The 56,019-nt window shown below is 73.1% G+C and carries 56 protein-coding genes and 1 riboswitch (2 of these 57 running past the window's edge); of the genes, 30 read left to right on the plus strand and 26 right to left on the minus strand.

Translation table 11 applies throughout. The features are described from left to right. Window positions 1-46 carry the start of a MerR family transcriptional regulator gene (locus O7619_RS06825; protein ID WP_282286409.1) on the minus strand. 347 nt of this gene lie to the left of the window's left edge, so 46 of the gene's 393 nt are visible here — the first part of the coding sequence; the start codon lies at window positions 44-46; its stop codon lies off the left edge, out of view. 139 nt (window positions 47-185) lie between these two features. Here O7619_RS06825 and O7619_RS06830 point away from each other — a divergent pair, with 139 nt between their 5' ends. Next, entirely contained in the window at window positions 186-890 is a 705-nt protein-coding gene (locus tag O7619_RS06830; protein ID WP_282286410.1) for a dienelactone hydrolase family protein, read from the plus strand. Window positions 891-940: 50 nt separating this feature from the next. On the opposite strand, the gene O7619_RS06835 is transcribed toward O7619_RS06830, so the two are convergent. Further along, on the minus strand, window positions 941-2,098 hold the full coding sequence (locus O7619_RS06835) for an AI-2E family transporter (RefSeq protein ID WP_282286412.1): 1,158 nt from the start codon (window positions 2,096-2,098) through the stop codon (window positions 941-943). Between the two features lie 130 nt (window positions 2,099-2,228). On the opposite strand from O7619_RS06835, the gene O7619_RS06840 reads away from it, so the two are divergent. After that, window positions 2,229-2,411 carry an antitoxin gene (locus tag O7619_RS06840; protein ID WP_282286413.1) on the plus strand — a complete coding sequence of 61 codons (183 nt, stop codon included), beginning with the start codon at window positions 2,229-2,231 and terminating at the stop codon, window positions 2,409-2,411. Window positions 2,412-2,481: 70 nt separating this feature from the next. On the opposite strand, the gene O7619_RS06845 is transcribed toward O7619_RS06840, so the two are convergent. The 7 genes from O7619_RS06845 to eccB all read right to left on the minus strand — a co-directional run bounded on the left by O7619_RS06845 (window position 2,482) and on the right by eccB (window position 8,050). Beyond that, on the minus strand, window positions 2,482-2,895 hold the full coding sequence (locus tag O7619_RS06845) for a TIGR03618 family F420-dependent PPOX class oxidoreductase (protein WP_282286414.1): 414 nt from the start codon (window positions 2,893-2,895) through the stop codon (window positions 2,482-2,484). Between the two features lie 43 nt (window positions 2,896-2,938). Beyond that, the gene (locus O7619_RS06850) at window positions 2,939-3,283 is read right to left on the minus strand and encodes a YkvA family protein (protein WP_282286415.1); all 345 of its coding nucleotides are present in this window, start codon (window positions 3,281-3,283) and stop codon (window positions 2,939-2,941) included. 40 nt (window positions 3,284-3,323) lie between these two features. Then, entirely contained in the window at window positions 3,324-4,148 is an 825-nt protein-coding gene (locus O7619_RS06855) for a hypothetical protein (RefSeq protein ID WP_282286417.1), read from the minus strand. A gap of 140 nt (window positions 4,149-4,288) precedes the next feature. Continuing rightward, the gene (locus O7619_RS06860; protein WP_282286418.1) at window positions 4,289-4,666 is read right to left on the minus strand and encodes a hypothetical protein; all 378 of its coding nucleotides are present in this window, start codon (window positions 4,664-4,666) and stop codon (window positions 4,289-4,291) included. Window positions 4,667-4,833: 167 nt separating this feature from the next. Next, the gene (locus O7619_RS06865) at window positions 4,834-6,105 is read right to left on the minus strand and encodes a WXG100 family type VII secretion target (RefSeq protein ID WP_282286420.1); all 1,272 of its coding nucleotides are present in this window, start codon (window positions 6,103-6,105) and stop codon (window positions 4,834-4,836) included. After that, the gene (locus O7619_RS06870) at window positions 6,098-6,469 is read right to left on the minus strand and encodes a hypothetical protein (protein ID WP_282286421.1); all 372 of its coding nucleotides are present in this window, start codon (window positions 6,467-6,469) and stop codon (window positions 6,098-6,100) included. Before O7619_RS06870 ends, O7619_RS06865 begins: the two co-directional genes overlap by 8 nt. Window positions 6,470-6,580: 111 nt before the next feature. After that, the gene (eccB, locus tag O7619_RS06875) at window positions 6,581-8,050 is read right to left on the minus strand and encodes a type VII secretion protein EccB (RefSeq protein WP_282286422.1); all 1,470 of its coding nucleotides are present in this window, start codon (window positions 8,048-8,050) and stop codon (window positions 6,581-6,583) included. Between the two features lie 160 nt (window positions 8,051-8,210). On the opposite strand from eccB, the gene O7619_RS06880 reads away from it, so the two are divergent. Beyond that, window positions 8,211-9,377, plus strand: coding sequence for a type VII secretion protein EccE (locus tag O7619_RS06880; RefSeq protein WP_282286423.1), 1,167 nt, complete (start codon window positions 8,211-8,213; stop codon window positions 9,375-9,377). On the opposite strand, the gene eccD is transcribed toward O7619_RS06880, so the two are convergent. Further along, on the minus strand, window positions 9,361-10,758 hold the full coding sequence (gene eccD, locus O7619_RS06885; RefSeq protein ID WP_282286425.1) for a type VII secretion integral membrane protein EccD: 1,398 nt from the start codon (window positions 10,756-10,758) through the stop codon (window positions 9,361-9,363). The two genes, O7619_RS06880 and eccD, sit on opposite strands and share 17 nt — an antisense overlap. Before the next feature lie 156 nt (window positions 10,759-10,914). Between eccD and eccCa the strand changes: the two genes are divergently transcribed. The 3 genes from eccCa to O7619_RS06900 all read left to right on the plus strand — a co-directional run bounded on the left by eccCa (window position 10,915) and on the right by O7619_RS06900 (window position 15,704). Then, window positions 10,915-14,880, plus strand: a complete 3,966-nt coding sequence (gene eccCa, locus O7619_RS06890; RefSeq protein ID WP_282286426.1) for a type VII secretion protein EccCa — start codon at window positions 10,915-10,917, stop codon at window positions 14,878-14,880. A gap of 205 nt (window positions 14,881-15,085) precedes the next feature. Beyond that, window positions 15,086-15,394: a WXG100 family type VII secretion target gene (locus O7619_RS06895; RefSeq protein WP_282286428.1), complete on the plus strand. Its 309-nt coding sequence runs from the start codon at window positions 15,086-15,088 to the stop codon at window positions 15,392-15,394. Window positions 15,395-15,422: 28 nt separating this feature from the next. Then, window positions 15,423-15,704: a WXG100 family type VII secretion target gene (locus O7619_RS06900; RefSeq protein ID WP_091062555.1), complete on the plus strand. Its 282-nt coding sequence runs from the start codon at window positions 15,423-15,425 to the stop codon at window positions 15,702-15,704. A 92-nt stretch (window positions 15,705-15,796) separates the two neighbouring features. Here O7619_RS06900 and mycP read toward each other — a convergent pair whose 3' ends face one another. Then, window positions 15,797-17,023, minus strand: a complete 1,227-nt coding sequence (gene mycP / locus O7619_RS06905; RefSeq protein WP_282286430.1) for a type VII secretion-associated serine protease mycosin — start codon at window positions 17,021-17,023, stop codon at window positions 15,797-15,799. Window positions 17,024-17,082: 59 nt separating this feature from the next. Then, entirely contained in the window at window positions 17,083-17,424 is a 342-nt protein-coding gene (locus O7619_RS06910) for a helix-turn-helix domain-containing protein (RefSeq protein ID WP_282286432.1), read from the minus strand. Window positions 17,425-17,596: 172 nt separating this feature from the next. On the opposite strand from O7619_RS06910, the gene O7619_RS06915 reads away from it, so the two are divergent. Next, window positions 17,597-18,250, plus strand: coding sequence for a carbonic anhydrase (locus tag O7619_RS06915; protein ID WP_282286434.1), 654 nt, complete (start codon window positions 17,597-17,599; stop codon window positions 18,248-18,250). Window positions 18,251-18,312: 62 nt separating this feature from the next. Here the strand turns inward: O7619_RS06915 and O7619_RS06920 are convergent, their stop codons facing one another. The 3 genes from O7619_RS06920 to O7619_RS06930 form a co-directional block, all read right to left on the minus strand. Next, window positions 18,313-19,338 carry a hypothetical protein gene (locus O7619_RS06920; RefSeq protein WP_282286435.1) on the minus strand — a complete coding sequence of 342 codons (1,026 nt, stop codon included), beginning with the start codon at window positions 19,336-19,338 and terminating at the stop codon, window positions 18,313-18,315. A 3-nt stretch (window positions 19,339-19,341) separates the two neighbouring features. Further along, window positions 19,342-19,473, minus strand: a riboswitch (cyclic di-AMP (ydaO/yuaA leader). A 154-nt stretch (window positions 19,474-19,627) separates the two neighbouring features. Then, complete coding sequence (locus tag O7619_RS06925; RefSeq protein WP_282286436.1) at window positions 19,628-20,926, minus strand: YibE/F family protein; 1,299 nt, start codon at window positions 20,924-20,926, stop codon at window positions 19,628-19,630. Window positions 20,927-20,933: 7 nt separating this feature from the next. Further along, on the minus strand, window positions 20,934-21,233 hold the full coding sequence (locus O7619_RS06930; RefSeq protein ID WP_282286437.1) for a metal-sensitive transcriptional regulator: 300 nt from the start codon (window positions 21,231-21,233) through the stop codon (window positions 20,934-20,936). Between the two features lie 79 nt (window positions 21,234-21,312). Between O7619_RS06930 and O7619_RS06935 the strand changes: the two genes are divergently transcribed. The 8 genes from O7619_RS06935 (at window position 21,313) to O7619_RS06970 (ending at window position 26,424) form a co-directional block, all read left to right on the plus strand. Beyond that, entirely contained in the window at window positions 21,313-21,519 is a 207-nt protein-coding gene (locus O7619_RS06935; RefSeq protein ID WP_281585238.1) for a heavy-metal-associated domain-containing protein, read from the plus strand. 35 nt (window positions 21,520-21,554) lie between these two features. Then, window positions 21,555-23,807, plus strand: a complete 2,253-nt coding sequence (locus O7619_RS06940; protein WP_282286439.1) for a heavy metal translocating P-type ATPase — start codon at window positions 21,555-21,557, stop codon at window positions 23,805-23,807. Window positions 23,808-23,887: 80 nt separating this feature from the next. Then, on the plus strand, window positions 23,888-24,061 hold the full coding sequence (locus tag O7619_RS06945) for a CsbD family protein (protein ID WP_282286441.1): 174 nt from the start codon (window positions 23,888-23,890) through the stop codon (window positions 24,059-24,061). A gap of 146 nt (window positions 24,062-24,207) precedes the next feature. Further along, entirely contained in the window at window positions 24,208-24,633 is a 426-nt protein-coding gene (locus O7619_RS06950; RefSeq protein ID WP_282286442.1) for a YbaB/EbfC family nucleoid-associated protein, read from the plus strand. Beyond that, the gene (locus O7619_RS06955) at window positions 24,633-24,956 is read left to right on the plus strand and encodes a hypothetical protein (protein WP_282286444.1); all 324 of its coding nucleotides are present in this window, start codon (window positions 24,633-24,635) and stop codon (window positions 24,954-24,956) included. The genes O7619_RS06950 and O7619_RS06955 overlap by 1 nt, the downstream gene beginning before the upstream one ends. Before the next feature lie 2 nt (window positions 24,957-24,958). After that, entirely contained in the window at window positions 24,959-25,453 is a 495-nt protein-coding gene (locus O7619_RS06960) for a hypothetical protein (protein ID WP_282286446.1), read from the plus strand. 6 nt (window positions 25,454-25,459) lie between these two features. After that, window positions 25,460-25,984: an EndoU domain-containing protein gene (locus O7619_RS06965; RefSeq protein WP_282286448.1), complete on the plus strand. Its 525-nt coding sequence runs from the start codon at window positions 25,460-25,462 to the stop codon at window positions 25,982-25,984. Between the two features lie 5 nt (window positions 25,985-25,989). Next, complete coding sequence (locus O7619_RS06970; RefSeq protein ID WP_282288708.1) at window positions 25,990-26,424, plus strand: hypothetical protein; 435 nt, start codon at window positions 25,990-25,992, stop codon at window positions 26,422-26,424. Between the two features lie 279 nt (window positions 26,425-26,703). Here the strand turns inward: O7619_RS06970 and O7619_RS06975 are convergent, their stop codons facing one another. The 3 genes from O7619_RS06975 to O7619_RS06985 form a co-directional block, all read right to left on the minus strand. Beyond that, entirely contained in the window at window positions 26,704-27,945 is a 1,242-nt protein-coding gene (locus O7619_RS06975) for a sigma-70 family RNA polymerase sigma factor (RefSeq protein WP_282286450.1), read from the minus strand. After that, window positions 27,942-28,310, minus strand: a complete 369-nt coding sequence (locus tag O7619_RS06980) for a YciI family protein (protein WP_282286452.1) — start codon at window positions 28,308-28,310, stop codon at window positions 27,942-27,944. Before O7619_RS06980 ends, O7619_RS06975 begins: the two co-directional genes overlap by 4 nt. Before the next feature lie 224 nt (window positions 28,311-28,534). Further along, window positions 28,535-29,752, minus strand: a complete 1,218-nt coding sequence (locus O7619_RS06985; protein WP_282286454.1) for a DUF2786 domain-containing protein — start codon at window positions 29,750-29,752, stop codon at window positions 28,535-28,537. Between the two features lie 139 nt (window positions 29,753-29,891). Here O7619_RS06985 and O7619_RS06990 point away from each other — a divergent pair, with 139 nt between their 5' ends. Together O7619_RS06990 and O7619_RS06995 are read left to right on the plus strand one after the other, a co-directional pair. Beyond that, window positions 29,892-30,743, plus strand: coding sequence for a DUF3152 domain-containing protein (locus O7619_RS06990; RefSeq protein ID WP_282286456.1), 852 nt, complete (start codon window positions 29,892-29,894; stop codon window positions 30,741-30,743). A 45-nt stretch (window positions 30,744-30,788) separates the two neighbouring features. Then, window positions 30,789-31,766 carry an aldo/keto reductase gene (locus O7619_RS06995; RefSeq protein ID WP_282288709.1) on the plus strand — a complete coding sequence of 326 codons (978 nt, stop codon included), beginning with the start codon at window positions 30,789-30,791 and terminating at the stop codon, window positions 31,764-31,766. A 3-nt stretch (window positions 31,767-31,769) separates the two neighbouring features. On the opposite strand, the gene O7619_RS07000 is transcribed toward O7619_RS06995, so the two are convergent. Together O7619_RS07000 and O7619_RS07005 are read right to left on the minus strand one after the other, a co-directional pair. After that, window positions 31,770-32,195 carry an ATP-binding protein gene (locus O7619_RS07000; RefSeq protein WP_282286458.1) on the minus strand — a complete coding sequence of 142 codons (426 nt, stop codon included), beginning with the start codon at window positions 32,193-32,195 and terminating at the stop codon, window positions 31,770-31,772. A gap of 79 nt (window positions 32,196-32,274) precedes the next feature. Beyond that, window positions 32,275-33,030, minus strand: coding sequence for a methyltransferase domain-containing protein (locus O7619_RS07005; RefSeq protein WP_282286460.1), 756 nt, complete (start codon window positions 33,028-33,030; stop codon window positions 32,275-32,277). 179 nt (window positions 33,031-33,209) lie between these two features. On the opposite strand from O7619_RS07005, the gene O7619_RS07010 reads away from it, so the two are divergent. The 10 genes from O7619_RS07010 to O7619_RS07055 all read left to right on the plus strand — a co-directional run bounded on the left by O7619_RS07010 (window position 33,210) and on the right by O7619_RS07055 (window position 44,464). After that, complete coding sequence (locus tag O7619_RS07010; RefSeq protein WP_281585223.1) at window positions 33,210-33,428, plus strand: hypothetical protein; 219 nt, start codon at window positions 33,210-33,212, stop codon at window positions 33,426-33,428. 374 nt (window positions 33,429-33,802) lie between these two features. Continuing rightward, on the plus strand, window positions 33,803-33,892 hold the full coding sequence (gene kdpF / locus O7619_RS07015; protein ID WP_282286462.1) for a K(+)-transporting ATPase subunit F: 90 nt from the start codon (window positions 33,803-33,805) through the stop codon (window positions 33,890-33,892). Then, window positions 33,892-35,547: a potassium-transporting ATPase subunit KdpA gene (kdpA, locus tag O7619_RS07020; protein ID WP_282286465.1), complete on the plus strand. Its 1,656-nt coding sequence runs from the start codon at window positions 33,892-33,894 to the stop codon at window positions 35,545-35,547. Before kdpF ends, kdpA begins: the two co-directional genes overlap by 1 nt. A gap of 20 nt (window positions 35,548-35,567) precedes the next feature. Beyond that, on the plus strand, window positions 35,568-37,706 hold the full coding sequence (gene kdpB / locus O7619_RS07025; protein WP_282286466.1) for a potassium-transporting ATPase subunit KdpB: 2,139 nt from the start codon (window positions 35,568-35,570) through the stop codon (window positions 37,704-37,706). Further along, window positions 37,706-38,587 (plus strand): potassium-transporting ATPase subunit C, encoded by an 882-nt coding sequence (locus O7619_RS07030; RefSeq protein WP_282286467.1) that lies wholly within the window; start codon window positions 37,706-37,708, stop codon window positions 38,585-38,587. Before kdpB ends, O7619_RS07030 begins: the two co-directional genes overlap by 1 nt. 83 nt (window positions 38,588-38,670) lie before the next feature. Beyond that, window positions 38,671-41,214, plus strand: a complete 2,544-nt coding sequence (locus tag O7619_RS07035; protein WP_282286468.1) for a DUF4118 domain-containing protein — start codon at window positions 38,671-38,673, stop codon at window positions 41,212-41,214. Continuing rightward, window positions 41,211-41,891: a response regulator gene (locus O7619_RS07040; RefSeq protein WP_282286469.1), complete on the plus strand. Its 681-nt coding sequence runs from the start codon at window positions 41,211-41,213 to the stop codon at window positions 41,889-41,891. Before O7619_RS07035 ends, O7619_RS07040 begins: the two co-directional genes overlap by 4 nt. A 57-nt stretch (window positions 41,892-41,948) precedes the next feature. Continuing rightward, the gene (locus O7619_RS07045) at window positions 41,949-43,061 is read left to right on the plus strand and encodes a magnesium and cobalt transport protein CorA (RefSeq protein ID WP_282286470.1); all 1,113 of its coding nucleotides are present in this window, start codon (window positions 41,949-41,951) and stop codon (window positions 43,059-43,061) included. A 37-nt stretch (window positions 43,062-43,098) separates the two neighbouring features. Next, window positions 43,099-44,049 carry an ion transporter gene (locus O7619_RS07050; RefSeq protein WP_282286472.1) on the plus strand — a complete coding sequence of 317 codons (951 nt, stop codon included), beginning with the start codon at window positions 43,099-43,101 and terminating at the stop codon, window positions 44,047-44,049. 145 nt (window positions 44,050-44,194) lie between these two features. Beyond that, a complete protein-coding gene (locus O7619_RS07055) occupies window positions 44,195-44,464 on the plus strand; it encodes a GlsB/YeaQ/YmgE family stress response membrane protein (RefSeq protein WP_282286474.1) in 270 nt (89 codons plus the stop codon). A 59-nt stretch (window positions 44,465-44,523) separates the two neighbouring features. On the opposite strand, the gene O7619_RS07060 is transcribed toward O7619_RS07055, so the two are convergent. Further along, a complete protein-coding gene (locus O7619_RS07060; protein WP_282286476.1) occupies window positions 44,524-46,110 on the minus strand; it encodes a DUF4139 domain-containing protein in 1,587 nt (528 codons plus the stop codon). A gap of 142 nt (window positions 46,111-46,252) precedes the next feature. On the opposite strand from O7619_RS07060, the gene O7619_RS07065 reads away from it, so the two are divergent. Continuing rightward, on the plus strand, window positions 46,253-47,650 hold the full coding sequence (locus O7619_RS07065; RefSeq protein WP_282286477.1) for a glycoside hydrolase family 6 protein: 1,398 nt from the start codon (window positions 46,253-46,255) through the stop codon (window positions 47,648-47,650). A 77-nt stretch (window positions 47,651-47,727) separates the two neighbouring features. Here O7619_RS07065 and O7619_RS07070 read toward each other — a convergent pair whose 3' ends face one another. Continuing rightward, the gene (locus tag O7619_RS07070; protein ID WP_282286479.1) at window positions 47,728-48,501 is read right to left on the minus strand and encodes a L,D-transpeptidase family protein; all 774 of its coding nucleotides are present in this window, start codon (window positions 48,499-48,501) and stop codon (window positions 47,728-47,730) included. 123 nt (window positions 48,502-48,624) lie between these two features. On the opposite strand from O7619_RS07070, the gene O7619_RS07075 reads away from it, so the two are divergent. Beyond that, window positions 48,625-48,771 (plus strand): hypothetical protein, encoded by a 147-nt coding sequence (locus O7619_RS07075; protein ID WP_281585211.1) that lies wholly within the window; start codon window positions 48,625-48,627, stop codon window positions 48,769-48,771. A 250-nt stretch (window positions 48,772-49,021) separates the two neighbouring features. Then, window positions 49,022-50,620, plus strand: a complete 1,599-nt coding sequence (locus tag O7619_RS07080; RefSeq protein WP_282286480.1) for an alpha/beta hydrolase-fold protein — start codon at window positions 49,022-49,024, stop codon at window positions 50,618-50,620. 51 nt (window positions 50,621-50,671) lie between these two features. On the opposite strand, the gene O7619_RS07085 is transcribed toward O7619_RS07080, so the two are convergent. The 4 genes from O7619_RS07085 to O7619_RS07100 all read right to left on the minus strand — a co-directional run. Continuing rightward, window positions 50,672-52,726 (minus strand): family 43 glycosylhydrolase, encoded by a 2,055-nt coding sequence (locus tag O7619_RS07085; protein WP_282286481.1) that lies wholly within the window; start codon window positions 52,724-52,726, stop codon window positions 50,672-50,674. A gap of 20 nt (window positions 52,727-52,746) precedes the next feature. Next, window positions 52,747-53,865 carry a cellulose binding domain-containing protein gene (locus O7619_RS07090; protein ID WP_282286483.1) on the minus strand — a complete coding sequence of 373 codons (1,119 nt, stop codon included), beginning with the start codon at window positions 53,863-53,865 and terminating at the stop codon, window positions 52,747-52,749. A gap of 396 nt (window positions 53,866-54,261) precedes the next feature. Beyond that, complete coding sequence (locus O7619_RS07095; protein WP_282286485.1) at window positions 54,262-55,044, minus strand: hypothetical protein; 783 nt, start codon at window positions 55,042-55,044, stop codon at window positions 54,262-54,264. A 34-nt stretch (window positions 55,045-55,078) separates the two neighbouring features. After that, a protein-coding gene (locus tag O7619_RS07100) for an HEXXH motif domain-containing protein (protein WP_282286487.1) crosses the window boundary here: on the minus strand, window positions 55,079-56,019 show its 3' portion. Its footprint extends 367 nt past the window's final position; 941 of the gene's 1,308 nt are visible here — the last part of the coding sequence; its start codon lies off the right edge, out of view; the stop codon is at window positions 55,079-55,081.

The raw sequence follows: 56,019 nt of genomic DNA on the forward strand, positions 1-56,019 counted from the left end.
TCCGGGTGCTCGTACCGGCCCGCTCCGCCAGCTCCCCGATCCGCATCAGCGCCTCCCGCCCGTCCGTCCCACGGCAGACGCTAAACCTTGCCGCCGACGTCAACGCAACCCGGCGCGGGCCCGTCCCCCGGTGATCATGATCATGATCAGCGGCGTGGGGGAGCGCTCTCCGGCCCGCCAACTTCATGATCGGCGGGGAGGGGGGTAAGGGGGAGGGGAGACGTGGGGGTGAGGGTGTGCGGGAGATCGCGGTGCCGGTGGTGGAGGGCGGGCTCGTCGGGGACGTGTCCGTGCCCTCGGGAGCCGGCGGGGTCGTGTTGTTCGCCCACGGGAGCGGCAGTTCGCGGCACAGCCCGCGCAACGTGGCCGTGGGACAGGCACTCAACGCGCGCGGGCTGGGCACCGTGCTCGTCGACCTGCTGACGATCGACGAGGAGGCGCGGGACGAGGTGACCGCCGACCTGCGCTTCGACATCGGGATGCTCGCCGAGCGGCTGGCCGGCATCGTCGACTGGATGGACGCCGACCCGGAGCTGGGCCGCCTGCCGATCGGGCTCTTCGGCGCGAGCACCGGCGCGGCTGCCGCCCTGGTCGCCGCCGCGACCCGGCCGGACCGGGTGGGCGCGGTGGTCTCCCGGGGCGGACGGCCCGACCTGGCCGGCAGCTCACTGACCGCGGTACGGGCACCGACGCTGCTGCTCGTCGGCGGGCTGGACGAGGAGGTGATCGTGCTCAACGAGCAGGCGCGGGACGAGTTGGGCCAGGTGGCGGAGCTGCGCGTCGTGCCCGGCGCGACGCACCTGTTCGAGGAGCCCGGCACGTTGGAGCAGGTGGCCGACCAGGCCGGCACCTGGTTCGTCACCCACCTGCGCCAACCCCATCCGGCCTGAGCGCCGGTCGCCCGGCGGAGGCGGAGTCGGCGGGCGGAGTCAGGGCGGAGTCAGCGGGCGTTCTCGGCGGTGCGGGCGGCCTCGCCGGACCGGCAGCGCTGCACCGTGTCCAGCACCCGCCAGAGCACCGCGGCGATCGGCACCGAGACGAACGCGCCGGCGACCCCGGCGACGAGCGTGCCGGCGGTGACCACCACCAGGATGACCGCCGGGTGTAGCTGGACCTGCCGGCGCATCACGAGCGGTTCCAGCAGATTGCCCTCGATCTGCTGTACGGCGATCACCGCGGCCAGCGTGAGCAGGGCCGTGGTGGGGCCGTTGGCGGCGAGCGCGACGAGCACCGCGACCGCGCCGGCGACGGTGGCGCCGATGATCGGCACGAACCCGCCGAGGAACGTGATCAGGGCCAGCGGCAGGGCCAGCGGGACGCGCAACACGACCAGCGCAAGGCCGATGCCGGTGGCGTCGATCGCCGCGATGATCATCGTGCCCCGGCTGTAAGCGCCGAGCGTCTGCCAGCCGGCCCGGCCCGCCGCCGCGGTCACTTCGCGCCGGGGCCCGGTCAGCCGCCGCAGCACCCAGTGCCACATCGACCGACCGTCCTTGAGCAGGAAGAAGAGCAGCACCAGACCGAGCAGGATCGCGCCGGCCACCTCGGCGGCCTTACGCGCACCGGCCACCGGGTCGGGGGCGCTGCCGCTCAGGCCCTGACGGATCTGCTCGATGAGCCGGTCGAGCTGCTGGTCGCTGACCGGCAGGGTGGAGGTGACGAACTCGCGGCTCCGTTGCAGGCCCTCGTCGAGCTGCTGGCTCAACTCACCGAACTGGCTCGCGGTGAGGTCCCAGACCAGGACGCCGGCGCCGACCAGGACGCCGAGCAGCAACAGGACGGTGAGCAGCGCGGCGAGCGCGGCCGGCACCCGGAGCCGGCGCAGCCGCACCAGCACCGGGTCGAGCAGAGCGGTGAGGAAGAGCGTGCCGGCCAGCGCCACGGCCAGCGGCGCCAGCAGCACCGCGACCTTGCCGAGCAGCCACAGCCCGGCCGCCACCACCAGCAGGCACGTGCTCCACGTGACCGCCGTCCGGACCGGCCACGGCAGCCCCGCCCAGGCCTGCCGGGGCTCGGCCGGCGCGGGTGCGGGCCGTGCCGGCTCCGAACGCTCCGGTCCGGGGCGTGCCGGTCCGGGCGTGCCAGCGTCGTCGTCCACGTCGCCTCCTCGATCGTGGCCGTTGATACCCGACGCGGGTGAATCCGACACCCGGGGCGTCACCGCCCGTCCGGTGTTTGCGCCCCCGGCCTCAGGGAAGGCCTTCAACCTACCGAAGGGAGAATCTGAGATGAGCAACTTCATGGACAAGGCGAAGGACTTCGTCGACAAGCATGACGAGCAGATCGACAAGGGCCTCGACAAGGCCGGCGACGCGGTGGACCAGCGCACCGGCGGCAAGTACGACAAGCAGGTCGACAAGGGCGTCGACATGGCGCAGCAGCACACCGGCCGGGGCGACACCGCGCGCTGACCACCCGACGGGTCCCGGGCCGCCCCGAAACGGGGTGCCCGGGATCCGTGGTGTCCGGCGCGGAACCCCCTCAGTCGGGCAGGCTGCCGAGCAGACGGCTCACGGTGATCTCCAGGACCACCCGCTCGGGATTCGGACGCGGGATGCGGTAACGCTCGGCGTACCGCCGCTCGGCCTCGGCCACCGACTCCGGGTCGCGGCGTACCACCGCCCGGCCCTCCACGGTCAGCCACCAGCGGCCGTCGACCTGGCAGACGGCGACCGGCGTGCCCGCCGGCCCGGCGGCGGCCACGTGCCGGGCCTTCGCCGAACCGCCCGACGTGATCACCCGCGCCAGCCGGGCGTCCGGGTCGAAGGTCACCCCCACCGGTACGACGTGCGGAGTGCCGTCCGCGCGCAACGTGGTGAGCGTGGCCAGGTGCCGGTCGGCGAAGAAGCGGGCGACCCGCCCGTCGTGCGGGTCCAGCCGGTGATCGCCGGGCATGCCGTCTCCTCGCTCGTCGCGTGGTTGTCGAGCTGATGACCGGTCATCGACGCGGCACGCCACCCGGCGGGGCGGCGGGCAGGGTCGGTGCCGGGGCGTCCCGGGTGACGCGCTGCGCCGCCCGGTGCTTGGCGGCCAGCCGGCCCAGATAGAACAACGCGCCGGCAAGCACACCCATGTCGTCCAGATAGATCGGGTCGGGCAGCAGGTCCACCGGCAGGATCGTGTAGATCAGCGCGCCGTAGAACGCGACCTTGCCGCCGGCGCCGAGCGCACCCAACATGCGGCGGGTGCGGACCACTCGGATCGCGAGCAGCACCGCCCCGACAAGCGTGGCCGCCGCGACGACGGCACCGAGCGCGACGAGAAACCAGGCTTCACGGGACACGGCACCACGCTAACCGAGCCGGGCCAGCACCGCCCGACGATCAGTACGCCGCCACGGCGGCCCGGCCCCGGGCCACCGGAGCCAACTCGCGGGTGATCTCCCCGACGGGCAGCTCCCGGGTGCTCTCCGGGCCGGTGAAGCCCACGATGGAGAGCGCCGCCTGCGGCTCGACGGCCGGGTGCAGCGCCGCGAACGCCTCCTCGCGCAGGCTCCGAGCCGCCGCCGCAGCCGTCTCGGCGGCCCGCCACGCGGCCTGCTCCCGCTCCGCGGCGGCGTGCTGCCGGGCCTGGAGGTTGTCCCGCACCAGCCGGCGCAGCAGCAGTTCCTGCTCCACCGGGTGCCGGCTCGGGTCCCAGCCGCGCCCGCCGAGGATGTCGCTGAGCTGCCGCACGCTGATCTCCTTGCGCCACTGGGCGTCGAGCGCCGCCCGGTGCAGCCAGCGCTCCCGGTCCGCGTACTCGGCCGGGGTCCGGGCGGTCCGGGGCAGCGGCAGCGCCGCGGCGGCGGCCAGCCGGCGGACGTCCTCCTCGGCCGCTTCGCACGCCAGCCAGGCCGCTTCGGCCTCGTCCTGCGCGGCCAGCCACTCGGCGCGGCTGCGCTCGGCGGTCACCGCCGCGCGGGACGCGGCCACGGCGACCTCGTCCGCGTACCGGCTGCGTTCCCGGTCCTGCTCGCGGGTCCGCTCGGCCAGGTCGATGCTGCTCGGCCGGGCGGCCTCGCTGATCCGTTCGCCGAACACCGAGCGGAACCGGGTCGGGCGGACGACGAGCGCGGCGACCACGACCGCCGCCAGGGCGAGCAGGGCCAGCCAGATCACGGCGGCGGCGGGAACGTCCGGCAGGACGGTGGAGAGAACGGTCTGCATCTACGGCACCTCATGGTGGAACGAGTGTCGAACAACGACTGGGCCCGGACGACGGGCGGTGTGCGCGGCAGGGCGCGGCGGGATGCGCGGGGCGGGCGGCCGGGTGGGGCCGCGCCGGGGCGTACCGGAAAGGTGGCCCGTCAGGCGCGCGGAGGCCCGCGGCGGGCGATGGCCGCCCGGCCCGGGTCGGCGGCGGCCGGAACGTCGGCGGCGGTGACCGGCGCGGCGACCGCGACATCGGTCGGGCCGGCGACGGACGGGCCGGTGGCCGGGTGGGTGACGGCCCACGGCGCGGCTTCGGCAACCACCGTGGCCCCGTGGGCGGCGTCGACGGTCGACGCCGCACGGGCGTCGGTCACCGTGACGGCGGCGGGACGTGCCGTCGGGGCACCGGCGTCGGCCGGTGTGGCGGCGACGCCCTGGAGGCCGGCGATCAACGCCAGGGTGGTCGCGGCCGTGCGGGCGATCCGACGCAGCATCGCCGTCCAGGTGGACGAGGCGAACGCTACGGGCAGCACCACATCAACCTATCGGTCAGCGGCCGATCGCGCAGCTCGACGATCTTGCCGGTTGCGTGAGCCACCCCACGGCTCGCTGTGGACGGTCGCCTCTCCGCGCGACGAACGGCGCGACGCCTGGTCCGGGTCGCCGCGCCGTGGTGTCGTGTCGTGGTGTCGTGCCGGGGTCAGTTGCCGTCGAGCACCGGCGGCGGGGCGGCGTTGCCGTCGCCCCAGACCATGTCGTCCTCGGTGAGCCAGGTCAGCCGGCCGTCGGTCTCGTCGTCGTCGTGACCGCCCCGCGCGCCCAGCACCCCGTTGCGCCCGGCCATCGCGGGCCGCCCGGTGGCGTTGGTGCGGCCGGTCGACCTGCTCTCCGACTCGACCGTCAGGCCGCGGCCGGAGGTGAGCCGCCCGGTCCCGGTGGCCGACCGGCTGTCCACGCCGGGCGTGCCGGCGAGCCGGCCGGCGGACGCCGCGGTGGGGCCGGTGCCGGCGAGCGAGCCGGTGCTGAGCACGCCGGGGCCGCCGAAGAGCCCGCCGCCGGTCGTCACGGTCGGGTTGCCGGCGCCGGGCCCGAAGCCCGGGGTGCCGCCGACCGTCGGGCCACCGGTGACGCCGGCCAGCGGGCCGGCACCGGCGAGGGAGGTGCCGGTCGGGTCGACCGTGCCGCCGGTCGTGACCGAACCCGGCGCGCCCGCGCCGGTGTGGCTGCCCGGGGTGCCGCCGCCCGGAGCGCCGTCGCCCGGCATGCCGCTGGTCGGAGCCGTGTGGTGCACGCCCGACGTGGTCGCGCTGCCGTTCGCCCCCGGACCGAAGCTGCCCAGACTCGGACCGGACGCCGGCGTCTTCACCGACGGGCCGTCGCGCAGCGTCGGATCGTCGCGGTCGTGGTGGCCGGGCAACTCGGTGGGCGGCGGCTCCGGCACGACGATCCGGCCGTACGCGGAGAAGTCGTAGCCCTCGGCCAGCTTCGCCACGACCTGCACCATCCGCTGGTGCGCCTTCTCCTGCTCGGCCTCGTCCTGCTGGTGACCGATGATGCCGCCGATCAGCGCGCCCGGGGCACCGCCGAGCAGGAAACCCTTGCCGGCGCCGGAGAGCAGCTTGTCGTTGTCGTCGGTCTTCTCCGGGCTCTCCGCCGTGGTCTGGGCCGTGCGCAGGTCGCCGGCCATCATGTCCAGTGCCTGCCGGATGCCCGTCATGCCCTCGGCCAGGTTGCCCGAGTAGCCGCTGACCATGGTCAGCCGGCGCTGGAACTCGCGGGCGGCGTCACCGGTCCAGGTCTTCGCCAGCGCGTCCAGGTCGGCGCCCAGGTCACGGCTGAGGTCGTCGAGCGTGCCCTTGAGGGCGGTCCACTGGGCGCTCAGCCCTTCGATCTGCTTCGGGTCACCGGCGTTGACGCCCTGGTAGAGCTCCTCGTGACTGACGTGCTCGTAGCGCCTGGTGTATTCAGACACCCCGATCCTCCTTCGGCTGCTTCATCGCCTCGTCCAGCCCGGAGAGGGCGGCGGCGATGTCGGCCGCGGCGGCGGCGTTACGGGCCTCGGCGGTCTTGTAGTTCGTCATGATCGAGTGCGTCGCCTCGCGGGCGGCCAGGATCGCCCGGCGCAGGCGGTCCACGTGGTCGACGTAGCTCTGGTGGGTCTCCGCGTAGCGCCGGGAGTTGTCCGTCGCGTCGGTGAACGTGCCGAGGGCCGGCGGGCGGCACTGCATCTCGGTGTTGAGCTTGCGCAACACCGACTCCGCCTGGTGCAGACGCCGCTCAAGCCGCCTGTGGAAGTCCTCCAAGGACAGTACGTCCACTGTCGTGCGCCCGGTCATGGCTCAATCCCCGTTGTCGTCGATGGCCCGTCGGCCATGCTCAGGCTAGTCGAAGCGCGCCATCGCGGGCGACCCGTGACCGGCCGCCTCCACACCGGACGTACCGGTCGGTCAACCACCCTCGACCTGGGCGGCCCCGCCCCCGGGCGAGGGGGCCGCGGTGCTCTGCGGCGCCGCCGCCGCGTCGAAGTAGGCCAGGGCGTCCGCGCGGGCGAGGGTCGGCCCGGTCGGCACCAGCGCCAGCAACGAGGCGGGCACCGCCACCGGGGTCACGTCGCCGTAGCCGAGCGCGCTCTTCGCGTCGCCGCTGTCGGTGCCGAGCGGGTAGCGGACCCCCTGCGCGGTGATCAGATAGACCGTCGCGCCGGCCGCCGGCCTGCCGCTCTCCCCGGCCGTGGCCTGCACCAGCACGCCCTTGCCGCCGGGTAGCAGCACGCTCTCGGCGGTGCGCACCGCGTCCCGGTCGCCCTGTCGCGCCGGCACCGCGGTCGAGGCGGTCAGCTCGGCCGGCGGGGCGTCGAACACCTCGAGCGTGGTGGCCGGCGGTCGACCGGCCGCGCCGGACCGGTAGGTGGCGCAGAGCACGGCGCGCCCGGCCCGGACGTCGTGCAGCGTGGGCATCCGGGCCGGCAACCCCTCGGGCTCCAGCCGCTGGTCGGTGAGGAGCCGGCCCGCCTCGTCCGGCGTGATGTCGGTGATCGTCCCGCCGCCGCCGAGCAGCAGCCGCGCGGTGATCTCGCCGACCGCCGCCAGGCCCTGCCGGGTGAGCACGTAGAACTGGCCGGCGGCCTGGTAGACCTGGCCGATCCGGGCCGGCCGGTCGGCCACGGTCAGCCCGCTCGGCTCGCCGTCGGAGTCGATCGTGGGCTTGCGCAGCACCGGGCCCACCGGCACCGCGTTGAGCAACTGCTGGCCGACGGTGAGGTTCGTCGCGCCGGCCATCCGCAACGCGACGAGCGCCTGCTCGTCACCGGCCACGCGCAGCCGGGAACCGCCGGTCAGCAGGTAACGGGCCTCGCTCGTGCGGACCAGCACCGCCCGGTCGGTGAGCGGCGTGCCGCCGGGCAGCGGCCGGTCGACCAGCAGCCGGGTGGTCGAGCGCCGCGGGTCGTTCGGGTCCGGCACGTCGCAGACCGACCAGGGCAGGCCGACGAGCGATCCGCGGTCCGGCAGGTCGTCCGGCGCGCCCACGATGCCGACCATCCGGCCACGCGGCCGGTCCCTGATGGACGCCTGCGACACGGTGCGCACCTCGGCCGAGGCGTCGTCGACCACCAGCCGGGCCGAGGCGTAGTTGAGCGTCGGGTGCAGCACCTGGTCGTCGCCGAACCAGTAGGTGGCCCCGGTCTCCCGCTCGATCACCACCGTGTTCGCCTCGAGCGGCGCGGAGTTGCTCGTGAGCTGCCCGTACGCGCCCACGCCACCGAGCACCACGGCCGCGGCGATCACGCTGCCGAACACCGCCATGCCGAGCCGGCGCATCGGCAGGTCGTTGGTCTCCGGGTCACCGGCGAGCAACGCGGAGACGATGCGGCGGGTGACGAAGCGGTACGCCTGCACCTGATCGCGGCGGGTCCGCATGACTAACCTCCGGCCGGGGTGGGTCCGCGACGATCAGGTCCGAACAGCGCCGCGGGCTTCCCTACGATAAGGGGCCGTCGGGGGTGCGCCGGACCCCGTCCGCCACCGACGACACACCCCACCGGGGGATGCCCGGCAGGTCCAGAAGGGACGCTCACCGATGACGCAGCTCCAGGCGCCACCCGGTCGTACGGCCACCGCCCCGGCGGCGGACCAGCCGGTCACGCCGGTGGACAAGCGCCGGCGGGGGCGGCTCGGCCCGGTCGTCGTGGGTCAGCTCGTGGTGGCGGAGTGCGCCGCGCTCGCCGTCTGGTTCGCCACCGCCGGCCCGGCCTGGTTGCTCGCCGCCGTCGTGGTGCTGGCGCTGCTGGCCGTGGTGGCGGCGTTCGCCAGGCGCGGCGGGCGCTGGTGGTACGAGGACCTGATGCTCCGCCGCCGGCTGCGTCGCCGCCGGGGCCGGGCCCGGGGTGCGCTGCCCGGCGGTGACCCGAGGCTGGCCGCGCTCGCGCCGGAGCTGACCGTGGTGGAGCTGACCGAGCGTGGCACCCGGCTCGGCATCGGCCAGGACGACCGTGGCTGGTTCGCCGCGGTGGTGCTGACCGGCCGGCCCGGCGCGCCCGCCGGGTCGATCGAGGCGACCGTCGTGGACCGGGCGCTCGCGGTGCTCGCCGACTTCGCCGGGCCGGTCACCCAGACGCAGGTGGTCTCGCACACGCTCGTCTGGTATCCGGCGCCCGGCGCGCCGCCCGCGGCGCACCGCACCGTGTGGGTGGCGCTGCGCCTGTCCGTGGGCGACGCCCGCACCGAGACGGTGACCCGCGGCGGTGGCCTGCGCGGCGTGCACCGGACGGTGGCCGCCGGGGTCGGCCGGCTGGGCAAGGCGCTCAATGCCGCCGGCCTCGGCCACCGGGTGCTCGGCCGGGACGAGCTGCACGCCGCGGTGGTCTCCGGGGCCGGGCTGGACCTGGCGCCGGAGGCACCGGTCGAGACCTGGACCAGCGTGCGCGGCGGCGGCTGGACCCAGCGGTGCCTGGCGCTGCGGGTGCGTCCCCACGGCTCGCTCGGCGCGCTCGTCGACGCGGTCACCTCCACCTCCGCCCCCTCGCACACGGTCGCGGCGGTGGTGCTCCCCGGCGGCCGGCGGGTGCCTCCGCTGCTGCGGGTCGCGGCGATGGACGGGCACGCCGACGCCCTGGTGAAGGTCGTCCGGGAGATGGCGCGGCGGGCCGGCGTGCCGGCCCGCCCGCTGGACGGCCAGCACGGTCCGGGCGTCTACGCCACCGCGCCGGTCGGCACCGCGATGGGCACCGTCACGGTCGAAGGTTGACGATCCAGCCGTACATGCCGCAGACCCAGACGGCCAGCGGCACCAGGGCGATGATCAGCAGGATCTCGACGATGTCCAGGGTGCGACCCCAGACCGGGGAGATCCGCTTGCCGGCCACGGTGAGCCCGTAGACCAGGCTGATCACCGCCACCACGGCCAGCCCGCCCAGGATCAGCCCGAGCCGGACCGGCAGCGAACCGGCGCCGAAGACCGCCGCGGCGACCAGCCCGAGGCCGAGGGTGCCGGCGAGCAGCACCGGGGCGCGCTGGCCCCGGCCGAGGAACGGGCGGGCCCGCAGCAGCGACAGCAGGGCCAGCACCAGGCAGAGCAGGACCGCCGGGAGCCGGCCGTCGGCGGCGAGCACCACCTCGCCGCCGAGCACCAGCAGCGAGACGGTCCACAGCAGACCGGTCAGGTAGGCGTCGGCGCGTTCGCTGTTGCGCAGCACCGCCGGCCCGTCCACCGACTCGGTGTCGGTCTTCAGGTCCTCCGGGCCGGTCGGGATGGACGGCACCGGCAGCCGGGCCAGCCGGTAGGCGAGCATCGGCAGCGCCGGCAACGCGCCGAACGCCACGGTCGCCACCACCGCCGCCGCAGCCGCCGCGTCGATGCCGAAGGCCAGGCTGAGCACCGCGCCGAAGCCGACCGCCGCGCCCACGCCGACGGCGCCGAGAAAGAGCGGCAACCGGTCCCCGACCGCGAGCGCGGCGATCGCGCCGAAGAGCACCACGGCGGTGCCGGCGAGCAGCACGTGCGGGCTGGCCAGGTCGCCGAGCGGGCGGTCGCCGGCGAGCACCAGCAGACCGCCGACCCCCGCGTAGCCGACCCCGACCAGGGCCAGCACCGCCCCGGTGCGGCTGTCGCCGGCCGCGCGGGACAGCACCGCGGCACCGGCCAGCAGCGCGACCGCGACCACCAGGGCGGCCACCGCCCCGGGCAACTGCGGCGGACCGGTGAACAGCGCCGCGACCGCGCCGCCGGCCAGCGCCGAGGAGGCGAGGAGCACCGCGTACGCCCGGGTGGTGCCGACCTGCCAGGCGCCGGCCCGTTGGGTGGTGGACGTCGCGACCGCGTCCACCACGTCGTCGAAGACGATCTCGGGGGCGGTGGCGGCGCGGGGGTTGAAGTAGAGCACCTCGCCGTCGCGGACGCCGAGCTGCGCGGCCGTGCGCCCGCCGTCGAGCGGCTGCCCGCCGAGCCGGGACAGGCTCCAGCCGCCGTGCCGCACGCCCTCGTCGGCGAGATCCTCGCCGGCATAGCGCAGCAGCGTGGGCAGCAGGTCGGCAAGCGGCACGTCGGACGGCATCGCCAGGTCCATCCGGGTACGCGGCGCCACGATGGTGATCCGGCTCAGCCCACCGGTCGCCGTCTTCGTCGCCACAGTGGCCTCCTCGTGCTCGCCTACGATCCACCCGGCCGCCGACGCCGTACCCACGGGTCCACGACGCCTCCGGGAGATTACCTACGATGGCGGCGCACAGGTCGCCCACCCGACGCGCGCACCGGCGGTGGCAGACCTTCTGGGGAGGGGAGAGCCGTGAGTACGGTGGTGTTCCGCCGACTTCCGCGTCAGCCGGGGCCGGCCCTGCCGCGCGGCGAGGTGCTGCTGGAGTCCCCGCCCGAGCTGCCGGAGCCGCAGGCCAAGGGCATGGGGCAGGTGCTGATGATCCTGCCGATGCTCTGCGGCGTCGGCGCGATGGCCTTCCTCTACGCCGGCCGGGGCGGCGGGATGATGACGTACGTGGCCGGTGGGCTGTTCGGGGTGTCCATGTTGGGCATGGCGCTCGGCACGCTCGGCAACGGCGGCAACGACAAGGCGGAGCTGAACGCCCAGCGGCGTGACTACATGCGCTACCTGGCGCAGATGCGCAAGCGCACCCGGCGGGCGGCCGAGCAGCAGCGCGCCGCGATGACCTGGCGGCACCCGGAGCCGGACGCGCTCTGGTCGATCGCCGCCTCGCGCCGGCTGTGGGAACGGCGGGTCACCGAGGACGACTTCGGCGAGGTGCGGATCGCGCTGGGCCCGCAGCGGCTGGCGGTGGAGATCGTGCCGCCGGAGACCAAGCCGGTGGAGGACCTGGAGCCGATGAGCGCCATCGCGCTGCGCCGCTTCGTCCGGGCCCACTCCAGCGTGCCCGACCTGCCCACCGCGCTGTCGCTGCGCGCGTTCAGCCGGATCGCGCTGCGCGGCGACCGGGAGCCGGTGCTCGACCTGACCCGGGCCGCGCTGGGCCAGTTGGTCACCTTCCACGCCCCGGAGGACCTGCTGGTGGTCGTGGTGGCCGCACCGGACCGGCAGCCGGCCTGGGACTGGGTCAAGTGGCTGCCGCACGCCCAGCACCCGGGTCGGACGGACGCGGCGGGCGCGCGCCGGATGGTCTTCGCCAGCCTCCGCGAGGCGGAGTCGGCGCTCGCCGGCGAGTTGGGCGGCCGACCCCGTTTCACGCCCGAGGCGAAGCCGCTCACCACCGCCGGTCACGTGGTGGTCGTGCTCGACGGCGGCGAGGTCGCGGCGACCTGCGCGCTGACCGGGCCGGGTCTGCTCGGCACGACCGTGTTCGACCTGTCCGGCGCGGTGCCGCGGGACGCCGGGCGCTGGCTGCTCTGCCTGGACACCGGCGACGGCACCGGGCTCGACCTGGTGCGCGGCGCCACCACGTCCCGGCTCGGCCGGCCGGACCGGCTGACCCTGACCGCGGCGGAGGGGCTGGCCCGGCAGGTCGCGCCGTTCCGGCTCTCCCAGCAGCAGGGCGCCGGCACCGACGAGCCGCTGGCCCGCAGCATGGAGCTGCCCGACCTGCTCGGGGTCGGTGACGCGGCCACCGTGGACACCCGGCAGACCTGGCGTCCGCGCAGCCACCGGGACCGGCTGCGCATCCCGCTCGGCCTGGGACCGGACGGCAACGTGGTCGAGCTGGACTTCAAGGAGTCCGCGCACGAGGGCATGGGACCGCACGGCCTGGTCATCGGCGCGACCGGCTCCGGCAAGAGCGAACTGCTGCGTACGGTGGTCGGTGCGCTTGCCGTGACGCACTCCTCGGAGGAACTCAACTTCGTCCTGGTCGACTTCAAGGGCGGCGCGACGTTCGCGTCGCTCGACGCGCTGCCGCACACCAGCGCGGTGATCACCAACCTGTCGGACGAACTGCCGCTCGTCGACCGCATGCGCGACGCGCTGGCCGGGGAGATGAACCGCCGGCAGGAGGTGCTGCGGGCGGCCGGCAACTACGTCTCCCGCTACGACTACGAGAAGGCGCGGGCGGCCGGCGAGCCGCTGGAGCCGATGCCGAGCCTGCTCGTCATCTGCGACGAGTTCTCCGAGTTGCTGGCCGCCAAGCCGGACTTCATCGACCTGTTCGTGATGATCGGCCGGCTCGGCCGGTCGCTCGGCGTGCACCTGCTCCTCGCCTCGCAGCGCCTGGAGGAGGGGAAGCTGCGGGGCCTGGACACCCACCTGTCCTACCGGATCGGCCTGCGGACCTTCTCGGCGGTGGAGAGCCGGATCGTGCTCGGCGTGCCGGACGCGTACGAGCTGCCGAGCGCGCCGGGCCACGGTTACCTGAAGACCGACACGGCCACCATGCTGCGGTTCCGCGCCGCCTACGTCTCCGGCCCCTACCGGGCGCCGGGGCAGGTGCAGCGTTCCACCCGGGCACAGGTGCAGCGCCGGATCGTCCCGTACGGCGTCGACTACGTGCCGGCGCCGGCGGTCCCGGCCACGGCGGAGGCCGCGACGGAGCCGGAGCAGGGCGGTGACGGCAAGACGGTGGCCATGCTGGACGTGCTGATCGACCGGCTCAAGGGCCGGGGCCGGCCGGCGCACCAGGTGTGGCTGCCGCCGCTGGCCGAGCCGTCCGGGCTGGCCGAGCTGTTGCCGACGCTGAGCGTGCACCCGACGTTCGGCCTGACCACGGCCGACTGGCCGGGCCGGGGCCGGCTGGCGGTGCCGGTGGGCATCGTGGACCGGCCGTACGAGCAGCGCCGGGACCCGATGATGGTCGACCTCGCCGGGGCGGGCGGCAACGTGGTGATCGTGGGCGCGTCGCTGAGCGGCAAGAGCACGATGCTGCGGTCGATGCTGGCCGCGCTGGCGCTCACCCACACACCCCGCGAGGTGCAGTTCTTCTGCCTCGACTTCGGTGGCGGCGCGCTGCGCAGCCTGGACGGGCTGCCGCACACCTCCGGGGTCGCCGGCCGGCGGGACGTCGAGGCGGTCCGGCGGACGGTGGCCGAGGTGGTCGCGGTGATCGACGAGCGGGAGACCCGGTTCACCCAGCACGGCATCGACTCGGTGGCCGGTTACCGGCGTCGGCGGGCGGCCGGAGAGTTCGCCGACGACCCGTTCGGCGACGTCTTCCTCGTGGTGGACGGGTGGAACACGCTGCGCCAGGAGTACGAGGAGCTGGAGCAGACCATCACCAACCTGGCCAACCGGGGCCTGGGTTTCGGCGTGCACGTGGTGATCACGGCGGTGCGCTGGGCGGAGATCCGGATCAACATGCGGGACCTGCTCGGCACCAAGCTGGAGCTGCGGCTCGGTGACCCGTCCGAGTCGGAGATCGACAGGCGGGCCGCGCAGAACGTGCCGGTGGGCGCGCCCGGCCGGGGCCTGACCCGCGACAAGCTGCACTTCCTGACCGCGGTGTCGCGGATCGACGGCAAGCGGGACATCGAGGACCTGACCGAGGCGTCGGTCGCGCTGGCCGGGCACGTGGCGGCGAACTGGCCGGGCGCGCCGGCGCCGAAGGTCCGGCTGCTGCCGCGCCGGCTCACGGCCGATGAGCTGGCCACGGTGGTGGACCGGGCCGCCCCGGGCATCCCGATCGGCGTGAACGAGGCGGCGTTGGCGCCAGTCTACCTGGACCTGGCCGGCGAGCCACACCTGACCGTCTTCGGCGACGCCGAGTGCGGCAAGACCAACCTGATGCGGCTGATCGCCCGGGGCATCGCCGAGCGATACACCCCGGCGCAGGCGCGGCTGGTCATCGCCGACTACCGGCGCGGGCTGCTGGGCGCGGTCGAGGGTGATCACCTGCTCGACTACGCGCCGTCGAACCAGGTGTTCAGCCAGGGCCTCGGCTCGATCCGCAGCGCGTTGCAGAACCGGCTGCCCGGCCCGGACGTGACCACCGCGCAGCTCCGCGACCGGAGCTGGTGGACGGGGCCGGAGCTGTACATCCTGGTGGACGACTACGACCTGGTCGCCTCCGGCGGCGCCAATCCGCTCAGCGCGCTGCACGAGCTGCTGCCGCAGGCGCGGGACATCGGCCTGCACCTGATCATCACCCGCCGGGTGGGTGGGGTGGCGCGGGCGCTCTACGAGCCGGTGCTGCAACGCCTGCGTGAGCTGGACTCGCCGGGTCTGCTGATGTCCGGCAGCCGGGAGGAGGGCGCGGTCTTCGGCAACCTGCGGCCCAGCCCGCAGCCGCCCGGCCGGGGCACCCTGGTGCGTCGCCGCGACGGCCAGCAGCTCATCCAGACCGCCTGGACGGAGCCGGCCTGAGCGCACCGTCCATCCCGTACGGTCCGCACCGGATCGCCTTGTCGGTCCTGGCCTGTCGGTTTTCCACGATGGGACGGCAGGGCTGCGCAGGTTGGATGTCGTCCGCTACGGTTCGGATGAAGTGTCCGTCGGTGGGGTGTGTTCGCCTTGCCGCGGGGGAGGGCGCGGCGAACCGCCGCCACAAGATGACGGAAGGGTGTGAAGCATGGCGTTCGAGGTCAGTGCAGCCTCTCTGCACACCGCCGCGAGTGACGTGCGGTCCACGCGCAGCGATGTCGACGGTGAGCTCAAGAAGCTGTGGAACGTGGTCGACGACCTGGCCATGGCCTGGAAGGGGCAGGCGTCCACGGGCTTCCAGAGCCTGATGACCCGCTGGACCGAGGACACGAGCAAGCTGCTCACGGCGATGGACAACATCGCGGACCTGCTTGACAAGTCCGGCACGACCCACCAGGTCAACGACGAAGAGCAGCAGCAGATGCTGGACAAGTTCCACGCCGCGCTCAACCCGTGATCCGCGAAGACAGGCAGAGGAGGAATCGATGAGCATCAAGGTTGACTACGCTGTCCTCGAAAGCAGCAACCAGCAGATGCAGGCCATCTCGCGGACCATCGACGAGAAGCTGGACACGCTGCGGGCCATGCTGACCAAGCTCGAGTGGGAGGGCCAGGACCGGGTCGCCTACCAGCAGCACCAGGCCCAGTGGGACGCCGCCGTGCGGGACATCAACAAGGTCCTCAACGAGATCGGCGGCGCGGTGGGCATCGCCCGGGAAAACTACATGACCACGGAGATGAGCAACTCCAAGGTCTGGGGCAACTGACCCTCGACCGGTCCGTCGCGGCTCCGCTCCGGCTCGTGCCGGGCGGAGCCGCTGTGCTTCGCCAAGAGGGGCGGGCGGCGGCGACTGCCCGGTCAGGCGTCCCGCGGCAGGTCCCGCCGGCCGGGACGCCAGCCGCGCCGCCGGCCGTGGACCAGGATCGGTCGCAGCGTCAGCAGGACGCCGGCGAGCAGCGCGCCGACGACCGCGACCCAGATCGCCACGGTGCGTTGCCAGGCCAGCGGGTCGGCGTGCGGCGCGGGCGGCGGCATCGCGCCCAGCGGCGCGTCGTCACGGGTGCCCAGCAGGCTGGTCACCGCCCGGTAGGGGTTGACCATCCCGTAGCCGACCTGGGCGTTGTGCCCGTCGGGTGGGTTGTCGGCGGTGCGGGTGAGCCGGTAGGCGACCTCTTCCGGGCTGATGTCCGGGTGCGCGGCGCGCACCAGCGCGGCGGCGCCGGAGACGTACGCGGTGGCGAAGCTCGTCCCGCCCTGCGGTTCGGCCCGGTAGCCGGACCCCTGCGGGGCGGGGCCGACGATGTTCAGACCGGGACCGGCGATGTCCACGTAGTCCGCGCTGACCGAGCTGCCGACGTGACCGCCCTGCTCGTCGATCCCGGCGACCGCGATGACCCCCGGGTACGCCGCCGGGTAGGCCGGCCGGTCCTCCCGGTTCTCCTGCCGGTTGCCGGCGGAGGCCACGATCACCACGCCCTTGCGGAGCGCCCGGTCGACCGCCGACCTCAGTGCCGGGTCGTCGAGCGTGACCAGGGACAGGTTGATCACGTCGGCGTCGTGGTCGACCGCCCAGCCGATCGCCCGCCCGATCTCGCCCGGCACGTCGGGGTCGAAGTTCTCCTTGTTCTCCGCCAGGACCCGCAGCGGCAGGATGCGGGCCTCCGGCGCGATGCCGGTGTACGGCGATCCGCTGCCCTCGCGGCCGGCGATGATGCCGGCCACCATGGTGCCGTGGCCGACCAGGTCGCACTGCCCGCGCAGGTGGACCAACTGGTTGAAGTCCTCGCCGGGCAGCACCCGGCCGCGTAGCAACGGGTGGCTCGGCGAGACGCCGGAGTCGATGACCGCGACCGTGACGCCCTGCCCCTTGCCGACCCGCCAGGCCGCCGCCGGATCGAGCCGGCTCAGCGCCCACGGCGCCTCGCTGGGGGCCGGGCCGCCGGTGGGCCCGCACTTCGGGGCCGCCACGGCGGGCGCGGGCACCGCGAGCGCGCCGCCGAGCAGCGCCGCCACCGCCGCTCCGGAAAGGACGGACCTCGTCCGGTGCCGGGCGGGTGGGCCGCCGGGCCGCAAGCTGTCGCGCACGCGGTGAGATTACCGTCGCGGCCGGGCGTGCGCGGGCACCGGCATGCGGCCAGAGGCGGTCACCGCTCGGTGGTGGCGTCCCCGACCGGCTCGGCGACGAAGAGGTCGAGCAGCGCGCCCACCTGCTGGTCGGCTTCGGCCGGGTGCCGGAACCGACCACTCGGGTTGATCGTGTATTCGTTGCGCCGGCCCACCCGGGTGCGGCGGAGGTAACCGCCGGCCTCCAGGTCGGCGACGATGGCCTGGGCCGCCCGCTCGGTGACGCCCACCTCGGCGGCCACGTCCCGCAGTCGCGCGGTGGGGTTGCGCGCGATGACCAGCAACACGTGCCCGTGGTTGGTGAGGAAGGTCCAGTTCCGGCGGCTCCCGTCCTCGCCTGGTGTGGTCGCCATGGTGGTCATCGTATGGCCTTCCCGGCTCCGGCGCTTCGGCCGTGGTGCGGGCCGGAGCGGCAACGTATGAAACACGTATCACGAAATCTTGACGTGCCTTCCGGCGGCGTGTGACGGTGGGTCGCGAGGCCGACACCGCCGGCCGGCCCGGTCGTTCCGTGCGAGCACGAGGTGAGCAGCAATGAGCCTGACCACTCCTGACGAGGCGATCGCCGAGCTGCGGGCCGGTAACCACCGGTTCGTCACCGGTGCGCCCCAGCATCCGAACCAGGACGCCGGGCGGCGGGCCGCGGTCGCCGACGGCCAGCACCCGTTCGCGGTGATCGTCGGCTGCTCCGACTCCCGACTCGCCGCCGAGATCATCTTTGACCGCGGTCTCGGCGACCTCTTCGTGGTACGCACCGCCGGGCACACCGCCGGTCCCGAGGTGCTCGGCAGCGTGGAGTACGCGGTCACCGTGCTCGGCACGCCGCTCGTGGTGGTGCTCGGGCACGACTCGTGCGGCGCGGTCCAGGCGGCCCGGGAGGCGGTCCGCACCGGTGCCGCCCCGACCGGGCACCTCGGCGCGGTGGTGGACGCCGTCTCACCCAGCCTGCTCCGGGCGGCCCGGCAGGAGGTCGAGGACCTCGACGGCATCATCGACGTCCACATCGCGCAGACCGTGGAGAACCTGCTGGCCCGATCGACTGTCCTCGCCGAGCGGGTGGCCGGCGGGGCGTGCGCGGTGGTCGGCATGTCCTACCGGCTCAGCGGCGGCGAGGTGCGGACGGTGGCGCAGTCCCCGGCCCCGCTGCCCGCACCGGCCGCGCCGGCGGATCCGGCGCTCGCCGGCTGACCGCACCGGACAGCCGGAAGGGGCCGCCCGCGGGCGGCCCCTTCTCGTGCGTCGGTGTGGCGTCAGAGCAGCGACATGTGCACGTGGTCGGTGTGGTTGGACGGCCCGCTGTAGGCACTCCAGCCGGTCGCCGGGAACCAGATCTGCCGGTTCCAGATCACGTAGTAGATGCCCAGCCGGTCGGCGTTGCGGATGAGGAACGCGGCCACCTCGTTGCCGTACCTGCGGGTGTCGTTGTTGTGCCACGGCGAGAAGCCGCTCTTCTGCAACGACCAGTCGCAGGCCTTGCCCTTGGGGTGCTCCCACGGCCCGCCCGGGCGGTAGCAGCCGACGAAACGGTTGAAGCCGGCCCGCTTGACCTCCTTGTAGGCGTGCAGCGTGCGCGGCGTGACGCAGCCGGAGGTGGTCGGGTCGTTCTCGCTGCACGACTCCGACTTCCACCCGCCGTCGGCGGTGCGGCCGGGGCCGACCCTGGCGACCTTCGACGTGGCCGAGACCAGACCACCGGTGAAGCCCAGCCCGCCGACGAGCTTCAGCGCCTTCTGCGCCTCGGCCCGCTCCCGGGCCATCGCGTTCGCCTGCTTCTCCTGCTCGCGCACCTCGGCGTCGATGGCCAGTTTGGCCTGTTCGGCGCGGTTCTTGGCGGCGTTGATGGCGGTGAGCCGCTGCGCGTTGAAGAGGTTGAGTTCGTCCAGGGCGTTGGCCCGCCGGACGAACGAGTCGGGTGAGTCGCTCTCCAGCAGCATCGCCATCGCGCCCATCCGACCGGTTCGATAGGACTGTGCCGCGATCTGGTTGACCTGCGGGCTGAGCGCCTCCAACTCGGCCTCCGCCGCGCTCACCTCGGCGGCCAGCAGCTTCTGGCGCTTCTGCGAGGTGGTCAGCTTCGTCTTGGCCTGGAGGTACGCCCGGTTGGCGGAGTCGATCGCCTCGGTGATGAGCGGCGGGTCGTCGTCCTCCGCGTGGCCCGAGGGGTTGGGCGCGGCGGCGTGCGGGGCGGCTGTCGCCGGGGTCGGCCCGGCCAGCACGGCGCACGAGGCGAGCACGGCCACCACGGGTGTGAGCCAGTGGCGCAGGGGTGCCGTCACAGTGTTCCCTTCCGTCGGCCGCCGACCGGGTTAGCTGACGGGTTCGGGACGGAAGTGGCCCCTACCGCTCGCGCGGATTCACCCCATGTACCTGGTTCCCCGGCTCGCCCGGAGGCGATTGGGCGGCGGCACCGCAGGCACCGGTGAGTGCCTTCGGCGGTGACCGGCAGCGAGGTTACCCGACAGCCCGACCGGGGATCTACGTCCGGAAGCCGACCAATCGCGAGAATTCGACATTGCCCAGCGTGACCAGCATCGCGTTTGATTCCGGCCGTCACGCTGCGGAGTGTCACCATGCGGCCTGCGTGCTCCTCGGGTCCCCGGGCCACCGCTCGGCGGACGCCCCGCCGAGCGCCTCCAGCGCGTCGTCCCGCTCCCGCGGCGACCGCGACGCGGGCGGCGCCGGTCCGTCGTCCGGCCCGCGCCGCCCGGCGGTGGTGACGACCGCGGCGAGCGCGGTGGTCAGCGGTACGGCGGCGATCAGGCCGATGGTGGCCACCGCGCTGCGGACGATCTCCTGGGCCAGGAACTCACTGGTGAGGATCTCGCCCACCGGGCGCGAGTCGGCGACCAGCAGGAGCAGCAGCGGCAGCGAGGCGCCCGCGTACGCCAGCACGATGGTGTTGACCGTGGACGCGATGTGCGCCCGGCCGACCCGGGTGGCCGCCCGGTAGAGCGCCCGCCGGGACAGCCCCGGGTTGGCGTGCGCCAGCTCGGTGACGGTGGCCGCCTGGGTGACCGTGACGTCGTCGAGCACGCCGAGTGAGCCGATGATGATGCCGGCCAGCAGCAGTCCGTGCAGGTCGACGTCGCCCTGGAACATCGACAGCGTGGTGGCGTCCTCGCTGCCGAAGCCGGTCAGGTGGGTGGCGGCCGTGGCGAGCGTGCCGAGCGCCCCGGTGACCACCAGGCTGCCGAGCGTGCCGAGCACGGCCACCGACGTCTGCGCGCTGATCCCGTGGGTCAGGTAGAGCACCACGAACATGATCAGGGCGGCGCCGACGATCGCCACCGGCAGCGGGGACCGGCCGGCGCCGATCCCGGGCAGCACGAAGCCGAGCAGGATGGCGAAGCTCGCGACCAGGCCGCCCAGCGCGGCCAGCCCGCGCCACCTGCCGAACGCCACGATCGCGGCGGCGAAGAGCGCCACCAACCAGATCAGCGGCGTGCCGCGCTGGTGCTCGGCGATGTGGTAGCTCTTGGCCGCCGGATCGGCCGGGTCGGTCAGCTCGACCAGGATCACCTCGTCGCCGACCTCGACCCGGGGTGCGCCCGGCCCGTCGGGGATCGGCGTCTCGACCTGCCGGCCGGCGTCCGGGCCCTGCTCCGCGGCGACGGTCACGGTGCCGCACCGCCCGGCGGCGCCCGTCGGCTCCTCCGGGGTCGGTGGGCAGGGCTCCGTCACCACCCGGGTCACCGTGCCGTGGTGGCGCGGCACGGTCGCGCCCGCCGTCGGTTCCGGTCCGTGCCGGGGCCACAGCGCCAGCGCCGCGATCACGGTGAGCACGAACAGCGGCACCACGGTCGCGACGAGGATTCGGCGTACGCGCGGCGGCGCGGGTGCGGTGCGGCTGTGGTCGGCGCCCACGGGCCGGTCAGCCGCGCTTCATGAGGCGGCCCACGGCGGCCATCATCTCGGTCGCCATCTCGTCGGCCCGGCCCTCGGCGGCGCCCTCGTGCATGCAGTGCCGGGCGTGGCCGTCGAGCAGGCCCAGGGCGACCTTGTCCAGCGCGGCCTGGACGGCCGAGATCTGGGTCAGCACGTCGATGCAGTAGCGATCGTCCTCGACCATCTTCTCGACCCCCCGGACCTGGCCCTCGACGCGACGGAGCCGGGCGAGGAGCTGGTCCTTGCTGGCGGTGTAGCCCCGGGTCGGGGTGGACGGCGTGGTCATGCGCCGAGGATAGCGTACCCCTCGGGGGTATGCTAACGTTCGGCGTGTACCCCTAGGGGGTATCAGATCGGAGGGCGAGATGGACACCACCTACCAGGTGAACGGCATGACCTGCGGCCACTGCGTCAACGCGGTGAGCGCCGAGTTGACCGCGCTGCCGGGCGTCACCGACGTCCAGGTCGACCTGGCCACCGGCCGGGTCACCGTCACCAGTCAGAGCCCGCTTGACGCGGACGCCGTACGCGCCGCCGTGGACGAGGCCGGCTACGACCTCGCCGGGGCGTGACGGGTCCACGGACCCGCGCAACCCAGGAGGCACCGATGAACACCACGGGAAAGGCGCTGCCCACCGCGCCGAATCTGATCGAACTCGCCATCGGCGGGATGACCTGCGCGTCCTGCGCAGCCCGGATCGAGAAGAAGCTCAACCGGATGGACGGCGTCGAGGCCACGGTGAACTACGCCACCGAGAAGGCCACCGTCCGGTACGCCGACGAGGTCGCCCCGGCCGACCTGATCGCGACCGTGGAGAAGACCGGCTACACGGCCGTGGTGCCGCCGCCGCCCGCGCCGGCCCGCGAGACCGTGGCCGGTGAGCCGGCGGACGAGCTGCGCGGCCCGCGTACCCGGTTGTGGGTCTCCGCCGTGCTGACCCTGCCGGTGATCGTGCTGGCCATGGTCCCGGCCTGGCAGTTCGACTACTGGCAGTGGCTCTCGCTCACGCTTGCCGCGCCGGTGGTGGTCTGGGGTGGGCTGCCGTTCCACCGGGCCGCGCTCGTCAACCTGCGGCACGGCGCGGCGACCATGGACACCCTGGTCTCGCTCGGCACGCTCGCCGCGTTCGGCTGGTCGCTCTGGGCGCTCTTCCTCGGCGACGCCGGGATGCCCGGGATGACCCACCCGTTCCGGTTCGACATCACCCGGGGCGACGGGGCCGGCAACATCTATCTGGAGGCCGCCGCCGGCGTCACCGTCTTCATCCTGGCCGGGCGCTACTTCGAGGCCCGCGCCAAGCGCACCGCCGGCTCCGCCCTGCGCGCCCTGCTCGAACTGGGCGCCAAGGACGTGGCGGTGCGGCGCGGCGGGCAGGAGGTGCGGATCCCGGTCGACCAGCTCGTGATCGGCGACCGGTTCGTGGTGCGCCCCGGGGAGAAGATCGCCACCGACGGCGTGGTCGAGGAGGGCACCTCGGCGGTCGACGCCAGCATGCTCACCGGCGAGTCGGTGCCGGTCGAGGTGGGCCCCGGCGACGTGGTGGTCGGCGCCACGGTCAACGCGGGCGGCCGGCTCGTCGTCCGGGCCACCCGGATCGGCGGGGACACCCAGCTCGCCCAGATGGCACGGCTGGTGGAGCAGGCCCAGTCCGGCAAGGCCGCGGTGCAGCGGCTCGCCGACCGGATCTCCGGGGTCTTCGTGCCGATCGTGATCGCCCTGGCCGCCGGCACGCTCGGCTGGTGGCTCGCCACCGGCGCCGGGCCGACCGCCGCGTTCACCGCCGCCGTGGCCGTCCTGATCATCGCCTGCCCGTGCGCGCTCGGCCTGGCCACCCCGACCGCGCTGCTGGTCGGCACCGGGCGCGGCGCGCAGCTCGGCGTGCTGATCAAGGGACCGGAGGTGCTGGAGTCCACCCGACGGGTCGACACCGTGGTGCTGGACAAGACCGGCACCGTCACCACCGGCCGGATGGCGCTGGCCGAGGTGCTGCCCGCGACCGGCGAGGACGCCGACGAACTGCTCCGGCTGGCCGGCGCGCTGGAGACGGCCTCCGAGCACCCGATCGCCCGGGCGGTCGCCGAGGCGGCGGCCCAGGCCGGATCGTCGTTCGCGGTCGACTTCGCCAGTGTCGAAGGGCTCGGGGTGACCGGCACGGTCGACGGACGGAGCGTGGTGGTCGGGCGGGCCCGACTGCTGCGGGAGCGCGGTCTCGACGTACCCGATGAGGTGTCGCGGGCCGCGACCGGCGCGGAGGCCGCCGGCCGCACGGCGGTCCTGGCCGGCTGGGACGGGCGGGCCCGCGGGGTGCTCGCGGTGGCCGACGCGGTGAAACCGACCAGCCGGGCGGCGGTCGACCGGCTGCGCGGCCTGGGGCTCACCCCGGTGCTGCTCACCGGCGACAACGCCACCGTGGCCGGCGCGGTGGCCGCCGAGGTGGGCATCGACGAGGTGATCGCTGAGGTGCTGCCCGCCGACAAGGTGGCGGTGGTCGAGCGGCTCCAGCGCGAGGGCCGGGTGGTGGCCATGGTCGGCGACGGGGTCAACGACGCCGCCGCGCTGGCCCGGGCCGACCTCGGCCTGGCCATGGGCACCGGCACCGACGTGGCGATCGAGGCCGCCGACCTGACCCTCGTCCGGGGCGACCTGCGGGCCGCGGCGGACGCCATCCGGCTCTCCCGGCGCACCCTGTCGATCATCAAGGGCAACCTGTTCTGGGCGTTCGCCTACAACGTGGCCGCGCTGCCGCTGGCCGCCGCCGGGCTGCTCAACCCGATGCTGGCAGGTGCGGCGATGGCCTTCTCGTCCGTCTTCGTGGTGGCGAACAGCCTGCGCCTACGACGATTCCGGCCGATCGGGTGACCCGTCTCGCCGGCATGGTTGGACCGGGGACCGGTGGGGTAACCAGTTGTCGTCAAGCAACTGCTGAGTTGGAGGTTCGCATGGGTCTCGACGACAAGATCGACAACACGTCCCAGGACACCGCCGGCAAGGTCAAGGAGGGCGTCGGTCGGGTCACCGACGACGAGCGCCTCGAGGCCGAGGGCCGCAACGACCAGGCCGGCGCCAAGCTCAAGCAGGCCGGCGAGAAGATCAAGGACGCCTTCAAGAGCTGACGTACGCGAAGCACATCCCGCCGGGCCGGCAGTCATGCCGGCCCGGCGTGCTGCGTGGACCGTCCACAGTCGTTCACCCAGGGCCACCGCGGTTCGCGTTCGCTGCATAGGATGCAGGCGACCTCGATTCCGCCAGGAGCTGCGCGATGGCCCAACCCGCCGACCCGTCCGGCCTCGGCCGGGTGCTGTCCGAGACCATGGCCGCGTTGCAGCGGCACAACACCGCGGACGCCGGTGAGCCACCCGTGCCGCCGGAAGGCGTCGGTGAGGCCGCCGACGGTCTGATCCGGGTCACCGCCGGCCTGCCCGGCCGGCTCACCGCCGTAACCCTGGATCCACGGGTCATGCGCATGCCGAGCGAAACCCTCGCCGGGGAGATCGAGGCGGCGGTCAACGCCGCCCTCACCCACCTCCAGGGACAGGCCACCGCGGCCGTGCCCGACCAGGTCGACCTGGGCTCACTGGGCGAGCAACTGCGGCGGATCCAGGAGGACGCCGGCCGCCAGTTCAACGCCTTCACCGATGCGCTCGTCGAGGCGCAGGACCGGCTCTCCCAGCGGGACGGTCGCTGATGTCGGTCGAGGTCGACCCGGACGCGCTGGGCGCCTCCGGGCTGGCGCTGGGCGGCGCGGCGACCCGGTTCGGTCAGGCGCTCGCCGCGTTCCGGGCCGAGCTGGCCGGGTTCGGCCGCCCCTGGGGCTCCGACGACATCGGCTCGCTGATCGGGGCCGCGCACGACGAGGTCTCCGCGTTCGCGTTCGAATGCTTCGACACCGCGCTCGACGAGATCGCCGCGGCCGGCGTCGACCTCGGTGACATGGCCGCGCGTTACGCCGAGATCGAAGCCACGATCACGCAGGGCTTCGACGGTCTGCGCCGGTCACTGGGGCGCTGACGGTGGGCTTGGAGCTGCCCGGCGAGCTGCGGTCGCTGCTCGGCGTCCTGGGCTACACCTGGCCGGAGGCGGACGAGGTCAAGCTCTTCGAGATGGGCAACGCCTGGATCCGGTTCTCCGGCACGCTCTCCGGCGTGGTCGCCGAGGCGAACACCGGAGCGGCGGCGGTCTGGACCCAGCACACCGGCCAGGACATCACCGCGTTCCAGACCTGGTGGAACCGGCTGGACAGCCCCGCCGACAGCCTGCGCGACGGGGTGACGGCCGCGGTGCTCACCGGCACCGGCCTGATCATCTGCGCGGCGATCGTGCTCGCCCTCAAGGTCGCCGTCATCGTGCAACTGGTCCTCCTGGCCATCGAGATCGCCCAGGCCATCGCCACCGCGGCGGTCACGTTCGGCGCCTCGCTGCTGGAGATCCCGGTCTTCCAGCAGTTGACCCGCACGATCATCGGCAACCTCGTCCAGGAAGTCCTCTGGAAACTCCTCGACGGGTGAGCTGATATGAGCGGGGGCAAGACCGGCGGCAGGCTGATGCGAGCCGCGCTGCGTTTTCTGAAGCGCACCAAGACCCGGAACCGACCCGGCCGGATGAACCCGCACTTCACCGAGCACGTGTTCGGCGGGCACGTCAAACCGGGCATGCCCAAGGGGTCGGGCTACCACTACCGGCCCGGCGGCCAGGACTTCCCCGGCCGGCGGGTCAAGCCGGGCACGATCGAGCGGGACTCCCGTACCGGCGTCTACAGCGCGGAGCCTGAATTCTTCGACCCCACGCTCGACCCACCGAACGGCAGGTGGAAGGCGAAAGCGGGTAACGGGGGCCTCAGCACCTTCTTCCCGGACCATTGGACGCCGGCGCAGGTGGACAACGCCGTTCCCGGTGCGTTCCAGAACGCCGTGCAGACCGGTCCGAACAAGTGGCGAGGGACCTACAAAGGCGTGACGATCGAAGGCTTTTACAATTCGTCCGGCGGGTTCACCCACGGTTGGCCTGTCCTACCGGCAACAGGAGGTGGCCATCCGTGAGTTCCATGCGATTCGCCTACGACCAGTTCGGACTGCCGGTCTTCCAGGCGGAGGACAAGCGTCTCGACGCGCTGGGCTCGTGGCTCACCACCGACATCTCCACTCATGCCCTGGTCTGCCTCGACGCGCTGGCCATGTTGAGCGACGTGTCGCAGGGCCGGCCGCCGTTCGAAGAGTGGAGCAGCGAGAACTACGAGGTGACCTTCGAACCCGAGGGCGTCTCCATCAGCAATCAGTGGGTCGACAGCGAGCAGGGCAGTTACTCGCTGGCTGAATTCCGGGACGCGCTGGAGCAATACTGGGCGTTTCTTCGCAACAGCCCCGGCAACCCGAACCTGGTCCGAGAGTTCCGTCCGGACCTCGCGCACTGGGAGGCGGCGCTCCTGCGCTGGGAGGAGAAGTGGGGCCGCCCGCACCCCGACCGGGGGCGGTTGTTCTGACCTTGCCGGCACCAGGTCGGCGAGGTGGTGGCATCCCGGCGCGGTGAAAGCACCACCTCGCCGAGGTGGTGTGGATCTTGCGGCGGCTTGGTGGTGGGCACGCGGTGGATGTGATCCACTTCTTTGGGTGCACCTGATGTCGCTCCGGCAACGACAGACGCACCCAAACCTTGCGACCCGGTCGTCCCCGGCGGCATCCCGGCGCGGGGACGGCAGCGCTGGTTCCGGCCCGCACTCGACGCGCACCACTTCGCCGGAGTGGTGTGGATCTTGTCAGGTTCAGCGGCTGGCGAGCCGGGCGGCGCGTACCTCCAGGTAGCGCCGCTCGGGCAGGCTGGTGGTGGCCCGGGCGGCGGCCAGGTAGGCGGCCCGGGCGTCCGCCCGGTCGCCCGCGAGTTCGAGCAGGTGCGCGCGGACGGCGGCCAGCCGGTGGTGACCGGCGGTCCGGTCGTCGGCGTCCAGTGGCGCGAGCAGGGCCAGGCCGGCCCGGGGGCCGTCCACCATGGCCACCGCCACGGCCTGGTTGAGCGTGACCATCGGATTGGGCGCGAGCCGGGCCAGCACCCGGTAGAGCGCGACGATCTGCGGCCAGTCAGTCGTCGCGGCGGTGGGTGCCTCCGCGTGCACCGCCGCGATGGCCGCCTGCACCTGGTACGGGCCGGGCGCCGACCAGGTCAGCGCCTCCGTCACGAGCGTGATCCCCTCCGCCACGGCGGCCCGGTCCCAGCGGGTCCGGTCCTGCTCCGCCAGCGGCACCAGCTCGCCGTCCGGGCCAGTACGCGCCGCCCGGTGCGCGTCGGTGAGCAGCATCAGGGCCAGCAGCCCGGCCACCTCGCCGTGGTCCGGCAGCGACCGGCGCAGTTCCCGGGCCAGCCGGATCGCCTCCCCGGTCAGCTCGGCCCGGTGCAGCTCGTCCCCGCTCGACGCGGTGTAGCCCTCGTTGAAGATCAGATAGAGCACGCGCAGCACCGCGCCCAGCCGCTCGTCCCGCTCCGCCGCCGAGGGCAGGGTGAAACGCGCCCCGGCCGCCTCGATCCGCTGCTTGGCCCGGCGGATCCGCTGGCTCATGGTGGCCTCCGGCACCAGGTGCGCCCGGGCGATCTCGGCGGTGCTCAACCCGCCCACCGCCCGCAGGGTGAGCGCCACCTGGGCACCGGCCGGCAGCGCCGGATGACAGCAGAGGAAGAGCAGCTTCAGCGTGTCGTCCCCGCCCGGCGGTTCCTCGTCGGCCGGCGGGGCGACCGTCGCGTACGCCGGCGTCCGGACGACCACCGCGACCTCGCGTTCCCGGCGGGCGCGTTCGCTGCGCCACTCGTCGGTGAGCCGGCGGGTGGCCACGGTGACCAGCCAGGCGCGGGGATGGTCCGGCACGCCCTGCGCCGGCCACTGGGTGGCGGCGGCGAGCAGCGCCTCCTGGACGGCGTCCTCGCAGGCGTAGAACTGGCCGTGCCGGCGCACGAGCACGCCGAGGACCTGCGGTGCGAGCGTCCGCAGCAGGTCCTCGACCGCCCGGGAGGTCACATCTCCGTCCCGGCCTGCTCCATCACCGCGCGCACCTCGAGCACGCCGAGGCCGCGCCGCACGTCCGGCCAGTTCGCGGCGATCTCGGCGGCCCGCTCCGGGGTCTCGCAGTCGACCGTCAGGTAGCCGGCGAACTGCTCCTTGCTCTCCACGAACGGCCCGTCGGTGATCTCCGTGCCGCCGGCCGTGGCCCGTACCGTGCGGGTCTGCGCCGGGTGGGCCAGCGCCTCCCCGCCGACCAGCTCGCCGGACTCGGTCAGTTCCTTCATGATCTCGTCGACCTCGCCGAAGATCACGTTGCGCTCGGCCTCGGACAGCTCCTCGACGAAGCCGGGCCGGTTCCAGATCAGCAGCATGTACTTCATGGTCCACTCCTCGGTTACGGGCCACCGTCGGCGGCGCCCCTCGCGGACGGGTCGGAGCCGCCGGCCCCGATCCGACAGCTCGAACTCCCTCCCCCTCCCCTCCCCCGTCCGGCCCGGGACCGCTTCGTCGATCATGGACTTGTGGTGCCAGCAATTGCCGGAGTTGTCGGATATCGGAGGTGCCACAACTCCTAGATCGACGTCGCCGGCCGAGACCTTGGAGGTCAGCGGGGGCCGTGCACGGGGTGGGGGCTGGGGTGGTGGGCGTTCAGCGCGGCGTGGTCGGCGGCGGTGGTGCCGGAGGCCCAACCCTCGCTGTCGCGCACCTGGAGCCGGTGCCGGGTGGTGCCGGGAAAGAGCTGCTCGGCGCGGCTCCGGACGGCGTCCGAGCGGGCCGCGAGCACCGGCAGCAGGCGATCGTCGTCCCGCTCCTCGGTCGCGGCCGTGCTGGCCGCCCGCAACCGCTCCCCGATCCGCAGCGCGAACGCATTGAGGAACGACTCGTCGTAGCCCTTGGTGCGCCGCCCGCTGACCGTGCCGCGTCCGCGCCGCCCACCGCCTGCGCCGCGTCCGCTCCGCCCGCGCAGCATCGCGGCGGTGGCCTGCACCAGCAGCGAGGTGTGCAGCAGGTCGACCGCGGCCAGGTCGGCCGGGAAGCCGAGCACGGTGGCGAAGCCCAGGTCGTCGGACCAGACCGACTCGCACCGGTTCGCCGCCGCCACCTCCTGGATCAGCAGCGCCTTCGCCGCCGCGTACGGGGTGTCGGTGCCGAGACGCATCCCACCCGGCTGGTCCGGCCGCTCGGCCGTGGCGTCGAGCAGCGCCGCGTCGATGCTGTGCCGGGCCATCAGCTCCTGCGCCTTGGCGGTGAACGCCTCCGCCTCGGCCGGATAGCCGCTCGACTCGGCCTTGGCCAGCAACGCGCGTACCCGGTCGAGCATCCGGGAGCCGGTGGCCGGCGCGGCGGCGAGCGGGACGGCCGCCGCGCCCGGCGGCGGACGGAGCAGCGCGATCGGGGGCAACCCCTCGACCAGGACGAGCGCGTCGACCGCGTCCCGCAACGCGGTGATCCGGTCGCCGTCGGCGCGGCGGTCCAGCCAGCCCGCGTCGGCGTCCCAGTGCGCGCCCAGCTCGGCGAGCTGCTCGTCGAACCAGGCCGGGACCGGCGCGGGCAACCCGCGTCGCTGGGCGGCCAGCGCGTCGCGCAGCAGCCGGGCGCCGCGCGGGGTGAGCCGGCGGGTGGCCAGCCGGTCCAGGTCGACCGGTTGCCAGCCGCGCGGCCAGAGCCGGCCCACGGCCCGGGACAGCCGGGTGAGCAGGGCCGCGTCCACCGCCGCGCCGTCGGCCACCACCAGGGCGTCGAGGGTACGCTCGGCGGCGCGTACGTCGGTGCCGCGCGCCGCCGCGAGGGCGTCGGCGAGCAGCGGCTCGGCTGAAGACACGGGTGGCTCCCTGGGATCCGACAGGCGGCCGGTCGCCCACCCCGACATCGACGGTACCCGGCCCGCCCGTTCAACCGTCCGGCCCCGTCTTGCGTACTCTCCTGAGCCAGCGCGGGCGGTGCGACGGACGGAGAGCGACGTGGGTGGGCAGGACCGGGGTGTGCACCGGCGGCGACGGAGGTCGCGGGCCGGCGTCCGCGCCCTGGTCGCGGTCGTCGTCGTGACCGGCCTCACGGCCGGCGGGGGGTACGCCGTGCGGCGGCACCCGGAGCTGCTGGCCTCGGTCGGGGTGGAGCGGACCGTGCCGGCGGCGGTGCCGGACGTGCGCCCGACCGCGCGGCCGACGGGGAGCGCCCGGCCACCGGTCCCGGCGGCCGGGCGGGTGCCGCCGGGCATCACCTACCCGCTGCGGGGCGGCGGCGACTTCCGCACCGCCGACACGGTCGGCGCGGTGGCCGGGCGCTCCGGTGAGCTGCTGCGTTACCGGGTCGCGATCGAGGACGGCATCCGCAACGTGGACGTCGAACGCTTCGCCCGCGAGGTCGCGGCGACGCTCGCCGACCCGCGCGGCTGGACCGGCGACGGCCGGTGGCGGCTGCAACGGGTGGGCCGGGACGGGCCGGCGGACTTCACGGTGCTGCTCACCACCCCGGTGACCCGTGGCGAACTCTGCGACGACCGGACCGACCGTTACACCTCCTGCCGCAACGGCGACCGCGTGGTGGTCAACGTGGCCCGCTGGGTGTACGGGGTGCCGCACGTGCCCGACCTCGGCCTCTACCGGCAGTATCTGCTCAACCACGAGGTGGGCCACCGGTTGGGCCGGGGCCACGAGCGCTGCCCCCGGGCCGGTGGCCCGGCGCCGGTGATGGTGCAGCAGACGCTCGGCCTGCACGGCTGCGCGGCGAACGCGTGGCCGCTCGTGGGCGGTGAGCCGCTGGCCGGGCCGTCCGGCCAGTACGACGACCCGATCCCGGCCGGGGACCACTGACCCACCGGACTGCGCGCGCCGCCGGCCGGTGGTGAGATGGACGGCATGGATTACGTGACGTTCGGTTCCACCGGCCTGGAGGTGTCCCGGCTCTGCCTGGGTTGCATGAGCTACGGCGAGCCGGGTCGGGGCACCCACCCCTGGTCACTGCCCGAGGACGCCGCCCGACCCTTCATCAGGCAGGCGCTGGAGCTGGGGGTGAACTTCTTCGACACGGCCAACGTCTACTCCGACGGCACCAGCGAGGAGATCGTCGGCCGGGCGCTGAAGGACTTCGCCGCCCGCGACGACGTGGTGATCGCGACCAAGGTGCACGGCCGGATGGGGCCGGGGCCGAACCGGGGCGGGCTGTCCCGCAAGCACATCATGAGCGAGATCGACGCGAGCCTGCGCCGGCTCGGCACCGACTACGTCGACCTCTACCAGATCCACCGCCTCGACCCGGTCACCCCGATCGAGGAGACGCTTGAGGCGCTGCACGACCTGGTCCGGGCCGGCAAGGTCCGCTACCTGGGCGCTTCGTCGATGTACGCCTGGCAGTTCGCCAAGGCGCTCTGGGCCGCCGAGCGGCACGGCTGGACCCGTTTCGTCTCCATGCAGAACCACTACAACCTGCTCTACCGCGAGGAGGAGCGGGAGATGATGCCGCTCTGCCGCGACGAGGGGATCGCGGTGATCCCGTGGAGCCCGTTGGCCCGCGGCCTGCTGACCCGCGATCCGGGGGAGCGGACCGCGCGGGCGGAGACCGACGAGTTCGGCCGCAAGCTCTACGCGCGTACCGAGGAGCACGACCGGGCGGTGATCGACGCGGTGGGCCGGGTGGCCGCGCAGCGTGGGGTGCCGCGCGCCCAGGTGGCGTTGGCCTGGGTGGCCCGCAACCCGGCGGTCACCGCGCCGATCGTGGGCGCGACGAAGCCGCACCACCTGACCGACGCGGTGGCCGCGCTGGAGCTGGAGCTGACCGACGCCGAGGTGGCGGAGTTGGAAGCGCCGTACGTGCCGCATCCGGTCTCCGGTTTCTGAGCCCTACCGGGAGAACGCGGCCCAGATGTGCTTGGAGGAGCCGGTGGCGTACCAGCCGACGTCGAGCGAGATCGACTGAGCCAGGAACAGCCCGCGCCCGCCGGAGTCCGTCGGGCTGATGTCGGACAGCTCCGGCACCGAGCTGACGTCGTGGTCGGCCACGTCGAGCAGGAAGCGGTCGTCGGTGGCCAGCAGCGTGACGATGGTGGGCGGCCGTCCGTGCCGGAGCGCGTTGCTGGCCAGCTCGGTGGCGACGAGCAGGACCATGTGCGGCACCTCGTCCAGGTCCTCGCCCTGCACCAGCCCGTGCCGGTTCAGCGCGTCGCGCAGCGACGCCCGTACGTCGCGAAGCTCCTCGGGGGTGTCGAGCACCCACCGCTCCAGTTGGGCGGCCTGTGGCGGCGGCGGCGACGTGCGCAACTGTCCCATGATCTTCCTTTACCCTGCGTAGCCACCCGCTAAGCCCGGCCGGCCGGCCATCCGCCGAGCCGGCCGGGCGGGCACCGCATCAGCGACGCAGTAGCGCGAACACTCCCCAACCCAGATACTCGCGCCGGAAACGGACGTAACTGAGCGGATCCTCGGTCAGCTCCCGCCGCAGCTCCGGGGCCAGTTCGTCGTCCGGGTTGGCGTCCAGCCAGCGGCGCAGGTTCAGCCAGTGCGCGGCGGCGTACCGGTCCCAGCTGTCCTGATCGGCGAGGACCATCTCGACCAGGTCCCAGCCGCACCCGCCGAAGAGCCGGACCAGGCCGGGCAGGTCGTGGAAGTCGTCCCGGGACCGGGCGTGCGAGGCGGTCACGGCCTCGGCGTCCGGCGGGTCCTGCCGCCAGTACGGCTCGCCGACAAGCGCCATGCCGCCGGGCCGCAGCGCGCGGTCGAGCAGGTCCAGGGTGCCGGGGACGCCGTCGCCGATCCAGGTCGCGCCGACGCAGGCGGCCACGTCGACCGGCTGCTCCGGAACGTACGCGGCGGCGTCACCGTGCACGAACCGGACCCGGTCGCCGACGCCCAGTTCCGCCGCGCGGTCCCGGGCGGCGGCGGTGAACCCGGTGCTGATGTCGACCCCGGTGCCGGTGATCCCGTGGTCCCGGGCCCAGGTGCAGAGCAGCTCGCCCTTGCCGCTGCACAGGTCCAGCAGCTCGGCGCCGGGGGCGAGCTTGATCACCCGGCCCAAGGTGGCCAGCTTGGCCTCGTCGAACGGGTTGAGGATGCGGAGGTCGCCCTCGCGGATGGTGAAGCTACGTGGCAGGTCCAATGTGGTCACTCCGATGGAAGAGGGTCGTGGGCAGGTCGATCCGGTTCGGCGCGGTCGGCACGGGCACCAAAACACCCTCTTCGCGGTCTCGGAGTGACGGTTGCCAGGACGCTAACCCGCGCGCTGGCGACGGTCGATGGGATTTCCAGGTCTGGGCCGGACCGGGTCACCTGCGGTACGGTCACGGCATGGTCGTCGAGGAACACTGGTGGAACGGCGTCAGCATCCCGCGTGGGCGGCGCGACGTCTACATCTGCACCGACGGGCAGCGCTGGCAGGTTCAGGCCCAGATCGGCGGCGCCGCCGGTCGGTCGAAGATCCAGCAGTGCCCGAGCCGCGGCTCGGCGAGCATCCTCGCCGGGGCCTGGCGGTCGAGCGGCACCGGCTGGCGGGAGATGCCACGCTGAATGAGGGTACGGCGGCCGGCTCCGGCCGCCGTCCACCGCACGGTCGACGAGTGACCCGGCGACCTTCCACGGCCTCCGGTCGGAGTCCTGCCTTCCGCGCCGTCTGAACCGCACCGACGCTTCGCCCTGCCCGATTTGTGCCACTCCGGCCGTCCGGCGTGAAAGGCGCGTCAAGAATCCGCCGTCCGGCGTGATGGTCGCGTCATGACCCCTGTCCGTCAGCTCGACCTGGCGTTGTGATTGCCCGGCGACCGGGAGGCGGTCGCGCGGACAACTCGCAAGGAGTGGTCAGCCGTGTCTGACGTGCTGTTCGTGTTGCTGACGGTGGGGCTGTTCGTGGCTCTCGCCCTCGTGGTGCGGGGGGTGGAGAAGCTGTGAGCGCCGTCAACGCCGCCGGCCTGATGCTGGCGATCGGACTGGGCGTGTTCCTGGTCGCCGCCCTGCTGTTCCCGGAGCGCTTCTGATGAGCACGACCACAGCCGGGGTGCTCTTTGTGCTGTCGCTGGTGGTGGCGCTGGTGGCCGTCCACCGGCCGTTCGGCGACCACATGTACCGGGTGGTCTCCGGCACCCGGTCCGCCCGCGTCGAGCGGGGAATCTACCGCCTGGTCGGCGTCGACCCGGCCGCCGAGCAGACGTGGGGCGTGTACGCCCGCAGCCTGCTGGCCTTCTCGGCCGTCTCGATCCTGTTCCTGTACGCGTTCCAGCGCCTGCAGGACCACCTGTGGCTCTCGCTGGGCCTCGACCCGGTGGTGCCGCACGGCGCGTGGAACACCGCGGTGTCGTTCGTGACCAACACCAACTGGCAGTGGTACGCGGGTGAGTCGACCATGGGCCACCTGGTGCAGATGGCCGGCCTGGCGGTGCAGAACGTCGTCTCCGCCGCGGTGGGCATCGCCGTCGCGGTGGCGCTGGTGCGGGGCATCGCCCGCAGCCGTACCGGCGAGCTGGGCAACTTCTGGGTCGACCTGACCCGGATCACGCTGCGGATCCTGCTGCCGATCGCGGTGGTCGGCGCGGTCGTGCTGATGCTCGGCGGGGTGGTGCAGAACCTCTCCGGCGGCACCGACGTGACCACGCTGACCGGCGGCGGTCAGACGATCACCGGCGGGCCGGTGGCCAGCCAGGAGGTGATCAAGGAACTCGGCACGAACGGCGGCGGCTTCTACAACGTCAACAGCGCCCACCCGTTCGAGAACCCCACCGCGTGGACGAACTGGCTGGAGATCTTCCTGCTCCTGGTGATCCCGTTCAGTTTGCCCCGGGTCTTCGGCCGGATGGTCGGGCAGAACCGGCAGGGCTACGCGATCGCCGCCGTGATGGCGATCCTCGCGCTCGCCAGCATCACCCTGACCAACGTCTTCGAGCTGACCGGGCACGGCACGGTGCCGCAGGCGGTCGGCGCGGCGTTCGAGGGCAAGGAGGTGCGCTTCGACGTGTCGAACTCGGCCACCTTCGCGGCGGCCACCACGCTCACCTCGACCGGCGCGGTCAACTCGTTCCACGACTCGTACACCGCGTTGGGCGGCATGATGCCGATGATCAACATGATGCTCGGCGAGGTCGCCCCCGGCGGTGTCGGCGCCGGCCTGTACGGCCTGCTGATCCTCGCGGTGATCACCGTGTTCGTCGCCGGTCTGATGGTCGGACGCACACCGGAGTACCTGGGCAAGAAGATCGGCTCGCGCGAGATCAAGCTCGCCTCGACGTACTTCCTGATCACCCCGGCGCTTGTGCTCGCCGGCTCGGCCGCCGCGTTCGCCACCGGCAGCAACTCGACCGCGCTCAACGTCGGCCCGCACGCGACGTCGGAGGTGCTCTACGCGTTCACCTCGGCGAGCAACAACAACGGCTCGGCGTTCGCCGGCATCACCGTGAGCACGCCGTGGTGGAACACCGCCCTGGGCCTCTGCATGCTGCTCGGCCGGTTCCTGCCCATCATCTTCGCGCTGGCGCTGGCCGGCTCGCTGGCCCGCCAGCAGCCCACGCCCCCGTCCGAGGGCACCCTGCCCACCCACCGGCCGCTCTTCGTCGGCATGGTCGTCGGCGTCACGGTCATCCTCGTCGCGCTGACCTTCCTGCCCGCGCTCGCGCTCGGCCCGCTGGCCGAAGGGCTGTGACCACCATGAGAGACAAGGACATGACGGCACCTCTCGACACCGCCGACCGGGTCGGCGGCGGACTGCTCGACCCACGCCGGTTGATCGCGTCCCTGCCCGACGCGCTGCGCAAGCTTGATCCGCGCACCCTGTGGCGCAACCCGGTGATGCTGATCGTCGAGGTCGGCGCGCTGTTCACCACCGTCCTCGCGATCGTCGACCCGTCGGTGTTCGCCGGGGCCATCACGATCTGGCTCTGGCTGACCGTGCTCTTCGCCAACCTGGCCGAGGCGGTCGCCGAGGGGCGGGGCAAGGCACAGGCCGACACGCTGCGCCGGGCCAAGCAGGACACCATCGCCACCCGCCTGCTCGGCTGGACTCCGGGCGGGGCGGCCGACGCCTACCGGGACGAGGCGGTGCCCGCGCCGCAGCTCAACCAGGGCGACATCGTCCTGGTCGAAGCCGGGCAGATCATTCCGGGCGACGGCGACGTGGTCGAGGGCATCGCCAGCGTCGACGAGTCGGCGATCACCGGTGAGTCCGCCCCGGTGATCCGGGAGTCCGGCGGGGACCGCAGCGCGGTCACCGGCGGCACCCGGGTCCTCTCCGACCGGATCGTCGTCCGGATCACGCAGAAACCGGGGGAGAGCTTCATCGACCGGATGATCGCCCTGGTCGAGGGCGCCGACCGGCAGAAGACGCCGAACGAGATCGCGCTCAACATCCTCCTGGCCGCGCTGACGATCATCTTCCTGCTCGCGGTCGTCACGCTCCAGCCGTTGGCGATCTTCGCCAAGGGCTACCAGGCCGCCGCACCGGACACGCAGGCGATCACCGACTCCGGCGTCGCCGGCATCGTGCTGGCCTCCCTCCTGGTCTGCCTCATCCCGACCACCATCGGCGCGCTGCTGTCCGCCATCGGCATCGCCGGCATGGACCGCCTCGTCCAGCGCAACGTGCTCGCCATGAGCGGGCGGGCGGTCGAGGCGGCCGGTGACGTCAACACGCTGCTGCTGGACAAGACCGGCACGATCACCCTGGGCAACCGGCAGGCCGCCGAGTTCCTGCCGGTGGCCGGCGTGGACGCGGCCACGGTCGCGGACGCGGCGCAGTTGTCCAGCCTGGCCGACGAGACGCCGGAGGGGCGTTCGGTGGTGGTGCTGGCCAAGAACGGCTTCGGGCTGCGCGAGCGCGAGCCCGGTCTCATCCCGCACGCCACCTTCGTGCCGTTCACCGCGCAGACCCGGATGAGCGGCGTCGACCTGGCCGCCGACGGCGGCGACCGGCGGATCCGCAAGGGCGCCGCCGCCGCGGTGATGACGTGGGTACGCGAACACGGCGGCCACCCGACCGAACAGGTCGGTGACGTGGTCGACGCGATCAGCGGCACCGGCGGCACCCCGCTCGTGGTCGCCGAGCACGTCGCCGGCGAACCGGCCCGCGTCCTCGGCGTCATCCATCTCAAGGACGTCGTCAAGGCCGGCATGCGGGAGCGCTTCGACGAGATGCGCCGGATGGGCATCCGGACCGTGATGATCACCGGAGACAACCCGCGTACCGCGAAGGCCATCGCGGACGAGGCCGGCGTGGACGACTTCCTCGCCGAGGCCACGCCGGAGGACAAGCTCGCCCTGATCCGCAAGGAGCAGGAGGGCGGACGGCTGGTCGCCATGACCGGCGACGGCACCAACGACGCGCCCGCGCTGGCCCAGGCGGACGTCGGGGTGGCCATGAACACCGGCACGTCGGCCGCGAAGGAGGCCGGCAACATGGTCGACCTCGACTCCGACCCGACCAAGCTGATCGAGATCGTGGAGATCGGCAAGCAGTTGCTGATCACGCGGGGCGCATTGACGACGTTCAGCATCGCCAACGACCTCGCGAAGTACTTCGCGATCATCCCGGCCATGTTCGCCGGCATCTACCCGTCCCTGGACCGGCTCAACGTGATGCGGTTGGCCAGCCCCGAGTCGGCGATCCTGTCCGCGGTCATCTTCAACGCGATCGTCATCGTCGCGTTGATCCCGCTGGCCCTGCGGGGCGTCCGCTACCGCCCGGCCAGCGCCTCGAAGCTGCTCGGCCGCAACCTGCTGCGGTACGGCCTCGGCGGCATCGTGGTGCCGTTCGTCGGCATCAAACTCATCGACCTGCTCGTCCAGTTCATCCCGGGGATCTCGTGATGCGTCTGCCCAGTTGGCTCGCCCAACACCTCGCCGCCCTGCGCGCCCTGCTCGTCCTCACCGTGCTGCTCGGGCTCGCGTACCCGCTCGCTCTGGTCGTCGTCGGTCGGATCCCCGGCCTGGACGGCCGGGCGGACGGCTCGCTGGTCACGGTCGACGGCCGGACCGTCGGCAGCTCGCTGATCGGCCAGTCGTTCACCGACGCGGACGGCGACCCCGTCCCGCGCTACTTCCAGTCCCGGCCGTCCGCGGCCGGCGACGGCTACGACCCGACCGCCACCTCTGCCAGCAACCTGGGTCCGGAGAGCGTGGTGGACACGCTCGCCGCCGACCCCGCCGACTCCACGCCGAGCCTGCTCACCCAGGTCTGCGCGCGCAGCAAGGCGGTCGGTGAGCTGGACGGCGTGGACGGGCGGCGCCCGTACTGCACGCCGGACGGGGTCGGCGCGGTGCTGGCCGTGTTCCGCGCCGACGGCCTGACCGGCCGGATCACCCGGGTGGTCAGCGTCAACCAGGCCGCGCCGGCGACGCCGTTCGTGTCGACCTGGCAGGGAGTCCCGGTCGAGCCGGCGCGGCCCGGCCGCGACTACGTGGCCGAGGGCGGCGTGGTCACCCCGGTCCGGGGAGACGCCCCGGCGGAGCCGGCCGTGCCGCCCGACGCGGTCACCGCAAGCGGCAGCGGTCTCGACCCGGACATCTCCCCGGCGTACGCGGAGATCCAGGTGGCCCGGGTGGCGCGGGAGCGTGGGGCGGACCCGGGGGCGGTCCGCCGGCTGGTCCGGGAGCACACCGCCGGGCGGTCGCTCGGCTTCCTGGGCGAGCCCGCCGTGAACGTGCTGGACCTCAACCTCGCGCTGGACCGGGAGTTCCCGCCGCGCTGAGGGTGGCAGGTGTTAAAAAGGGGCCCCGCCTCTACCGAATGCGTTAAGCGGGGCCCCCTCCTTTCCTCGGGGAGGATGGGGTGGTGGGCAAGGGTGAACTGCGGATCTATCTCGGGGCGGCCCCCGGGGTGGGCAAGACGTACGCCATGCTCGAAGAGGCCCGGCGTCGGGCCGAGCGCGGCGCCGACGTGGTGGTCGGCCTGGTCGAGACGCACGGTCGGCCGCACACCGCCGCCATGATCGGTGACCTGGAGGTGGTGCCGCGCCGGGCGGTGAGCTACCGGGGCGTCGAGTTCACCGAGATGGACCTCGACGCGGTGCTGGCCCGCCGGCCCGAGGTGGCGGTGGTCGACGAGCTGGCCCACACCAACGTCCCCGGCGCCCGGCACGACAAGCGCTGGCAGGACGTCCAGGAGCTGCTGGACGCCGGGATCAGCGTGCTGTCCACGGTCAACGTGCAGCACCTGGAATCGCTCAACGACGTCGTCGCGCAGATCACCGGCACCACCCAGCGGGAGACCGTGCCGGACCAGGTGGTCCGCGCGGCCGGGCAGGTCGAGCTGGTGGACATGACGCCGGAGGCGCTACGCCGCCGGATGGCGCACGGCAACATCTACCGGCCCGACCGGATCGACGCGGCGCTCGGCAACTACTTCCGGGTCGGCAACCTCACCGCGCTGCGCGAGCTGGCGCTGCTCTGGCTGGCCGGCAAGGTCGACGAGCAGCTCGGCGCGTACCGGGCCCAGCACGGCATCGCCGACACCTGGGAGACGCGGGAGCGGGTGGTCGTGGCGCTCACCGGCGGCCCCGAGGGCGAGACGCTGGTCCGCCGGGCGGCCCGGATCGCCGCCCGCGGCAGGGGCGCCGACCTGCTCGCCGTGCACGTGGCCCGCAGCGACGGGCTGGCCGGCGCGGACCCGGCCCTGCTGGCCCGGCAGCGGGTGCTCGTGGAGAGCCTCGGCGGCACGTACCACCAGGTGCTGGGCACCGACGTCCCGGTGGCGCTGCTCGACTTCGCGCGCGGCGTCAACGCCACCCAGCTCGTGCTCGGCGCCAGCCGGCGCGGTCGGTTCGCCCAGGTGTTCGCCCGGGGCGTCGGGGTGACCACCACCGCGCTCTCCGGCCCGATCGACGTGCACCTGGTCACCCACCCGGAGGCGGGGCGGGGCCGCGGCGGGGCGCCGCCGGCCGCGCTGTCCCGCCGCCGCCGGCTGCTCGGGTACGCGCTGGCCGTGCTCGGCATGCCGCTGCTCACGCTGCTGCTGCGGACGCTGCCCGACCTCACCCTGACCAACGACATCCTGCTCTTCCTCGCCGGCGTGGTCGGGGTGGCGCTCGTCGGCGGACTGTGGCCGGCGCTCGTCGCCGCGCTCGGCGGCTCGCTGCTGCTCAACTGGTTCTTCACCCCGCCGTTCCACACGCTCACCATCGCCCAGGCGGACAACCTCCTCGCGCTTGCCGTGTTCGTCGGCGTCGCGGTCGCGGTGAGCGGGGTGGTCGACGTGGCGGCCCGGCGCACCCGGGAGGCGGCCCGGGCGTCCGCCGACGCGCAGACCCTGGCCACCGTCGCGGGAAGCGTGCTGCGCGGGGAGCGACCCCTGCCCGCGCTGCTGGACCGGCTGCGGGAGACCTTCGGGCTGCGCGCGGTGAGCGTGCTGGAGCTGACCGTCGGGGCCGAGGGGCGGCCGGCCCGATCCGCCGACGAGGCCGCCTGGCGGGTGGTGGCGAGCGTCGGCGAGCGGCCCCCCGGCAGCCCGAGCGCGGGGGAGACCGTGGTGCCCGTGGACGAGCGGCTCAGCGTGGTGCTCGCCGGGCGGCGACTGGAGGCGGCCGACCGGCGGGTGGTGGAGGCGTTCGCCGCCCAGGCCGCCGTCGCGCTGCGGCAGGAGCGGCTGGCCGAGGAGGCGGCCACCGCCCGCCCACTCGCCGCCGCCGACCGGATGCGCACCGCGCTGCTGGCCGCCGTCAGCCACGACCTGCGTACGCCGCTGGCCTCGGCCAAGGCCGCGGTGAGCAGCCTGCGCAGCCCCGACGTCGAGTTCGACGCGGCGGACCGGGAGGAGTTGCTGGCCACCGCCGACGAGTCGCTGGACCGGCTGGGCCGGTTGGTGGCGAACCTGCTCGACATGAGCCGGTTGCAGGCCGGCGCGCTCGGCGTCACCGCCACCGCGGTCGGGTTGGAGGACGTCGTACCCCGGGCCCTGGACGAGCTGGGCGACGCGGCGGCCGAGGTGACCACGGACATCCCGGCGGACCTGCCGGCGGCGCGTGCCGACCCCGGCCTGCTGGAACGGGTGCTCGTCAACATCGTCGCCAACGCGCTGCGGCACAGCCCGCCCGGACGGCCGCCGACGGTCGTCGGCAGCGCGCACGCCGGCCAGGTGGAGCTGCGGGTGATCGACACCGGGCCGGGCATTCCCGAGGACCAGTGGGAGCATGTGTTCCTGCCGTTCCAGCGCCTCGGCGACCGGGACAACCAGACCGGGGTGGGGCTCGGGCTGGCGCTGTCGCGGGGGCTGGCCGAGGCGATGGGTGGCAGCATCACCCCGGAGACCACGCCCGGCGGCGGCCTCACCATGGTGCTGCGGCTGCCGGCCGCCACCGATTCGGGAGGGCCGCCGCAGTGACCCGCATCCTGGTCGTCGACGACGAACCGCAGATCCTGCGCGCCCTGCGGATCAACCTGCGGGTCCGCGGCTACGACGTCGACGTGGCCGACAGCGGCGCCGCCGCGCTGCGGGCCGCCGCCGGGCACCCGCCGGACCTGGTGGTGCTCGATCTCGGCCTGCCCGACCTGGACGGCACCGACGTGATCCGTGGGCTGCGCGGCTGGACCGCCGTGCCGATCATCGTGCTCTCCGGGCGGGCCGGCAGCGAGGACAAGGTCGCCGCGCTGGACGCGGGCGCCGACGACTACGTGACCAAGCCGTTCGGGGTGGACGAGCTGCTCGCCCGGATCCGCGCGGTGACCCGCCGGTCGGGCCCGGCCACGCCGGACGTCCCCGCGCTGCGGGTCGGCCGCCACACCGTCGACCTGGCCGACCGGACCGTCACCCGGGACGACGGTACGGAGGTCAGGCTGACCCCGACCCAGTGGGCCGTGCTGGAGAAGCTGCTGCGCAACCCGGGCAAGCTGGTCAGCCAGCGGCAACTGCTGCACGACGTGTGGGGGCCGGGATACGACCAGGAGACCAACTACCTGCGGCAGTACCTGGCCCAGTTGCGGCGCAAGCTGGAGGACGACCCGGCCCGGCCCCGGCATCTGATCACCGAGCCGGGCATGGGCTACCGCTACCGGCCCTGACGTTTGCGCCGGCCGCCGCGGGGGACTCGGCGAGCCGGCCGAGCAGCGGGGAGGGGTATGGCGGGCGACCGGTTCGCGGCACCGCCGCCGGAGGGGTTCGGCAGGCGTCTGGACGAGCACGCCGCCGGCGCGGCGGAGCCGGAGCACGCGGCCGGGCTGGTCGACAGCGGCGTCTACGTCGACGGCGTACGGCGTGCCTCGCCGGGCGGCCTCGCCGACACGTACCGCTGTCTCCAGCACCTCGACGGCGCGATGGCCTGGATCGGCCTGCGCGGGCCGAGCCGGGCGCAGATCGTCTCGCTGGCCGCCGAGTTCCGGCTGCCCGAGCTGGCCGTCGAGGACGCGATCAACGCGCACCAGCGGCCGAAGCTGGAGCGGTACGACGACACCCTGTTCGTGGTGCTGCGCGCCGCCCGCTATCTCGACGCGCGGGAGGCGGTCGAGTTCGCCGAGCTGCACCTGTTCCTCGGACCCGGGTTCGTGATCACGGTCCGGCACGGCGGCGCGCCGGACCTGGCCGCCGTGCGGCGGCGGCTGGAGGCCGAGCCGGGTGTCCTCCGGCTCGGCCCCGAGGCGGTCCTGTACGCGGTGCTCGACCGGGTGGTCGACGGCTACGCGCCGGTGGTGGCCGGGCTGGAGAACGACATCGACGAGGTGGAGACCGAGGTGTTCGGCGGCGACCCGAACGCGAGCCGCCGCATCTACCAACTGAGCCGCGAGGTGATCCAGTTCCAGCGGGCGGCGAGGCCGCTGCTGAAGGTGGTCGAGGCGCTCACCGACGGCTTCGAGCGCTACGGCACGGACGAGGAGCTGCGCCGCCGGCTGCGGGACGTGGCCGACCACCTCATCCAGGTGGTGGAGCGGGTGGACGGCTTCCGGCACCTGTTGCAGAGCATCCTCACCGTCAACGCGACCCTGGTGTCGCAGGCGCAGAACGAGGAGATGCGCAGTCTCACCGCCGCCAGTTTTGAGCAGAACGAGGAGGTCAAGCGCGTGTCCGCCTGGGCGGCGATCCTGTTCGCGCCCACCCTGATCGGCACCGTCTACGGGATGAACTTCACCCACATGCCGGAGCTGGGCTGGCGGTACGGCTACCTGTTCGCGGTGGCCCTGATGCTCGCCGTGTGCGGCGCGCTCTATCTGCTGTTCAAGCGTCGCGGCTGGCTGTGAGCGCGGTCGCCCGGCGGTGACCCCATAGGGTGTCGGGATGGTTGACCGGCGAGGTGAGGTGCCGGCCCAGCGGGGGGTGCGCCGTCCGGGCGGCGCGGAGTCCGGGACGGTGGCGACCCGGTGTGCCCGGATCGTCGCGTCCCGGCCGTTCGAGATCGCGATCGTGGTGCTGATCATGGCCAACGGCGCGGTGCTGGGCATCGAGACGTACCCGCACTCGGGGGCCACCGCGACGGCGCTGCGCTGGACCGAGCTGATGTTCCGGGTGGTCTTCGTCGTGGAGATCACCATCCGGGTGCTCGCGTACGGCCGCCGGCCGCAGGACTTCTTCCGGCACGGCTGGAACGTGTTCGACCTGCTGGTGACCGTGGCGATCTTCGTGCCGGGGCTGCACGGCGACCCGGCGGTGCTGCGGTTCGTCCGGGTGGCCCGGGTGCTGCGGCTGGTCCGCTTCTCGCCCGGCCTGCGCACCATCGTCACGGCGCTGTGGCGCAGCCTGCCCGGCGTGGCGGCGTTCCTCGCGCTCGCCGGGGTCACCCTCTACGTCTACGGGATGGTCGGCTGGCTCATCTTCGGCGACCGCTACCCGCAGCAGTACGGCGACATCGGTCGCTCACTTGTGACGCTGTTCGTGCTGCTGTCCCTGGAGACGCTGCCCGACCTGCTGGAACAGGGCCTGGAGGTGTCGACGTGGACGCTGCTCTACTACGTCAGCTTCGTGATGATCGCGGTCAACCTGCTGCTCAACATCCTCATCGCCGTCATCGTCAACTCGATGGAGGAGGCGCGCCGGCTGGAGATGACCGAGGGGCTGGCGTCGGACTACGACTCCGACGGCGACGGGGTGCCGGACGAACTGGACCGGATCGCGATCAGCCAGCGCCTGGACGACCTGCGTACGGTGGTCGCCGAGCTGGAGCGGGAGCTGCGGATCGACCGGGAGGACACCCTCGGCGGGCCCCGGCGACGGCAGCCGGTGGACCGCTGACCGGGCCGTTCCGGGCCGATCCGCCCCGGGCCGGGCGGGATCGGCCATGACAGTTGCGTGAAAGAAGCAACTCTCGCGTTTGGGCCGCAGGTCGTGCGGGGCACCGAACGGGACGTCAGACTCTCGGAAGAACAGGACGGGTCCCGTGGAAGTTACCGGCTTCTTCATCGCGATCATCATCGGTCTCATCATCGGCGCGCTCGGTCGCCTGGTGGTGCCGGGCAAGCAGGACATCCCGATCTGGCTCACGCTTGTCATCGGTGTGGTCGCCGCGCTCCTGGGCACCCTCGTCGCCGGCCTGTTCGGCGTCGACGACACCTCCGGCATCGACTGGATCGAGCTGGCACTACAGATCATCTTCGCCGCGGTCGGCGTCTACATCGCCGCCGGCGCGTACGGACGTCGTCGCCACTGACCTGCAAGGCGGGGCCCCTTCTTAACGCATTCCGCATAGGAAGGGGCCCCGCTTAACGTCTACTCGCGCCAACCGGTGAGCTCGACGCCCTTCGGCATCTCCACCCGGAAGCCCAGAGTGATCTCGCTGGTGTCGCCCGGCGCGAGCGACAGCCGCCAGGTCAGTTCCCCCAGTTCGGTACGCTCCGCCGGCGGCGGCGCCAGCGTCGTCTCCCGCACCACCACCGCCTCGTCGCGGGACACCGGCAGTTGGTCGCGTACCTCGACCGTCGCGGCCCGGGGCGTGTGGTTGGCGACGGTGATCCGGTGCTCCACCTCCCGCCGCCGGGTCGAGGAGAGCGTGGCCTTCGTCTCGGTGCGCCGGTGCAGTTTCCGCTCCACCCGCAGCCGGTCGTCCACGCCGAGCGCCAACTCGGTCTCCTCGCCCGGCGCCCACGTCGGCAGCCGGGTGGCGGCGACGAAGTCGGCGCCGTGGAACACCGCCGCCGGGCCGGGCAGCAGCGTGTGCGCCGACGTGTTGCGTACCGTCGCCCGCAGGTGGGCCTCGGCGGCGCGGATCGGCACGGTCACGTGGTCCAGCCGGGCCGGCAGCTCCAGCACCGCGATGGTGGCCCGATGGGCGCTGCCGTCGGCCGGCACCGCCACCGGCCGGGCCGGTCGGTAGGTGGCCGCGCCGACCCCCTGCTCCACCTCGGCGACGCTCTCCCGGACCCGGGGCCGGTGGGCCACGGACCTGGCGAATCCGACGCCGGTCGGCGCCGCGCCGGGCGCCGCGGGCGGCGACATCCCGATCGGCAGGTCCGCCGCCGCGGCCCGCGGGGGCGCCGGCCGGAGCCGGTCGAGATACCAGGGCGACAATTCGGGTACGCCGGCCGTCGCCGCCGGCCGCGCGGTGGAGAGCCGGAGTTCGCACTCCGGCCAGTCCTCGCCGGTGCCCTGGCTGACGAGCGCGAACCAGGTGACGGTCATGGTGTCGTCGACGAGCCGCAGGTCGTAGGAGGGTTGCCAGCGGGCCCCGTCCACCAGGTAGGTCAGTTCCAGCTCGACGTCGGCGTCGTCGTCCGCCACCGAGACGGTCACGTCGGCGGCCAGCCGGTCCGGCTCCCGCTTGCCGCGCGCCGCGTCGAGGTCGCGATCGACCGCGGCCAGCTCCTCGGCCAGCTCGGTGCGCCGCCGGGCCAGCCCGCGTCGGCGGGACCGGACGTCGCTGAGCTGCGCGGCCACCGAGTCGGTGAAGGCTGCCACGTCGGCCGGCGCCGCGTCGCCGGCGGCGAGCGCCCGGGCGTACGTGCCGCCGGCGCGCTCGGCCAATCGGGTGAGGAACGCGTCGCGCTGCTCCTCGACCCCGTCCGCGTCCTCGACCTCGGCCAGCTCGTCGGCGAGTTCGCGACGCCGCTGCTCCAGGCCGACCACCTGCGCGTCGGTGCTGTGGGCCTGCCGTCGGGCGGTCACGTCCACGCCCAGCACGGTGGCCGCGCCCCGTCCGCCGACCCGGATCGAGTCGTGCCGCAGGCCCGACGGGAGCGGCGCGAGGCGTACCCGATGGTCGCCGGCGGGAAGCCGGAGGGTGCCGCGGCGGGTGACCCGCGCCCGGTCCGGATAGACGGTCACGCTGACGACCGGCGCGTCGATCTCGGTGGTGTCCACGGCGCGAGGGTAGTGCAGCCGCGCTCGCATCGAACTTTATCGAAGCGCTTCACATCTTGGCAGCGCTGCCCGGCTCCGCTACCGTCCATGGGAACGCTCCCATGAACTTAGATACACCAATGTGATCAGGAGGAAACACGTCGTGGCTATCCTCTCTCCGCTGCGCCGCCGCAGATCGGCGGCGCTCGGCGCGGCGGCCGTCGCGGGCGCCACCGCCGCCGCCATCGGTCTCACCGTCGGCGGCGCCTCCGCCGGCACGCTCTCCGGATCGCTCTACCGCGACCCGACGTCGGCGGTCGTCCGCTGGACCGCCGCCAACTCCGGCGACTCGCGCGCCGCCGTCATCCGGGACAAGATCGCGAGCCAGCCGCAGGCCCGCTGGTTCGCCAACTTCAACCCGTCGACCATCCAGTCCGAGGTCTCCGGGTTCATCGGCGCCGCCAACGCGGCGCAGCAGATCCCGGTGCTGTCGGTCTACGAGATCACCAACCGGGACTGCGGCGGGGCCAGCGCCGGTGGGGCGCCCGACCTCAACCAGTACCAGACGTGGGTGTCCAACTTCGCCCGCGGCCTGGGCAACCAGACCGCCATCATCATCCTGGAGACCGACTCGCTCGCCCTGCTGACGTGCCTGAGCAGCGCCGAGCTGAACGCGCGCAACCAGGCGATCTCGACGGCCACCCGGACCATCAAGGCGGGCAACCCCAACGCCAAGGTGTACCTCGACGGCGGCCACTCCACCTGGAACAGCGCCAACGAGACGGCCAACCGGCTCCGGAACGCCGGCGTGCAGTACGCCGACGGCTTCTTCACCAACGTGTCGAACTTCAACCCCACCTCGAGCGAGGCGAACTTCGGCCGGGCGGTCATCTCCGCCCTCAACGGCATGGGCATCTCGGGCAAGCGTCAGGTCATCGACACCAGCCGCAACGGGGGCGCCAGCGGCGACTGGTGCGCCGACGACAACACCGACCGGCGCATCGGGCAGTACCCGACGACGAACACCGGCGACGGCAACATCGACGCCTACCTCTGGGTGAAGCCGCCGGGTGAGGCGGACGGCTGCCGCTACACGGCCGGTTCGTTCCAGCCGGACCTGGCCTACAGCCTGGCCAACGGCGCGCCCAACCCGCCGACCACCGCGCCGCCGACCACGGCCCCGCCGACGACCGCGCCGCCGACCACGGCTCCGCCGACGACCGCGCCGCCGACCACGGCTCCCCCCACCACCACGCCGCCGCCGACCGGTAACGGCTGCTCCGCCTCGTTCTCGGTCAACCAGTGGCCCGGTGGCTTCACCACGAGCGTGAACGTCACCGCCGGCTCCGCGGACATCAACGGCTGGACCGTGACCATCACGCTGCCCAGCGGCGCCGCGATCACCGGCGTCTGGAGCGCGCAGGCAAGCGGCACCAGCGGGACCGTCAAGTTCACGAACGTGGGCTACAACGGACACGTCGGCGCCGGGCAGACGACAAACTTCGGCTTCCAGGGCAACGGCACCGGCCCTGGCGGGACGGCCAGCTGCACGGCGAGCTGACCCTGCCCGACGTCGCGGCCCGGCGTGGAGCATGACGCTCCGCGCCGGGCCGTGGCACGTCCTGGGTGAGGGGCAGGTCAGTAGCGGCCGAGGCTGTCCAGCGGGCACATCACGATGCGCGGCTGGGCCGCCGGGTCCAGCCACCGGAGCACGCCGACCAGGTCGGCGTGCGACAGGCTGACGCAGCCGGCGGTGGGACCGGAGGGCGTCGCGCTGAACTCGTGCAGGAAGATCCCGCTGCCCGCGTTCGGCACCGGCTTCGACACGTTCGGCGTCATGTTGTAGGTGATCACCGCGAAGTGCGTGTAGGCCGGCTTCTCCTTCCACAGCGCCTCGCTGTAGCCGCCGGGACTGGTGGCCGTGTGCTGGAACGTGTTGTAGGCCGACGAAGCCGGGTTCTCGTTCCACCAGTCGTTGGTGACGATCCGGTGGTAGGGGTGTTTCACGCCCGGATCCGCGGCGATGCCGTACATCGTCGGGCCGAACGAGTAGACACCCGTGGGTGTGGTCGGGACGCCCTCGACGTGGTGGTCGCTGAAGAACTGGGAGCCGATCCGCGCGGACAGCGCCGCCGAGACCGGGGTCCAGCGGCCATCGGTCTTCGCGAACGTCTCAAGCGTGGCGTAGCTGGTGTTCCAACTGGCCGCGGTCACCACGACGACCTGCCGCGTGGTGGCCGGCAGGGTGGTGAGGCCGCTGGCCCGGTTGCTCGGCGTCCAGGTGCGCGGCCGTGGGCGGGGCGGGTCGGTGGTGGCGTCGGGAGGGGCTGCCGCTGCCGGCGTCGCCCCGGCGGCGACGACGGGCGCGGCGAGGCCGGCCGCCGCGCCGACGATCAGGGATCTGCGTCGCATGTGGCAGATCCTCCCACCCGGTGCGCCGATCCGGTGTCCCGCGCGATCCGGACATGGGTTTTCCGGCTGGGCCGGCGGGGGTAGAGGGCACACCGCCCGTCCGCCGATGCCGAGGAGACAACCATGTCGGTGCAAGCGTTTCTCTATCTTGTCGCGGTCATCCTGCTCGCGCTCGCCGCGTTGCCCGTCCGCACCCGGGGCGTGTCGCTCGCCCTGCTCGGGGCGGCGTGCGCCCTGCTCGCCTATGCCTGGCCGGTGATCACCGGTTAGGCGCGGGGCGTCGAGGTCCGTGGCGCGGATCCCGGACCTCGGGCCTGCCTCTCGCCCCTCCTGGGCCCTTGACACCGGGCGGCACGCCCGGTGAGACTGCCTATGCTAAAGCGATTTAGCTAGGCATTTCAGGGGTCCAGGAGGGGGCCCTGTCCGTATTTCCGGGTCAGCCACCACCACCCGGCCGTCGGTGTCCGAACACGACCCGCCGGGGTCCTGAGCGGACCAGAAACGACAGGAGCACATCCCGATGAGAGAGGCGATCGGAGGACGCCGGCTCAGCCGTGCGATCTCGCTACTCGCGCTCATGGCACTCGGCGCAGGCGCCGGCGTCACCGTCTCCGCGCCGGCTGCCGTCGCCGGCAGGCACCGCCCCGCGGTCGCGCCGGGCGCCACCGTCAAGCCGGACCACAAGTCACCGACCGGATACACCGTCACGTTCGTCTACCGCAACCCCAACGCCACCCAGGTACGCCTGGCCGGCGACCTGACCCTGCTCGACCTGGACACCGGCACCACGCGGTACCAGCCTGAGGAGTGGCAGCCGGGGCGCTACCACGCCGGGGGCACCGAATTCCTCCGGGACATGACCAGGGACGCCAGGGGAAACTGGTCGGTCTCGCTTCCGCTGCACGCCGGCGGGATCAGCTACTGGTACCGGGTCTGGGACCCGACGCAGGGGTGGGAGAACAAGCGGATCTGGGACCCGGCCTCCACCAAGCCCCGTCCCCCGGGCGACGCCTCGTTCCGGGTCCGCAACAACGACGTCCTCGACGCCGTGTACGTGCCGTACGCCAAGAAGCAGAACGATCCGGTGCTGAAGCAGCGGGCGGAGTACGAGCTGCCGATCGCGGACCGCGCGAAGCGGGGCACCGTCCGGTACATCCCCTACACCACGATCCTCGGCGACAGCGGTCACTACCTCGGCGTCTACCTGCCGGCCGGCTACGACGCCAAGCGCAGGCAGCCGTACAAGGTCGCCTACCTCGCCCACGGCATCTTCGGCGACGAGACCGACTTCATGGTCCCGGCGAACGTCCCGAACATCCTGGACAACATGACGGCCAGGGGCGAGATCGAACCCACGGTGGTGGTCACCATGGGCAACCACTTCACCGGCGACAGCCTCGGCTTCGCCTCCTACAACCAGACGAACGCCGCGAACAACCTGGTGCAGACGATCCTTCCGCTGATCGAGAGGAAGTACAACGTCTCGACCGAGCGTGAGGGACGCGCCTACGCCGGTTTCTCCTACGGCGGCATGACCGGCGCCCACGTCATCCGGGGCTACCCGACCACGTTCGCGTTCTACGGCCACTTCTCCGGCAACCCGGCCCTGAGCGCGCAGGACTACGACAACGTCGCGGCGGCGGTCGGGGACGACGACCTGTTCGTGTTCCTCGGCAACGGCGTCTTCGAGGGCAACCTCAACGCGCAGAACGCCATCGCCGACAACTTCCGGGCCCGCGGCTACTCCGCCGCGACGACCCAGGTGCCCGGCGCGCACGACGGGATGACCGCGAGCCAACTCTTCACCATCTTCGCCCGGGACCACCTGTGGTCGGGCGTCGACTCGGTGTCGGTGACGCCCGCGACCACCCATCTGAAGAAGGGCGGCAACCGGACGTTCGCCGCCACGGTGGCCACCAACCCCGGAGTGAGTCCGGCGGTGACCTGGTCGGTCCGGGGAGCGACCTCGGCCCGGACGACGGTCTCCGCGGACGGCCGGCTCTCGGTGGCCGCCACGGAGAGGGCGCGGTCGCTCACCGTCGTGGCGACGTCGGTGGTCGACCCGACCAAGACCGCCTCGGCCCGGGTCACCCTGACGCGACCAGGTCGGGGGCACTGACCGGTGGGCGCGGTGGGCCGGTGACCGCGGTCGCCGGCCCACCGCGTCGGATCACGGAGTGGTGAGGTCGAAACGGTTGACGGTGACCGAACCGCCGAGCGACGAGGTGGCGTAGTTGAAGATGCCGTACCGGTAGCCCATGAAGAACTGCCAGTTGTTGTTCAGCGTGTACGCCGGCCCGAGCGAGGTGAAGTTGACTCCGTCGGTGCTGTAGGAGAACCTCGCCTGCCGGCCGGAGCCGGGTCTGATGTCCGCATTGATGCGTAGCCAGATCCGGCCGCCGGACACCGCCGCGCTCGCCCGTTCGGTGCCGGTGCTCGTGGTGTTCCAGTTGCTGTCCATGGAGAGCCCGTCGACCATCGAGACCCGCGTCTGTCCGTTGTCGCGACGGACGCCGACCCAGGCCGACAGATGTCTCAGCATCGCCAGTCCGGACCGGTCACCGTCGCGCATGGTCGAGTAGTCCAGTTGGATCGTCGCGGTCGACGTCGGTCCCTGGATCCGGTGGGTCAGCGTGTTGCGGGCGGCGTACAGGTCGTTCGTGACCGTGGCGGTCTGCAACCGCAGCCCGTTGTTGAGCGAGTACTTCGTGGTGTCCGGGTTGTGGTTCCACTCCCAGCGCGGGTCGAGCGTCGGGCCGGCGAAGGTGTCCGGACCGATCATCGACTTGACCTGGCGTGGTGGCCGCGGCACGTTCGGGAACGGGTAGCTGGCGCCCCAACCGCCGTTCACGGTCTGGACACTGGGCCAGCCGTCCGAGCTCCAGTTGATCGGCGCCATCACCGGGATCCGGCCGCCGGGGTACGCGTCGACGAACGCCATGTAGTACCAGGCGCCGTTCTGGGTCTGCACCAGACCGCCCTGGTGCGGGATGCCGGCGCCGGAGACCGGGGTCGGCATGTTGAGCAGCACCTGCCGCATCTCGTACGGCCCCCAGGGGCTGGTCGAGCGCAGCACGTACTGGCCGTTGGCCGGCCGGGTCACCCAGATGTAGTAGTAGTTGCCCCGCTTGTAGAACCGGGAGCCCTCGAGCGTCCCGACGCTCGACGGGGTGCTGAACACCTGCTGGGCGCGGACCTGGCTGGTGCCGTCCGCCGACAACTGGGCCACGCTGAGGGTGGTGTTGCCGTACGCGACGTACATCGTGTCGTTGTCGTCGATCAGCAGCCCGGCGTCGTAGTAGCAGTTGTTGATCCGGGCCTTCTTCTGCCAGGTGCCGTCCACGGCGGACGCGGTGTAGACGTACGTCCGGTTGAACTCGACGCAACCGAGCCAGTAGTAGGTGCTGTTGCTCTTGCGGTAGTTGAACGCCGAGGCCCAGATGCCCTTGATGTAGGCCCGGCCCCCGGTCAGGTTGTAGTTGTTCGAGTCGAAGTCCAGATTCGGCACCGCGTGCCCGGCGTACTCCCAGTGCACCAGGTCGTAGGAGCGCAGGATCGGCGCTCCGGGCGAGTAGTGCATCGTGGAGGCCGTGTAGTAGTAGACGTCGCCGACCCGGATGATGTCGCCGTCGGCGAAGTCCTGCCACACGATCGGGTTGGTGTAGGTCGACGACGGCGGCCACGGCCCGTCGGTGGGCGGGGGCGTGGTCGTCGGCGGGGGAGTCGGTGAGGCCGTCGGCGACGTCGTCGGCGACGGCGAGGTGGTCGGCGAGGTGGTCGGCGACGGCGAGGTGGTCGGCGAGGTGGTCGGCGCGGTGTCACCGCAGGTGACGCCGTTGAGGGCGAAGTCCGTCGGCACCGGGTTGCTGCCGGTCCAGGCGCCGTTGAAGCCGAACGACACGCTGGCGTTGGTGCCGATCGCGCCGTTGTAGGGGGCGTTGGTGACGGTCACGTTGGCCCCGGACTGGGTGTGGTCGCCGTTCCACAACTGCTGGATGGTCTGTCCGGCGCCGAAGGTCCAGGTCAGCCGCCAGCCGTTGACCGGATCACCGAGGTTGGTGACGTCCACGTTGGCGCCGAAGCCCCCCGGCCACGAACTGCTGATCGTGTAGGTCACCCGGCAGCCGCTCGCGGCCTGGGCGGACGAGGCGACGAACGCGGCTCCGGTCGTCGTCAGGAGGGCGGCCAGCAGGCTGGCCAGCCAGAGTCGTCTGATGCGGTGCACAGTTCTCCTCCGATGCGTGGTCAGGCTGCGGCGCAGCTCAGCGTGGGGTTGTTGTTGGCGCCGCTGACGGAGCCGAGGAAGCCGAACTCAGTGCTGGCGCCGGCTCCCAACGCGCCGTTGTAGCTGACGTTGCGGGCGGTGACGGCGGAGCCGCTGCCGCTGATCGTGGCGCTCCACGACTGGGTGATGGTCTGACCGTTGGCCCAGGTCCAGGTGACGGTCCAGCCGGAGATGGCCGCACCTCCGGCGGTGACGGTCACGGTGGCCTGGAACCCGCCCGGCCACTGCCCGGCCAGGGCGTACGTGGCGGTACAGGCCCCGCCACCCGGCGGCGGCGTGGTCGGCGGCGGAGTCGTCGGGGGCGGCGTGGTCGGGGGCGGCGTGGTCGGCGGCGGAGTCGTCGGCGGGGGCGTGGTCGACCCGCCCACGTTGCCGATGCTGCCGGGCACCGCGCGCAGCGCGTTGTACCAGACGGCGGCCATCTTGTCGTAGCCGTTGGCGGTCGGGTGGATGCCGTCGATCAGGTCGCCCGTGCTGAGCGCGGAGTGCATGTCGACCAGGTGGACGCGCTTGCCGGCGTTCACCTTGCTCTGCACGATGCCGGGAACCGCGGCGTTGAAGGTGCGGACCGCCGACTCCTGGCCCGGATTGGACAACGGGATGAGCTGCGCGACGAAGACGTCGGCATTGGGCGCCGTCGCGGTGATCTTGTCGATCAGACCGGACAGCCGGTTCGGCGCGCCCGACACGTTGTAGTTCTGCAGGATGTCGTTGGTGCCGATGTGCAACAGCACCGTACGCGGGGTGGTGTTGCGCAGCCAGCCGACGATGTTGGCGTCGATCTGGTCGATCCGCCAGCCGGGGTGCCCCTCGTGGTCGTGGTCGCCCAGGTTCCCCGGCCCGTTGTACTGCGAGCCGACGAGGTCGACCCGGTAACCGGCGCTGTTCAGCCGCTGCCACAGGCCGATCCGGTAACCACCCGGCACCTGCGTGCCCTCGGTGATCGAGTCGCCGAGCGGCATGACCCGTACCCCGCCGTTGGACTCGGCGCCCGCCGGCCCGGTGACGGTCGCCGCGCCGATCGCGGCCGTCGCGACCGCGAGGGCCGCCGCGACGAAGAATCTCCTCCGTGTACGCATGATCAGCCCTTCTGCCGGTATCCGGCGGTGCTCCCCGCCCGGCGGGGAGATGGAGGTCTGGTCTCTGGCAAGGGGTGCTCCCTCTGGGACGGGACGGCCGGCGGGCGCGCCGTGCGCGACTGCCGGCGGGGCGGGTGGGGGCGTGAGTGATGACCGGGCGCGGGGCGGTGCTGGTGGGGGTGCGCAGCGGCTCGACGCCCGGCGTCCGCTGCGGCGCCGGCGGTTGGCCCGGACGGTCACCGGCGGGACGGCGCGGGAACGTGCTGGTCCCGGTTGCCCTCGCGGCTCGGCGATCCGATGGGGAGCGTGCCCTTCGCTCCGTCGCCGGAGAGATTACATGTTATCGTTAACATCTTCAATGGGTGAACGTCGATGCGTCACCCGCCCGCGCCGTGCTCAGCCGGCGTGGTGGTTCCGCCCGGCCCGCTGGATCAGGGCCTCGACCCACCGCTCGAACTTGCTGCTGCCGCCACCCAGCAGCCCGGACAGCTCGTCCTGCGTCACCCCGCCGCGCGCCGCCAGCGACTCCAACAGGCTCCGCACCCGCCTGTGGTCCTCGTCGTCCGACCCACCGCCGGTCGCGCCACCCATGCCCAGGTGGCGGTGCAGATCCTGGAGGATGTCCATCATCTGCGGCAGCGTCTCGATGATCTGCGACAACCCGGCCTCCCGGGGGCTGGACGAACCGCGCAGGTCCTGCAGGGTGAGCGCCACGGACATCGGGGTGACGATGTCGGTCTCGCTGCTCATCCCGTCGATCGCCCGGCCCAACTGCTGCTTGGCGGACTCCACGCTGTCGAGGTCGGTGTGGTCGACCAGGATGGTCCGCATGCCCTGCACGTCGAAGGGCAACTGCTGGTCCTTCGCCATCAACTGCACGAACGGCCGGCGTAGCGCGTGCCGCACCGCCAACTCGTAGAAGACGTTGGCGTTCTGGTCGGTGAGGTCGGCGACGACCAGCTCGTTCTGAATGATCCGGTCCAGCACCTGCGAGGTGATCAGCCCGGCCCGCTCGATCTCGTCGCCCCGCACGGCGACGAAGCCCCGTGCCTCAACCACCGGTCGGATCAGGTAGTTGAGGATCTGGTCGCTGCGCCGGCGGATCTCCGAGCCGTCGGGACCGATCGGTGCGATGACGAAACACTCACGGCGTGTGGCGTTACCGTTACCCTCCCCCATGGAGTCAGCGTAGTGGAGGTCGGGTAGGCGGGTGTCAGCCGGTCGGTGCGTGCTGGTGGTCCCAGCGGGCGCGGTGCGCCGCCAGCAGGCGTCCGGCCTCGGCCGCCGCGTCGGGGGCGACCGGCTCAGCGGCCCATCCGTCGAGCACCCGGGCCATCCCGTCGACGAGCCGCCGGCCGACCGGGGTGAGCCGGCGCCGCGCGTGCAGGACCGGCAGGGTGTCGGCCACCGCCCGGCTCCACCTGACCCGCTCGACCTGGGCGTGGTGCCGCTGCGCCCGGGTGCGGGCGGCGTCCGCCTGCCGGCGCCAGAACCGGGCCACCCCGAGGTGGGCGTACGCGCCGTGCAGCAGGCCCTCAAGCGGGCGGGGGTCGGTGCGCCACGGCGCGTAGAACAGCTCGGTCGGGCCGGGTTCGAGCAGGGCGAACATGTCGGCGAGCGCGGCCAGTTTCAGGTGCTGGATCTCGTGGGCCAGGGTGACCGCCGCGGTCCGGACGTCCCGCGGGGGGTGCGACATCGCCACCGACCCGAACGCGTGGTGGAAGGTGCCGCTGCGGGTGCCGGCCCGGGGCGCGCGGACGGGTATCAGCACCCGCATGGCGGCGGACACCTCCTCGGCGACCGGCCGGTGGTCGTCGACCAGGAGCCGCCACGTCCCGTCGAGACGGTGCCGCCACCCGTGGTCGGTCCGGGGTCCGTCGAGGCGTACCCCGGGGACATGCTGCCAACCGGGGGTGTCCACCACGAGCGACAGCGGTAGGCCCTGACGGCGGAACCCCATCCGGGGCAGTGGGGTCCAGCCCGGACCTGCCGCCCGCACGTCGTCGACCTCGACCCGCTCGCCCGCGCAGCGCACCCGCAGCCGTCCGTCGACGCACCGCACCGACGCGCGGGTCGCGCCGGCGGGAACGGCGAGGGTGCCGAGCCCGGGCAGGTCGAGCCGGCCCGGCACGCCGGGCGGCAGCGGCACGTCGA

This window comes from Micromonospora sp. WMMD998, from assembly GCF_029581235.1.
Lineage (GTDB): Bacteria > Actinomycetota > Actinomycetes > Mycobacteriales > Micromonosporaceae > Micromonospora.

Excerpts from the sequence above, each read along its gene's own strand:
- O7619_RS06830 (WP_282286410.1), top strand. The coding sequence starts at position 186 with ATGATCGGCGGGGAGGGGGGTAAGGGGGAGGGGAGACGTGGGGGTGAG.
- O7619_RS06840 (WP_282286413.1), top strand. The coding sequence starts at position 2,229 with ATGAGCAACTTCATGGACAAGGCGAAGGACTTCGTCGACAAGCATGAC.
- O7619_RS06845 (WP_282286414.1), bottom strand. The coding sequence starts at position 2,895 with ATGCCCGGCGATCACCGGCTGGACCCGCACGACGGGCGGGTCGCCCGC.
- O7619_RS06855 (WP_282286417.1), bottom strand. The coding sequence starts at position 4,148 with ATGCAGACCGTTCTCTCCACCGTCCTGCCGGACGTTCCCGCCGCCGCC.
- O7619_RS06870 (WP_282286421.1), bottom strand. The coding sequence starts at position 6,469 with ATGACCGGGCGCACGACAGTGGACGTACTGTCCTTGGAGGACTTCCAC.
- eccB (WP_282286422.1), bottom strand. The coding sequence starts at position 8,050 with ATGCGGACCCGCCGCGATCAGGTGCAGGCGTACCGCTTCGTCACCCGC.
- O7619_RS06880 (WP_282286423.1), top strand. The coding sequence starts at position 8,211 with ATGACGCAGCTCCAGGCGCCACCCGGTCGTACGGCCACCGCCCCGGCG.
- O7619_RS06895 (WP_282286428.1), top strand. The coding sequence starts at position 15,086 with ATGGCGTTCGAGGTCAGTGCAGCCTCTCTGCACACCGCCGCGAGTGAC.
- O7619_RS06900 (WP_091062555.1), top strand. The coding sequence starts at position 15,423 with ATGAGCATCAAGGTTGACTACGCTGTCCTCGAAAGCAGCAACCAGCAG.
- O7619_RS06910 (WP_282286432.1), bottom strand. The coding sequence starts at position 17,424 with ATGACCACCATGGCGACCACACCAGGCGAGGACGGGAGCCGCCGGAAC.
- O7619_RS06915 (WP_282286434.1), top strand. The coding sequence starts at position 17,597 with ATGAGCCTGACCACTCCTGACGAGGCGATCGCCGAGCTGCGGGCCGGT.
- O7619_RS06930 (WP_282286437.1), bottom strand. The coding sequence starts at position 21,233 with ATGACCACGCCGTCCACCCCGACCCGGGGCTACACCGCCAGCAAGGAC.
- O7619_RS06935 (WP_281585238.1), top strand. The coding sequence starts at position 21,313 with ATGGACACCACCTACCAGGTGAACGGCATGACCTGCGGCCACTGCGTC.
- O7619_RS06940 (WP_282286439.1), top strand. The coding sequence starts at position 21,555 with ATGAACACCACGGGAAAGGCGCTGCCCACCGCGCCGAATCTGATCGAA.
- O7619_RS06945 (WP_282286441.1), top strand. The coding sequence starts at position 23,888 with ATGGGTCTCGACGACAAGATCGACAACACGTCCCAGGACACCGCCGGC.
- O7619_RS06950 (WP_282286442.1), top strand. The coding sequence starts at position 24,208 with ATGGCCCAACCCGCCGACCCGTCCGGCCTCGGCCGGGTGCTGTCCGAG.
- O7619_RS06955 (WP_282286444.1), top strand. The coding sequence starts at position 24,633 with ATGTCGGTCGAGGTCGACCCGGACGCGCTGGGCGCCTCCGGGCTGGCG.
- O7619_RS06965 (WP_282286448.1), top strand. The coding sequence starts at position 25,460 with ATGAGCGGGGGCAAGACCGGCGGCAGGCTGATGCGAGCCGCGCTGCGT.
- O7619_RS06970 (WP_282288708.1), top strand. The coding sequence starts at position 25,990 with ATGCGATTCGCCTACGACCAGTTCGGACTGCCGGTCTTCCAGGCGGAG.
- O7619_RS06980 (WP_282286452.1), bottom strand. The coding sequence starts at position 28,310 with ATGAAGTACATGCTGCTGATCTGGAACCGGCCCGGCTTCGTCGAGGAG.
- O7619_RS06995 (WP_282288709.1), top strand. The coding sequence starts at position 30,789 with ATGGATTACGTGACGTTCGGTTCCACCGGCCTGGAGGTGTCCCGGCTC.
- O7619_RS07000 (WP_282286458.1), bottom strand. The coding sequence starts at position 32,195 with ATGGGACAGTTGCGCACGTCGCCGCCGCCGCCACAGGCCGCCCAACTG.
- O7619_RS07010 (WP_281585223.1), top strand. The coding sequence starts at position 33,210 with ATGGTCGTCGAGGAACACTGGTGGAACGGCGTCAGCATCCCGCGTGGG.
- kdpA (WP_282286465.1), top strand. The coding sequence starts at position 33,892 with ATGAGCACGACCACAGCCGGGGTGCTCTTTGTGCTGTCGCTGGTGGTG.
- kdpB (WP_282286466.1), top strand. The coding sequence starts at position 35,568 with ATGACGGCACCTCTCGACACCGCCGACCGGGTCGGCGGCGGACTGCTC.
- O7619_RS07030 (WP_282286467.1), top strand. The coding sequence starts at position 37,706 with ATGCGTCTGCCCAGTTGGCTCGCCCAACACCTCGCCGCCCTGCGCGCC.
- O7619_RS07045 (WP_282286470.1), top strand. The coding sequence starts at position 41,949 with ATGGCGGGCGACCGGTTCGCGGCACCGCCGCCGGAGGGGTTCGGCAGG.
- O7619_RS07050 (WP_282286472.1), top strand. The coding sequence starts at position 43,099 with ATGGTTGACCGGCGAGGTGAGGTGCCGGCCCAGCGGGGGGTGCGCCGT.
- O7619_RS07070 (WP_282286479.1), bottom strand. The coding sequence starts at position 48,501 with ATGCGACGCAGATCCCTGATCGTCGGCGCGGCGGCCGGCCTCGCCGCG.
- O7619_RS07075 (WP_281585211.1), top strand. The coding sequence starts at position 48,625 with ATGTCGGTGCAAGCGTTTCTCTATCTTGTCGCGGTCATCCTGCTCGCG.
- O7619_RS07080 (WP_282286480.1), top strand. The coding sequence starts at position 49,022 with ATGAGAGAGGCGATCGGAGGACGCCGGCTCAGCCGTGCGATCTCGCTA.
- O7619_RS07090 (WP_282286483.1), bottom strand. The coding sequence starts at position 53,865 with ATGCGTACACGGAGGAGATTCTTCGTCGCGGCGGCCCTCGCGGTCGCG.
- O7619_RS07095 (WP_282286485.1), bottom strand. The coding sequence starts at position 55,044 with ATGGGGGAGGGTAACGGTAACGCCACACGCCGTGAGTGTTTCGTCATC.